Source organism: Streptomyces sp. NPDC086777 (assembly GCF_040702065.1).
Classification (GTDB): domain Bacteria; phylum Actinomycetota; class Actinomycetes; order Streptomycetales; family Streptomycetaceae; genus Streptomyces.
Map to the genome: position 1 here is coordinate 105935 of NZ_JBFBJI010000016.1, position 55382 is coordinate 161316.

Below are 55382 nucleotides of genomic sequence, written 5' to 3' on the forward strand. Positions count from 1 at the left end.
GGTCACCGCCGTCAGCGACTCGTTGATCCCACTGCGCGTGTTGGGAGCAGCGTGGGGCCACTTCATCGCGAGGTACCTCAGAGCAAAGGCGTACCAGCTCATCGAAGCTGCCTTTTCGACCATCGAGTCAGGCAACCCGCTGGCGGTGTCGAACCCCTCGCCCCCATGCGCGGCCTGGAGCAGTTTGGATCGGTAGTGATCCGCCAGCCCTTTGGTCCGAAACTGTTCCGAGAACACGTTCCCCGCGACGACCCACCGAACGTCATAGGACGACTTCTTCGTGTTCCGCTTACGAACGCCCCACACCTTTATGTCCAGAGACTTCACGCTGCTGCCTCCAGCTGCCGCAACCACGTGGTGAAGTCGCTCCGCCAGACCCTGAGCTCCCCGTTGGGCAGCTTGAACGCAGCTGGCCCATGTCCCAGCTCACGCCAGCGGTAGAACGTCCGTCGAGACACTCCGCCAAGCTCGCTAAGGATCTGTGGAACGGTCATCAACTCATCTTTCACGTCAGGCTCCTTCCAGAGAGGCGAGCTCCTCGCGGGCGGTGTCGCGGCTGAGTTGGATGTCACGACGGATGTTGTCGGCGAGCCAGGATTCGCCGGGGGTGTGGCCGTGACCGGCGTAGGCCCAGTGGGCGAGGGTGAGCGTGGTCGCCTCGGTCTCGTCGTCCGGGTTGGGCAGGCCGAGGGAGCGGCGTTGCTGCTGTGCGCGGTAGTCGGCGCGGACCTGGCGCAGGGCACCGAGGGTGGTCGAGTAGCGGCGTGACTTCGTGGAGAAGTGGCCCCGGAAGCCGAGCATGTGAGCCCAGTCCCGCAGCTTGCGATCGGGGTAGAGCGCGTGCAGGTCGAGGCAGGCTTCAATCAGCCGGCGCGGGTGGTCCGGGACGCCGAGCAGGGCGAGTGCTTCCTTGTTGCCGATGCGACGGTCCACGGTGCCGGTGGTCTCGGCCGCCTTGGTCGCGTACTTGGCGACATAGGAGGCCACCGCAGCCTCGGTGATGTCCTCTCCCTCACCGAAGGCGCGGATCGGGCGTACGTCGACCTGGGTGCCCCACGTCAGGGTGCGGGCGGGTTGGGTCAACGCCGGCTGGTCGGGGTCTGGCTGGTACCTAGCCGGGGCCACGTCGACCTGTGCGCGGCCGGCGGCGGCATGGATCGCGTCGGTAAGGAGGTCGAGGGTTGCCCAGGCCGGCGGTGGGGAGTCGGGTCCTTCGGGCCCGTCGAAGCGGATCACAGCGTGGAAGTGCACGGCTCCGCGCTTTTGGTATTCGGCGACCTTGCCGAAGGCCACCCGCGACTGAGCGTGCGCCTCCTTCTGGGTGAGGCCGGCGCGGCGGGCGATCTCGCGGCGCAGGTAGATCGTGAAGTACCGCCACAGGTCGGATGCGTGGTTATTCCACAGCACGGCGCCTGCGTAGTCGTAGCTGTCGGGGTCGAGGGGGGTGCCGAGTTCGGGCGCGTCCTCGCCGTGCCGTAGACCGCAGCGGCAGGGCCGGTTGCCGGGCCGGTTGTGGACCGGGCCGAACGAGGGCGCGGTGAGGGTGGCGAAGACGCGGGGGTGGTCGCGGATGGTCTCGGGGGTGCCCTTGGCAGGGTCGCCGACGAGGCCGGCGCGGATGAGGTGGTAGGTGTCGCCGGCGTAGGTCCAGGCGCAGGCGGGGCAGCGGGACGCGCGACGGTTGCCGCACGCGATCCGCAGCCGGCCGCCAGGCTCGTTGTCGGTGTCGTAGCGGTGCAGGATCTGACCCGTCGTGCGGTCGCGGGTGACGGTGGAGCCTTGCAGGTGGATCGGGTCGGAGCAGCCGCCGGTACGCCGGATCTGGTCCTGGATGCGGTCGAAGCCAGCGGACCCGGCCAGCCTCAGCACGTCGGTGAGGGTGGCCGGGTCCTCCAGGCCCGCCAGGGTGGCGGTGTCGGTCATGCGAACACCTCCTGGCGTGCGGTCAGGAAGGCGTGGCCGATCCACCGGGTGTAGGCGGGCGGGATCGCTTCGGTGAGTTCCTCGTGGACGTCGGTCCACGTGATTCCCATCGCGGCCTGCATCTCCGCCACGGTGGCCTTGCCGCCGCCCTCCCCGTACGCGGCCACATAGGGGCCGTCGCGGTAGACGCCGTGGCGCCAGCCGCGCACGTAGCCCCGGTGCTTGGGGTGAGCCGGTCGGACGACGCCCCAGCCGCCGAGTTCGAAGTTGCGGTGGCGCAGCACGCCGAGTCCGAACATTTCCCCGCATAGGGTTAGGTCCTTGCGGATCTCCGCTTTGCCGTTGGGCTGCTCGATCACGTATGGCAGCCCGGAGGCGTCGAGGAGTTCGCGGGTGGGTGTCACGAGGTCTTCGTGTGCGCCGCCCCAGCCCTGGGAGGCGTTGGTGCCCACGGTGAGGGCGGCTTTGGCCTGGCAGGGCGGGGAGGCGTGCACGAGGGTGTAGCGCTCGATCTCGCCGGTGGTGATCAGGCGGGCGAGGTATTCGAGGGCGTCACCGCGGTGGTAGGGGAAGGGATAGTTCGGGCGGTCGGCGATGTCGCAGCCGTCGACCGCGAATCCGGCGTCCGCGTAGCCCTTTCCGGCACCGCCAGCGCAGGAGAACAGGTCCAGGACCCGACGCACGGTGTTCATCGGCGACCGCCTCGGTGGGCGGGGCCGTGGTTGTCGGTCCAGTCCTGGACCAGGGCGCGGACGCGGGAGGCGCCGCGGGCGGTGTCGGAGTCGCCGCAGGTTCCGCAGGTGTAGGAGCCGGTGGGGGTGGATGCGGTGGTGTTCCACCAGCGGGCGGGGTCGTCGTGCTTGCGGTAGATCGGTTCTGCGGAGACATGCAGGCCGGGTCGGTCCGAGGTCGGGGTGAGGTCAGCCACGGCCGGCCACCTCCCGCGCATCGGAGGTAAGCGCGTCCAGGGCGCCGGCGGCTTCGATCGCGGCAGAGGCGAGGTTACGCAGGGCCTCGGAGGTGCCGGGGACGGCGAGAAGCGCGACCTCGACGTTGTCACCGCCGATGCGGAGGCTGACGAAGGGGTAGGCGCGGTCCGCGAACGGCGTGACGCGGAAATGGGTGTCCGGCTGGATGTGGGCCGAGACGGTGATGTTCTCCATGGCCGTCACCGCCCGATCTGGGCAAGCGCTGGGGCGGGGCTGGTGTGGCCGGTGCCGTTGCAGGCCGGGCAGTCGACACGGAGGGTGGCGCGGGTACCGTCCGGGTTGCGGGTGCCGGTGGCGATGGCGACGCGGGCGAAGCCGTCGCAGTCGCGGCAGGGGCACGGGGCCGGGGTGTTCCGGGGCATGATGGGGCTTCCCTTTCGGGTCCGTTGGATCAGGAAGTGGGTCAGGCGCCGGGGCGGCGGTTCTTTGGCGAGAGAGCCGCCCCGGGGCCGTTAGCGCTGGCTGTTGAGGTCCTTCAGCAGCGACTTGAGGACGACCGCGACCAGCGCGACCGAGACGGCGGTGATGGCGACCGCTAGGAGCATGGAGACCAGGACCGCGCCGACGACCAGGACCACGGCACCGCCGCCGGCGGCGAGAGCGAGCGCGGAGCCGGGCGTGAGCTGAACCGTCGGCCGGGCCGGGGCCGCGGGGGCGACCGGAGCCGGGGCGGGCGCGGCCGGGACGACGGGCGCCGGGACGGAGGGCTGGGGCACGGTGGGTGCCGGAGCCGGTGCGGTATCCGGGGTGGGGTACTTCGGGGTGAACATCGGTGAATCTCCCTTCGAGGTCAGTGGCAGGTGTGGGTGCGGGCGGCGAGTTCGGCGGCCGCACGGTCGAAGTACTCGTTCGAAACGCCGCACTTGGGAGCGGTGCAGGCGGCGATGTGTTTGGTCTGGCCACGGCCGTTGTTGAAGGTGGCGACCTTGACCGGCCCGATGCGGATCACGTCGTAGAAGCGGTTCGGGCGCACGGTGGAACCTCCTTTGCGTTCAGGCGAGTTGCGCGACGATGGCGAGTGCGAGGTCTTCCGGCAGGCCGAGGCGGGCGCGCAGGGTGGCCGCGTCGATCTCGGCCCCGGTGCGGGCGCGGTGGTCGGTGGCGACTTTCCGGGCATGGTCGATCAGGGCCGGGGGCACGCCGGGTGCGGCCTTGGGTAGCGCCGGGACAGGTTCCGCCTCGGGGATTTCCGGGGCCGGTTCGGGTGTCTCGGGGCGGTCGACCGCGACCACCGGACGCGGCTCCGTGGCTGGCTCGGGAGCGGGTGCGGGGTCAGGGGTGTGGTCGGTGTGCTGGTGGGCGAGGAGGGTGCCGCCGAGGAAGGCAATCGCTGGCCAGCCGGCGATGCCGAGGCGGAGCAGGGCGGGCGGGTGTTCCATGTCGAGGAAGCCCGCGGTGGCGATGTTCGCGCCGAGGGATGCGACCAGGGCGACCAGGAACCAGCACCAGGCCAGCCGGGATCGCTGGGCGCGCAGTCGACGCCACGCGGCGACGAGGAGCAGGTCGACGGAGACCGGGTAGGCCCAGGCCTTCCAGCCGGTCTGCCCGGCAGCCTGCGCGAGGTCGTGCAGGTGGGCGAAGGACAACGCCCCCGCAATCACGGCCTGAACCAGTACCGCGTCGGGACGGATCGAGAGCTTCATGTCTTCACCTCCTTCAACGTGTTGGAGCAGGTCAGGGGACTAGTCGGGGGCTTCGCCGGAGCCGAGACAGTTCAGGCAGAACCCGGTCTGCTTGCCGACCGTTCGGCGCTTGCGGCCGACCTGGACCGTGCGGGAGACCTCCCCGCAGCCGTTGCAGACCGGGCATGGCGCGGGCTTCGGCTCCGGGGTCGGCGTGGTCTTCGGCGCGGCCACGTCAGGCGTCCAGGCGGGGGTAGCCGTGACCGGGCGGCGGGTAGGCGCCAGCGTCGGTCAGGGAGAACTCAGCGGCCAGCGCTCCGGCCATCACGGCCGTGAACGCGTCCCGCTCGTCGTGGTACTGCACGTGGTCGACGAAGGCCTTGTACAGGAAGCCCAGCCGGTTGACGTCGTCGGCGATGTCGGCCCGGCGGTGCTCGCGTTCCTGGTCGGGGTTCATGGGTGTTCCCTTCCGGTTTTCGGCATGGCACGGGTAGGGACCTGGCGCGAAGCGGTCGCGCCAGCCGGAGTTATGCGGGGATTACTCGCCCGCCGGCAGGGCTTCCACCAGCGGTGGTTCCGCTGGCATCGGCGGGATCACGGTCCGCTCGATGGGGCGGAACGGGGCCAGGAACGGCAGGTCGGGGGTCAGGTGCGCGTACTGGCGGCAGACCTCGGCGGCTTCGGCCGGGGTGACCTCGGGGGTGCGGATGCGGGACCAGTAGCCGGAGGCGTCACCGGCCACCGCGACCCCGGGACGATCGGCCCGGATCCCGGTCACCGAGACCACCGCGTCGGGGGCGACGTCGCCCAGGCCCATCTCAGCAGTCTGCTTGTCGTTGACCCGATGGACCACGCGGCCGGTGAGCTGGGCGCGCAGGGCGGTTGCACCTCGGCCGAGATCGGAGCCGAAGCGCTGCCCGCAGACCTCCAGGTAGATGCCGATCGCACGGGCCATCTGGCCGAGGCGGACCAGCTGCATGACGGTGTGGTCACGGTCGGCTTCCTCCTTCTTGGAGGTCACCAGGAACAGCTCCGCCACCTCATCGATGAGCACGACCAGCGGCACCGGCCGGACACGGTCCGGGAGTTCCCACAGATCAGAGGCGCCGTAGAGGGCGAGCAGGTCGAAGCGGTCTTCCATCTCCTGCACCAGCGCATCCACCAGGCGGCCGGCGCTCTGCCGGTCAGTGGCCAAGGCCGACAGGCGCGAGGCATAGCGGGACTGCTCCACACCGCGCTTGCAGTCGATCCCGACCAGCCCCACCGGGAGCTGCGCCAGGCCCTTGACGAGGTTGCGCTGGAACATGGACTTGCCGGACTGGTTCGCGCCCAGAGTCAGGGCCATGGGCTGCTGCCGGTAGTTCCGCTCGAAGACCGAGCCGTCCTCCCGCAGCGCAACCGGGACGACCAGGTCACGAGGCTTGGCGGTACGGGGCATCCGGACCCGGCGCAGGACGTCGTAGCCGGTCATGCGCAGCTCGACGTATCCGGGCTTGGTCTCCGCCACGGTCACCGAGTGCACGCCCCAGGCGTGGCGCAGACGCTCGGTCGCGGCGGCTATGTCGGCGGGTTCCAGGCCGGCGGGAAGGCGGAGCGTGACCAGGAAACCGGTCGACGTCCCGCGGACCCGGCGGACCTTCGGCGGCGCGGGCCGTACCTCAGCACGGGCCAGGTTGCGGCGGACGAAGGCGCGAAAGCCGGACGGCTTCACCGTCAGCCCGCACACCTCCATCGTGTCCCGATAGGTCCAGGTGAACCGGCCCCAGGTGACCGGCAGACCCACCAGCGACCAGTACACGCGCGGCGCGCGAACCTTCGCGTAGCCGATCCCGCCGGCACCGGCAGCTAAGCCACCCAGCTCCAGCCAGGGCGTGACGTCGGTCATGGTCAGGCCCCCAGCGGGGTGACCGCGACCGCGCGGAACGAGATCCCGTGCCGCTTCTGGCCGTTGAACTCGTTCTCCCAGTCCCGAGCCTTCAGCCCGGTCACGGCGACCATGTTGCCCGGCGCGAGCCCCTCCGGGAGCCCGGTCTCCGGAACGGTCACCTGGTAGAGGTTGCCCTCACCCTCGTCCGAGACCAGCAGGCCCACCGTGGACAGACCCGCACCGGTCTCCCGGTCCACGGCCCGCTCCCCGGTCTTCTGGTTGACCAGCTTCGGCGCCGGCGCAGTCGCCACGAACACCACAGCGGTCGAAAGGTCGATCTTGAACGACGGCATGTAGCCCATCCTTCGATCACAGAAGCCGCCCGGTGCGACCTCTCTAGACATCTCCATTGAAGCGCCACCTGTATAGAGATGTCAAGGGAATCTGTATAGAGATGTTCGCGGTCGTCGATTCGGGTCACGCGTACAGGACGGCTATGTGCATGCGTGCACGCCCGGCCTGTCGGATGTGCACGCGTGCACTAGGCTGTCTAGAGAAGAAGGGAGGGCTTCCTCATGGCCACCACCGACGACGACCGTCGGCCCAAATACCAGCGGATCGCGGACTCTCTACGTGAGGCGATCGAGTCGGGCGCATACGGTCCCGGTGATCGGCTTCCAGGGGAGAACGACCTGATGGCTGCGCATGGCGTGGCCCGCATGACGGCGCGCCAAGCGTTGACCGTGCTCAAGGACGAAGGTGTCGCCGAGTCCCGCAAGGGTGCCGGCGTGTTCGTCCGCTCCTTCCGGCCGTTGAGGCGCCGAGGCATTCAGCGGCTTGCGCAAGAGCAGTGGGGCAGCGGTCGGTCCGTCTGGTCTGCCGACATCGAGAATCGCACGCTTGTCGTAGATCAGGTGGCGGTCTCGGAGGAGTCCGCAGCGGAGCGGATCGGGCAGGTGCTGGACCTGGGCGATGAGGAGACCGTTTGCGTGCGACGCCGGCGGTTCGTCTTGGACGGGAAGCCCGTTCTTCTCGCAACGAGCTATCTCCCCATGTCGGTGGTCGCCGGGTCGGCGATCACTCAGGAGGACACGGGCCCCGGCGGAACGTACGCCCGCCTTGCCGAACTCGGGTACAAGCCGGTGCACTTCCGCGAAGAGATCCGCTCACGCATGCCCACCAAGGATGAGGCGGCGCAGTTGAGGATCTCCTCGGGCACGCCGGTCATCCTCATTTGCCGGACCGCGTTCGCGGACGAAGGGCGCCCGGTTGAGATCAACGAGATGACCTTGGATGCGGCCTCTTACATCCTGGAGTACGACTTCGACGCGTGATCAGCCGGACCAGGTTCGCGGGTCCCGCGCCACCTCATAGATGCGGGCCACCTGGTCAGGCAGGAGCATCGGAGAGAGGCCGGACAGGGTGCGCCCGAGGTGTCCCACATCCAGGACGAGTACCGGGGAGTTCGCGTTCTTGACTGTCAGCTTCGCCGCATGCACCACGGAGATCACGGGACGTACCGGAACGTCGATGCCGCAACGACGAGACAGGACCCGAGACACGCGGCCGGCTTCGGACTGACTGATCGCGATGTGGCGGGTCGCGGCTCCGTTGACCGTGATGGCGGTGTCGCCGTACCAGACGGTTTTGCCTCGGTGCCGCTTGGAGTTGATGGCGAAGACGCCGGCGGGGCCGATGGTGAGGTGGTCGATGTCTGCGCCACTCGGCCACTGGATTGCATGGAGAGTGAACCAACCGTGGCGTTTGAGCTTGCTCAGCTTCCTTGCGGTGGCAAGCTCTCCGGCGAGCCCGTCCGACCAGCTACGGATCTCCGAGCCAGGAATCCAGCGGTTGATCAACCTAAGCACAGGGTTCGGCTGTAGGTCTTGGATCTTCTTGCGCACCGCGTCGCCCGGCCGATTGCGCGCTAAGTCACCCAGCAGTTGCTGCACCCCGGCTCCTCCTCCGTGGCTCCTCGCTGCCAGATCACCACGGAGGCCTGACCAGTACCTAGACCGGTACCGGCCATGAGCTGTTACAGGTTTCTCTACCTCATCAAGCCGGCTGCGCTCCGCTCCGCCGGGCGCGCTCCCGGCTCCGCTCCGGGCGCCGCTCCTGCCTTCGGCCCGCTCCGCCCGCGCTGCGCCGAGGCGCGCCCACGTGCGAGCGCGACCGGTTGCCATGCGTCGATCACCACATAGCGGGGCTCACGGTCAGGACCATGCCTCCGGCGGGGGATCGGCCGGCACCGGGATGGCGAGGGCGCCGTTCCCGCCCGCGGGTTCGTAGTGGCGTGCGCGGGGTGCTCCCATCCCGACCACCATCGACCCAGGCAGAGCCGAGCAGACGCGGCCCATGGCGTCCAGGTCGTTCGTACAGTGGCGCGCTCCACCTGGACGCCATGAACCACGCCCGCTCCACGGTGTGTGGGTCGACGGCGGACGGGATGGGAGCTAGGGAGAGTGGTGACTGAGGAGAGCGGACGTCTAACAGGCTGTCAGTAGTAACGCTTACCCTCCCGTCATGCGCAAAGGTGCGATCAGCCGAGACGGTGTCCTCAAGGCCATAGCCGAGCACGACGATTGGGGCCGTGACCGGTTCCTGGCCGAGTACGGGTACAGGCCGGCGACGGGGTACTTCCTGATACACGAGGACCGGACGTACGACTCGAAGGCCATTGCCGGGGTGGCCCACAAGTACGATCAAGGCCGAGCGCTGAGGCCGGATGAGTTGAGCGGGGGAAGGTCGCACGCCGCCAGGTGGCTCGCCCGACTCGGCTTCGTGATCCGTTCGTCACGGGATCCCGACTGGACGCGGGACGAGATCATCCTTGCCTGCGACCTGGCGATGGCCAACGGCTGGAAGCGACTGGAGTACAACGACCCACGGGTGACCGAGCTGTCTGCACTGCTTCAGACCATACCGATCCACCGTGAAGAAGTACGTACCGAGCTGTTCCGGAATCCCAACAGCGTGGCTCGCAAGACCGTCGACATCACGTGCCGACACCCGGACTACCGCGGGAAGCCCACGAACGGCAACGCACTCGATGTCGAAGTCATGAACGACTTCCTTGCCCGGCCGGCCGAGATGACGGAGGTAGCCCAGCTCATCCGGCGTGGTCTTGCCACAGGCGAACTCCAGGACCTGCCCTCGGGGGTCGAGGAGGAAGACGACTACAGCGCACCCGAGGGCAGGTTGCTGATACGCCGCCACAGGAGTCGCGAGCGGGACAAGGGCCTGCGTAAAAGGAAGATCGATGCCGTGTTGCGCCAGGGGCGCGAGCTCTCCTGTGAAGCATGCGGCTTCGACTTCGAGGCGACGTACGGTCCGCGGGGCGCCGGATACATCGAGTGTCATCACGTCGTGCCCTTGCACGAGGCCGGCGAGGGGCGGACCAAGCTAAGTGATCTCGCGCTGATCTGTGCCAACTGTCATCGGATGATCCACCGCCGCGCGCCGTGGCCACCGCCTGACGAACTCCGGAACCTCATCCAGGAGACAACAAACCGGGGCGGGGCATGGATCCCCTCGCAGCAGGAACCCGGCCGACCACGACTGAGGCCGTCGTAGTCCCGTAAGCGATCAGGCTGTGCCCGAACCGTCTGTGCCGACTTGTCAGCGAAGTACAGCACCTATCACGACCACGGGTGACCGTCCCACCAGCTCAGCACCGTCCATGCCCGCGTTGTCAGTGTGGCATGCGATGATCCCCCACATGCCGAGTTCCATGCCATCCAAACGTTCACTCTCCGTCGCAGGCCTCTTCGCAGGGATCGGCGGAGTCGAACTCGGCTTGCATGCGGCAGGTCTGCGCACCGAGCTTCTCTGCGAGTGGTGGGAACCTGCACAGACCGTGCTGCAACATCATTTTCCGGACGTCCCGCTTCACGACGACATTCAGACACTCAAGGAACTTCCTGACGTCGACGTCGTGACTGCTGGCTTCCCGTGCACCGATCTATCCCAAGCTGGCCGCACCGCAGGAATTCACGGCAAAGCTTCCGGGATGATCAAGCATCTATTCGAGCTACTCGAAAGCGCATCCCCTCAATGGGTTGTCATTGAGAATGTACGCAACATGCTGAATCTCGACCGCGGGACAGCCATGGAGTATCTCGTCACCCAGTTTGAACGACTGGGCTACACCTGGGCTTATCGCCTTGTGGACTCGCGGTTCACAGGCGTTCCGCAGCGACGTCACCGAGTAATCCTGGTAGCCTCCAAGACGGCGGATCCCCGGACGGTCATTTTTGCCGATGACGCCGGAAAGCGCCAGGATTCTCACTATCGGCAAGATGCGTTCGGATTTTATTGGACCGAAGGCAACACCGGCCTGGGGTGGGCCCAAGACGCCATCCCAACACTAAAGGGAGGCTCCGGGCTGGGAATTCCATCGTCTCCAGCTCTATGGGTATGTGACGCAGCGCCAGGCCGCGCCATCGTCACTCCTCGCATCGAGGACGCCGAGGCTCTTCAGGGGTTTCCCAGGGGATGGACAGAGCCCGCACAGCGTCGGGCCCGAGCCAGTCTGCGATGGAAGCTCGTCGGCAACGCCGTGACCGTTGGGGTCTCTGAATGGCTAGGCCGGCATCTCGCAGAGCCAGGCGAGCCACTGGCGATGCCCTACACCGCCCTGCCTGAAGGTGCCCGTTGGCCGACGGCAGCGTGGGGCCGCGCCGGCCAACGCTGGACTGTCGAGTGCAGCCTGTGGCCGGAGCAGCACCCGTACCAGCACCTCCTCGACCTGATAGACGTAGAAGCCACCGCTCCACTGAGCCTTCGCGCCACGACGGGCTTTCACGACCGCCTGATGAGGAGTCGTCTGCGCTACCCGGAAGCGTTCGCGTTGGCTCTGAAGTCCCACATCGGCCACATGGATCCGTCCAGCGACAAGAGTCCCACCAGCCCCGCCTCACTTCTCAGCACGAAAGCCTGACCAAGGAGCGTCTTCGGGGCTATGGTGGCGCCGTGACGGAACAAGATCGCCTGCAGCAGCTCAGCAGCATCCTGGAAGTGGTGGACCACTCCGCCCCCAGCGTGAGCAAGTACCGAGAACTGCAGCGCTTGTTGTCCAAGTTCACAGGGCTTGAGCCTCAGCTCATCTACCCGACTTTCGTAAGCAAGGCCGGCAACATGAGTGTGCGTAGCGGCCAGTCGAAACGGGCAAAGAGCGCAAGACTCATGGTCTTCGTCGTCATGCGGAACGATCAGGACGACGAAATCCGGAGAGCCGCTCGTGAGTTTGGCAGCGCCGAGCGTAAGCCGCTTGTTATCTTGCAGCGCGATCCCGATGATCCCTCTTGGGCTCCGACATACGGCTTGACTCCCATAGGTGACGTCGACGCCGCCGAAATCATTGTCAGACTGAGAGAAGCATTCGGCCAATTCGAGGTTGGACGTCGGACTCGCGGGTCAACCGAACAAGCCTCATCCTCGGCCCCTGTACCGCAGCGTCAAGATCCGGTCCCGTTTGTTGTCATGCCTGATCGCGAATCTCAGCCAGAGACATCAGGAGAAGCTCTAGTACTCGTCCCTGACTTCTGGGACGACTTTGGCTTTCAGACACTTTTCGATCTGCACTACAAGGACGCAGCGGGCTCCTACCATGAAGTCGGGCAGGTGAAGATCGCACATCGACACCAGACTCATGGGCGCCCGCCCCTCCCCAGTCAATTCTTACACCTGGACGACGAGTTCTTCTCGCTCGGACAAGGTGAGAACTACTACGACGAGCTGGACGGTTATGGTCTGAGGGAAGTCGCGCTCGCCAGCCTCCACGACGTCGCCTATAACGAGCAGAAATTCACAGAAGTCTCAGATTACGAGGTCACACTAAGGTCGCTCCTCCGAACAGTTCCTCGGTCGACAGTTGAGTCTCAATTCCGCCGCATTGCTCATGGCGGCGTAATACTGCGAGACTTCCTGTTCCAATACACAGCACCAGAGCGTACATCGAGTGCCGGAAAGCCACTTGAGCTCAAGTTCGAGGTATTCACAAATAGTGAGCCGTCGACCAATGTTCACGTAATCATCGGAGGGAACGGCGTAGGCAAGACGACCTTGCTGAAGGGTATGTCTGCCGCGGTGTCGCCGGGAACGCCTGAATCTGACAACCGGGGCATCTTCGTTGATCTCGAAGCAGACTGGGAACCCGGAGAGAGTTCCTTCCCGTTCCTAAACGTGATCTTCGTGAGCTTCAGCGCCTTCGATCCCTTCATGCGCAAGGTGACGCAAGGTGCAATGGCCGAACCGGACACCTTGTTCTCCTTGAACGTACCGAGTGTGCCAATTTCTTACATCGGCCTCGGTGACCCCGACAGTGACGATCGACGCCCGAGAGATATTCAGGGGCTTGCCCAAGAATTCATCGACAGCGTGGGGGAGTGCCTCAGGAATGCAACGCTACGTCAGAAGTGGCTTCGCGCAATGGAGTCTCTAGAGACAGATCCACTTTTCAGGGATCTTGACCTCCGTCCCCTCGTTGAATCCAATGATGCTGTACCGAGCACGGAGCTCTTTTGGACTAACGCGGAAGCAGGGCTGCTGAAAGCATTCAACCGTTCGAGCTCCGGACATAAAGTTGTTTTGCTTACACTTACCCGCCTGGTAGAGGAATCCCGCGAGCGCTCGCTCATTCTGTTCGACGAACCAGAATCACACTTGCATCCGCCCCTTCTCTCCGCCTTCATGCGAGCGCTCTCAGAACTACTAACGGATACGAATGGTGCAGCTATCATTGCGACGCATTCACCCGTAGTACTTCAGGAAGTCCCTAAGAACTGCGTATGGAAACTCCGACGTAGCGGTGACCAATGCGTTGCAGACCGCCCCCAGATCGAGACATTCGGCGAAAACGTCGGCGTTTTGACGCATGAGGTCTTCGGGCTGGAAGTCACCCAATCCGGATATCACGCCGAGCTCCAGCAGGCCGTTACCGAAGAAGAGTCGTTCGAGGCGGTAGCCAACAGATTCGGCAATCAGCTCGGCAGTGAAGCGCAAGGGATCGTCAGAATCATGTTGGCTGTAAAGGCTGCGGAGGGCGCGCGTTAGATGTGGCCGCTAAGTCCCCCAACCATATCGGCACGAGAAGCCTATCTGTCATGCCTGACAAAAATTCAGGACGCAGAACTAAAAGAGAATTTCACCGAAGCTACAGACTCGATAGAAGAGGCCGCTGATCGTTTTGCGGAGCACGCCACGCTTCGGGATCTCCACACACTGAACCCTATAGCTTTCCAGCCTGAGAACAATGGGCTTGGAGTGCCGCTCAAAATCACGTCTGACGACCTTTCCAGCAAGCTCTACGACCAGCGCATGGCTAAGGACGGCTCGCCGGGTCGCGCGATCTATGACCGAATCAAGCTAGCCCCCGAGAACGGGCTTTGTCCGCTGTGCGGTGTCCGAAAAGTGGGGACACTGGATCATTATCTCCCTCGTGCCAGCTTCTCGGCTCTAGCCGTTGCCCCGCTCAACCTCATCCCGGCTTGCTTCGAATGTAATCGCTTTAAACACAACAAACGTCCGATGAAGGAAGAGGAGCAGACGCTTCACCCGTATATTGACGACATAACGGAAACTCGATGGCTATCCGCCACGGCGTTCGAGGGCGCGCCAGCCAAGGTGCAGTTCTCGGTTGGCGGTCCCCCTGGCTGGGCACACGTGCTTCGAGAACGCGCAAAGTACCATTTCGATGTATATAGACTCGGGGAGCTCTACTCTCATCACGCGACTTCTGAGATGAGCAGCATTCGCCGGCTCCTCAGACAGATGCATTCCATTCAGGGAAGTATTGGCGTTAGGGCACATTTAAAGAACTGCGAAGAAAGCGCCTGTGAGCATGATGTGAACAGCTGGAGGACCGCGATGTACGCCGCCTTGGCGGACAGTGACTGGTACTGCGCGGGGGGATTCGATGCAGTGGCCTTTTAGTCGCTCAAGCTAGAGCAGTTGGAAGATCGACTCAAAGTCCCGAGGCCGCCAGACTGGGCTCGCGACGAGATCATCCTCGCTTGTGACCTGGTCACGGCCAACGGATGGAAGCGTCTGAAAGCTGAGGACCTGCGCGTAATCGACCTGCCCGAACTCTTGCAGCTCATGCCCATCCACGCCGAGGCCAGTCGTAACGAGAAGTTCCGGAACCCTAACAGCGTGGCCCGAAGGACGGTCGACATCGCTTCGCGCACCCGGACTACCAAGGTGCCCCCTCGAACGGCAGTGCCCTTGACAGGGAGGTACTGCGTGATTTCCTCGAACGCCCGCCCAGATGGCCGAGGTTGCGCTCCTGATCCGTCAGGGCATCACGGCCAGCGAACTACAACGCCTCCCCCATGACGCCGAGGAGGACGGCGCCACCGACCGAGTGGCGGCTTGGGAAGAACACCCTCTGCGAGGTCTTCGAAAGCAGACCCTGCTCCGGCACGGCGTCATGGACCATCCGTGGACAGGACCCACTCAGCCGGTCGCCCACGTGGCCCCTGACCAGCAACGTTTCGTAGGATCGAAAGGCCCTCCGGAGCCGTGTGCGCAGGTTCGAATCCTGCCGGGGGCACTTCGCATGAGGTGCCTAAAGACCCCGCCATCAGCGCGTTCGCTGAGTGCGGGGTCTTGTTGTTTGTGCAGGCGGACGCTGCTCGATGCAGCTCCATGACAGTGATCACGTAATGACGGCGTAATGACCTTGAAGGCTCTCTTCGCAGGCCAGACACCGTTTCGAAGGCCCCGAGCAAGGCTCATTATGGACCTGGGCATGCAAACGATCTTGTGATCTCATACTGCCGTGGATGGTGTCATCTCAGCCTTAATCGCCATTGCAGGGACGTTGTTGGGCTCCGCCCTCACCTACGCGTTTCAGCGCAACGCGTCTGCCCGGGACCAGTTGTTCGCGTCTCAGCAACAACTCCGCTCGGACCGGATGAACGTCTACAGCGATTTCGCCGGAGCACTGACAGAGTTCCGGCGGGGGCAGCAGGATCGCTGGCACCGCAGGAGCGAGGATCCAGACGGCTCCGCTTTCATCGAAGCTCGCACGGAGGCTTACCGGCTCCGCGGGATCGCCCTCCACGCGTTGTTCCGGGTCCAGCTCATAGCAAGCGCGCGGGCACTGATCGATACTGCACAAGACGCCTACGCCCTGACATCCACCTTGCACAAGGCAGCCGACAAAACGGAGCTGAGTGACCTCGGCGCGCAGGCGCGAGAAGTTCTGGAGCAGTTCGTCAAGCTCGCCTCATCGGACGTGCAGTAACGCCGAAGGTCCCCGGATCTCTCCGGAGCCCCTCTCCAGCCTGACCAGCTCTTTCAGCGCCCTTGGCGCTGGTGTCTACACGTTCTCTTCCCCCAGACCCTTCAGAATCCGGTCGTTCATCTCCTGTTCCTGGCCGTCGATGCACTTGGCGTAGATCTTCAAAAGGACGTCCACCGAGTGACCGGCGCGAGCCGCCACCTCCGGCGCGGGAACGCCCGAGTTGAGCCACTGGGAGACGCCCGCGTGCCGGAGGTCGTACGGGCGAGCCGCCAGGACTGTGGCGACCTGTTCGGGTGGGAACGCCAGGGCACGGGCTTGCTTCCATGCACGCGAGTACGACGAGGCGGCGATCACGTTGCCCCGCTCGCTGGAGAACAGCCGGCCGTCCTCCGCCGTGCCGAACTCCTTGATGTGGTCCTGGAGCATCCGCACGAGCGGGGGCGGGATCGGCACGATGCGTACCTCGCCGTCCGCCCGCTGCTTCAGGCCGCGCCGATCGTGTGCCTCGCCGGAGTCGGTCCACGCCTTACCGGCGGTGGGCCTGGTCTCTGCCAGATCGATCCGGCCCCAGCCCTTCTCCGGCAGCGTGCAGTCCGAGAGCCGCAGTCCGAGCGCCTCACCGGGGCGCATGGCCGCGTAGTACAGGCAGCCGAAGAACGCCCGTAACCGTCGGCCGCTGGCGCGGTCGTAGCCGCCGACGTAGGTGAGCGCGGTCAGCAGCTCCCGAGCCTGCCGGGGGTTGACCACCACCCGACGGTCAACCTCCTGAACCGCTCGCTTCCCCCTCTTACGTCGTACTCGGCTCAGCGGGTTCGAGGGCAGCGCCTCCAGTTCAACCCCGTATTCGAGGACGTTGTAGACCACCGCACGCCGTCGACGGTACGTCTGCGTTGCCGCAGGCTTGCCGTCGAGCTTCCGCGTGAGCGCATCGATCAAGTCGTGCACGCGGGTGATCTCCTGGAGCTCGGCCACCGGCAGCGACGCCTTCTCGATCCATTTCGCTGCTGCTGCGATCTCCTCGGGCCGTTCGCGCTCCCTCCTAGGTGGAGGCAGGACATACGAGCGCAGTGCCCGCCGCAGATCGGCCTGGGCAGGACGCCCGCGGACCGACTTGACCAGCGCGGGCATGACCGTCGCCAGGGCATCGGTCATGCTGTCCCGCTGCTTCGCCGACGCCTCGGGCCACCGGGCATCGATGTACTTCAGCGCCAGTTCGAGCAAGGACAGAGCAGCCTTGCCCCCGCGCAGCGAGTCGGGCAGACCGGTCACCGTGTCGAAGGGCTCGCCCTTGTCCGCCGCCCGAAGCAGCTTCGCCCGGAAGCGATCGGCGAGCGCCTTGGTCTTGTGCGACTCGTGGAACGGCTCGCCGTCCACGGACCAGCGGACAAGATACGTCGGTTTCTTCGCGGAGCGGTTGATGCTCAGCTTCCAGATGACAACCTTGTACGACTTCACGACGCCGCCCCCTCCGCCCGTTCCTCCAACCAGTCGTTGAGCACGTCCCGCCGAACCCGGAGCTCCCCGTTCGGCAGCCGGATGCAGGCAGGGGCGATGCGCAGTTCCCGCCAGCGATAGAAGGTGCGCCGGGAGATGCCGCCCAGTTCGTCGAGCACCTGCCGAACGGTGAGCAGTTCGGCCGTCTTCGCATGACTGTCACGCGCCATGACGACCGCCTCCCTCCCGCACCGAAGCGGCCAGGAGTTCCCCCGCCGGCGAGTAGCCGCGCCCCGCATAACGCCACCGGCCAACCGTGACGGTCGGAACGTCAGCCAGACCGAGGGACGCCCGTTGCTGCTCCGCACGGTGGTCGGCACGGGCCTGTCGAAGAGCCGTCAACGTGGTCGAGTAGCGCCGCGACTTGCTGGAGAAGTGGCCGCCGTACCCGAGCATGTGAGCCCAGCGCCGAAGCCCGAGCGGCTCGAACTCCGCTAGGCCGCCCAGCCACCAACACGTGCCGATCATGCGCAGCACGTGTGCCCGGACAGGCAGCATGACCATGTCCCGCGCGTCGTAGATCCGGCCATCCACCGCGCCGGCGGTCTCCGCTCCCTTCGTCGCGTACTTGGCGATGTAGCCCGCGACGGCCCCCGCAGAGGCGGGCCGCTCCCCCGCGTCCCGTCGGTACGAGGTGACAGGCCGTACGTCGACCTGCCCACCGAAACGCAGCTCCCGCGGACCGACGACGTCCGCGCCCGGGGCCGCAAGCCGCACCCGACCAGCCACCACCGGAACGGCCTCCGCCAGCAATGCCGTAGTCGCCCAGCCCGGCGGAGGTGAGTCGGGCCCGTCCGGTCCGTCGAGTCGGATCACACCATGGAAGTGGACCAGGCCCCGCCGCTGATACTCAGCGACCTTCGCGTACGAGAGTCGGGCGACTTCCCCGAACTCCGTACGCGACAGACCCGCCCGCCGGGCGATCTCCCGCCGCAGCTCCAGCCCGAACCGGTGCCAGAGGTGACCGGCGAACGCGTGCCAGAGAACGGCGCCCGCGTAGTCGTAGCAGCGCGGGCAGAGCGGTTCGCCGAGGCGAGGATCGTCGGCCGCGTGCCGCGTACGGCATCCGACCGGCCGCCCGTGCGGGCAGCACTCCTCCGGCCGGCGGGGACGACAGGCCCGTACGAGCCCATCGTGTTCCCGCCGAGTGTGGACCGGCCCGAAGCCGGGAGCGGTGAGCGTGGCGAACACGCGCGGGTGCCCGCTCACCGCCTCCGTGACGTTCTTGCCGCCGACGAGTCCGGCCCGAACCAGTTGGTACGTATCCGCCCGGTACAGCGCCGAGCAGGCCGGGCACACCGTCGCCCGCCGGTTGCCGCATGCGGTGAGCAGGCGACCGCCATAGACGTCCGACCCGTACGAGAGCAGAGCCGCACCCGTGGCCATGTCGAAGACGGTCACCGTGCCGACCAGGTGAATCGGGTTGGTGCACCCGCCGAGGCGGACAATGTTCCGGCGCCATGCGTCGAAGTCGGGTTCCGAGGCCCTGGCGACCAGAGCGGCAGCACTGCCCGGTACGAGGGTCGTGGTCATCGTCGACCACCGCCCCCACCGAAGGCGTGCCGCATCACGGCCGAGATTGCTTCCGGCCGAGTCTTGGCGCTGAACCGGAACGTCGGATCCGTGAGCCAGACCGCGGCAGCGTGCGCCGGGCACAGGTGCTGCTCGGTGTCGTCGAGCCCGACGAGGACGACACGTTCGGGTCCCTCGCAGGTCGAGACCTCGGGACCGTCTCCCTTGAGGTCACAGTCGGGCAGCGGAGATTTGCGCGAATGATGCGCAGTGGACAAAGTGTGAGTGCTCCTTTCACTGCTCACGTGGCGGATGGAGTGGGTTCCTGACGGGGTCGGGTTTGGCGACTTCGCGCCCCGTCGGGAGCCCGTCGTACGGGCGATCACTGCCGTTCCTTGGGCGGGATCGCAATGACGCTGTAGGCGATCGGGCCGAAGTCACGGCGTGCGTCGTAGTAGCCCTCGCCGATGTCCTCGACGGGCACGCCGAGGGACGCGGCGACATGCTCCGCGCCCTCCCTGCGTGCCGCGGTGTCAGACGCATCGACGAAGACGCCGAAGGACGCGTTACGCGGGACGAGGACAGCGGGGTTGGCGGTCAGGAAGTCCGCCAGCTCTCGAAGACCGGCGATGAACGCGGCCCGGTCGCCGGAGCGGATGACGTACTCGGACACAGGAAGTCCCTTTCTCTTCCCAACGGGTGCTGTCAGAAGCGGAGTTGGCCGAGGAAGCCGTTCACGCCGTCGAGAAACGCCTGAGCGAACGGTGCGGCCACGGTCTTGGAGAGCAGGAAGCCGAAGGCTCCGCAGAGCAGCGCGTCGGCCCACCGGAGGTACCGGATGCGCAGCAGGAACCAGATCAGCAGGCCCAGCAGGAGAACGGCGGACATGGACACCAGCACGGCAGGCCCCTTTCACGGCGCTTCGACGTGCAGCTCGGACAGGACGGGAGTCAGGTGCGCGTACTCGGCGGCGACGGCTTCCGCCTCCGCCTCGGTGATCAGGTGCGAGCGGGCCCGTTCCCAGCCGTCGCCGGAAGCGAGGACGGCAGTACCGGCCTGTTCCGGTGTGATGGCCTGCGCCGCCTTCAGCGCATCGGGGTTGAGGTCGCCGAGCGCCATTTCGGCTGTTCCGGGGTCAGCCACGCGGTGACAGACCCGGCCGCCGAGCTGTGCCCGCAGCGCGGTGACCCCGGGCCCCAGGTCGGAGCCGACGCGTTGGCCGGCGACGACGAGGAACACCCCCAGTGCCGCACCGAGTTGGGCCAGCCGGATGAGCGCCGTACCGGCCGCCTGTGCTTCGTCCTTCTCGCTGCGGCTCGCGACGAGGAACAGTTCCGCGATCTCGTCGACGATCACGACGACGGGTACGGGACGTTCCTTGTCCGGCAGACCCCAGACGTTCCGGACCCGTGCCGCCCGGCACACGCTCATGCGGTCGAGGGTCAGATCAACGAGCGCGGCCAGCAGCCTGACCGCTTGTTCACGGTTGGTCGCGAGGGCGGACAACCGCGGCTCGTAGAGGGACAGCTCCATGCCGCCCTTGCAGTCGATCCCGACCAAGGCAACATGCTGCGGGGCGAGACCCGCCACGAGCGCGTTGATCAATGTCGACTTGCCGGAACGGGTGGCCCCCACGATCAGCCAGTGCGGCACGCGCCGCAGGTCGACCACCCACGAGGCCCCGGTCTCCAGCACGCCCACGGCCACCCGGAGCAGATGGCCGGGGCCCCGCTGCTTCGGCACCCGCGGAGCAGCCAACGGATCGGACGCCGACGCGACGACCCGTACGACCCCCGGCTTCCAGGAGGTCATCCGTACTGCGTGCACCTGCCAGTCCTCCGCCATGGCCGGTGCCGCCTTGACGAAGTCCTCGGGCACCTGCCCTGGTAACAGCCGGACCAGCAATACGAAGCCGCCGGCAGTCGGCCGTATGAGACCGCGGTGCGGCACGCGCGGCTGCGGCGGAGGCGCTCCGTTGCCGACGAGCCCGGAGACGACCGTAAGCGCCGGTCGTCGGCTCACGGCGAGCCCGCACCCGGCCATCAAAGGCCGCCAAGTCCGCACGACTCGGAAGGCGGCGACCGGAAAGCCGAGTAACAGCCACCAGGCGACGGGATGACGGCGGCGCAGGGCCGGGCCCGCCAGAAGCAGGCCCGACACCAGCACTGCGGCCACCAACAGCACCCAACTCGGCCCGGTCGCACCGGCCGATGTGGTGGTGGAGGCCAGTTTCATCACTGCCCAGCCCCCTTGCCCGCCGGGGCGGCAGCGCTCAGGGGTCGGATCTCCGCCGCACGGAACGCGATCCCGTGCCGCCCCTCGTTCTCCCATGGCGTGGCGACCAGGTCCCGCACGGCCACCGGCATGCCGAGCTGCACACCGGCAGGCTCACCGGCCACGCTCACGGTTACGACGTCGGCCGACGCCCCAGCCATCAGGCACAGGCCGACCTGGTACATGGTCTTGCCGGTCTCGCGGTCAACCCGCAACTGACCGGTCTCTCGGTTGGCGACCCGCGGAGCCGGGGGCACGGCGCAGATGATCCCCGTGAACTTCGCGGTGTCGATCGGAAGGCTTGCCACTGTTCGTCTCTCCTCGTCTCTGGCACGCGCAGGCTGATCCTGCGGGTTGCTAGACCACCCGTAGTACGGGTGACGCAGACCAGATTGCCGACCCGTAGTACGGGTTGTCAACCGACCTAGCGATACGAGAAACTGCCCACGATCGTGGGCAAGCCGTCCACGGCGACGGACAGCCGCAGAAGCCACCGCCACGGAGGGCCCGCATGCCGCCGAAGAACACGCAGCCGAAGTACCGGCAAATCGCCGACTACCTGCGCGATGGCATCCTGCACGGCACCTTCCCGGCCGGCCAGCCACTCCCGTCCGAGGAGGCGTTGGCGAAACAGTTCGGCGTGACGCGCCCCACAGTCCGTCAGGGCCTGGCCGAGCTGCGGGCATCCGGTCTCGTCGAGGCCATCATGGGCCGCGGCACCTTCGCCCGCTCCCCCCACAGCCGCCCCGGCCTCACCCGCCCGCGCGGCGTACGCCGAGCCCCGGACGGCCGCTACATCGAGGCCGACGGCATCCGCTGGACCGACGCCGAGCCACCGGTAGCCACCCGCACCGACGCCCCGTTGGCCCTGGCGGACCTACTCCGCATCCCGCCGGGCGAGCCGATGTTCACGTACGACGCCCTACAGACGGCAGACAACGGCCGCCTCCGCCAACTCCATCGGACCTACGTGCCGTTCTCGGTCCTCATCGACACCAAGTACGAGGAGGAACCCCCACCGCCGGCCCCGGAGCTCTACGCCGCCCTCACCGACCTGGGCCACGAACTCCACTTCACGGAGTACGTGCGTACCCGCATGCCTCTGCCAGACCAGGCCCAGGCCCTCCGACTCACGGACGGGGTGCCGCTTCTCCATGTCCTGCGCGTGACACTCACGGCGGCAGACAAGCCCTTGGCCCTGGAAGAGTTCCACCTACCGGGCGACGAGTTGGAACTGTCGTTCAGGCTGTAGCCGAACATCGGTTGGCTCAGACTTTCTTCACGTCATCAAGGCCCGTCGCACGGCGCGGGCGCGCGCCGCCTCTGCGGCGCGGCCTGCCTCCTGTCTGCGCCCCGGCTGGCCGCGCCCGGCGGCGCGCTCGGCGGCTGCGGGCAGAAGGTAGGGGACACCCTCTGTGGCTGGGGCGGTCGGCTCCACGGCTTTAGGCAGCCACTTTGGGGCGAGCCTCTAAGATCATGGCCCCAACGTCGTGCTTTAACGGGCAGGTCCACAGACTGCCCGCCTCGCCGGAAGCTTACGGGGCCATGATCACTCGCCCCAAAGCAGCTCCAGCCCAAAGCCGCTCCGCCGACCTCTTGGATAGCCTCTATGTAGATTCTGGGCTTTTAGCGGCCAGAGAGCGCTGTTGACTCGTCGCTTGCTCATATTCGTCCACCAGTAGAGACGCAAATTCTGCGATGGTGTCGACAACCATTGCTCCGACGGGGGCGTCAGTGTTACGTCGGATGATCCGGTGCCCTCGATGTAGAGGATTTCGGCACCGCTCCAACGCGTACTCATCGATTACCGACCACTCGCCGTGGACGTTACTGCTCGCTGGAGCGAAGATAAGTCGGTATTCGCGCTCAAGGCCAACCTCGGCCGCCATCTTTCGCATATCCTTGCCCGCGAAATTCCCGCCGAGGTTAATATCCTGGAACTCTTCCAGGATGTCTTGATTGACTAGCGATTCCAGATAGTCCACATAGGCGATCATGTCCTCATGGGGGTCATCCTCGGCAGCCAAATATTCCTCGAAGTGGAGCTTCAGGAGCTTCAGGCGACCCATCCCGTACGCCTTGAAGCGACGGAATATATCAGACTGGGTGTCAGCAGCTGAGAGATACCGGATGATAATCCTCGCCTCCACCACACTTCTCAGCAGTGGGGCCCCGTGCTCCATCGTCCACAACGCCGGGTAGCCGATGTAAACATTGAGATATCGGAGCACCCGTGCCACCACTCCGGTGAGCACCTCGTAGCGATCCGGGTTGAAGAGGTCGGGGTTGGTGGCGTCGGCGAGTTGCTCGAATCGTTCACGGAGGACCTTGATGTCATCCGCCATTTCATGATATGCGGACTCAATCGCGGCCTTGTCGCCCTCACTGAGAAGCGGCATCTCTCGGCGAGCTTCGCGACGCCGACACGGAAATAGGCTCCAATTCGAACGCCAGAAGGTCTGCGACCAAGTGGACCCGCTGGAATCTCCATCACCCTTTTCCTCCATTGCTCCTTCCATTGCGCCAAAGGTTGCGCGAATGAAGGTCTCAACCTTGGAGGTCTCTTCAGGTGTCGTTTCCATCGGGTAACGCACGATAATGTCTCGCCACTCGTCAACAAGTGCAGGCGGCATGGAGAGGCGGCGAGTGTGAACGTACTGGCGGAACACCGCCGCCTTGGCGCGGGTCGCAACAGGACTCTGTCCGCCCATCGCAGCAGCAGTTACCCTTTCAAGCCCACGTTGGGCCGATTCAGGGTCGATCCTCATTCCAGCTTCAAGCCGGGGCCGGATAAGCCACCTCCCCGGAGCGGACGGATACATGCCGAGGGCTTGGGCGAATTCTTCGGGAACTATTGCCTCGTAAAGGTTCTGCTGAAGCAGCTCATCAAGGAGGCGTGCACGGATTCCCTCGGGGATCGCTTCGAAAACCGTCAGGCGGCCAGTGAGAAGCCAGTGCTCAGGAAATCCTTCGCGATCTGGACCAATGATTTCGCCAATGCGATCCAAGTACTTCACGAGCTTTACCAGGTCGCGAGGCTCACCGCTGTCAAGGTGCCAACATGACCACAGGAAGTCTGGGAATTGGTCTCGATCCCAGGAGGCAGACCGCAGTTTATCTCCCACCACAGCAAGAAGCGGCGGTGTCAGCATCTTGCCCTGCCGCTTGTGATCGGCAAGGCGTGAATGCGACTGAGGACGGCGTTGCGGCTTGCGCTTCCTGGGCTTCGACACACCTCGAAGATAGACACTTGCGGCACCTAGGGCCACCGACTTTGTCCAGGGAAGTGTCTGATACTCCCAGACTTTCCGATCCCTCTCCTGAGATCGTCGTCCATCGACAGTTGGCAACAGCCGAGGTGCGGCACCGCACATGGGTGCCCTCCTTGACCGTCTCGGGGCCGTGGAAGGGCGCTCACGATGACCAACGCCGACCACTGCCAAGGTTGTGGCTGTTCTGAGAAAAGAGCGTGCGGCAGCGTCCTGGCCAGATCGCCCCCTTGCGTGCCCTTCGTGTACGTGTCACACAGTTCAGAGGTGGGACCTGGGGGAAGGGAGCGCTGCATGTCGGTGTTGGGTGGCTTACCGGTAGGGCCGTCGGCCTGGGCCGTCGAGCGGTTCGGGCGGCATGCCGGCGCACTTGCCGCTGCGGTCCCGGAGCAGCTGGCCAAGGCGCATGGGAAGGCGCATGCCGCGCACCTCGCTGCGGGACTGAAGAAGCGGAGCCCGTACGGTGTCGCCCTTGCAGGACTGGTGCGCGAGAACCTGGCAGAGACGGCGCGGGAGCTGGGGGAAGCCGTGCGAGACGTGCGCGGATACGAGTATGCGGTGATCAACGATCACGCACTCTTCCCGTTCCGGTACGCGGACAGGCCGAAGCCCCTAGACCGAGCCCGGCTGCCAGCCAACGCGTCGCCCACCAGGCAACGGCTGTTCCGGGCGCACGGGCCGCAGCCTCCAGACGCGCTGTTCGACGTCGATGAGGACCTGGCGACCGAGGAGTACCTGGGGCTGCACGAGGCGTTCGAGGAACTGGGAGCTTCCACCAGGCTGGTCTGTGTGTTCTTCACGGCCGACGTCGAAAACGGCATCCATGCCATCCACTGGGGAGACGCCCACCTTGAACCGGACCGCACCTTTACGTGGCCCTACAGGGAACAGCTCCCCGTCGCTCCCGTGCAGCTGGAATGACGGGCGGTGGCGCTTCGCTGACTGAGCCCTGGGCCGTCCCTGGGCCGTCCGAAGCCGACCAACGTCGACAGTCGGCACCCACAGGTGACCACCCCCACCCCGCTCCGGCCTGGGCCCCCGCCGTTGATCTGCCACACTGGAAGGGTTATGCCTGCACCCGGAGAACTGAGCTGACATGCGCTGACCTCACGCGCCGGAGCCGCACCGGGTGAGTGTCTAACTACATGACAACGCCGACGAAAAAACGGCGAACGAGCGCGGACGTCTGCGGACTATCAGCACCTGTGAAGGACGCATCCTCCCAAGGCAGCACCCATGCCCAAGCTGCTTCGGGCGAAGAAGTCGTGCGTCGCCGCGGAGTCCGCCCCCTGCCTCGGGTTCAGGTCTGCGCGTCCGCGTCCAGGTAGTCGCGGGCTTCACCTATCCATTCTGCAAGAGTCCGGTCCAAAGCAGCTTCCGCCTCGCGTAGGGCCTGTCGCCGGTTGTCTGGGGGGAGACCGTGCCTTGCATCGTCGATCAACGAGGTGGCTCGCCTCCCCATGACGCCACACTGCGCCAGAGTCGTCAGTACGAGAGCTTGAGCCTCGGCCACGGCTGCATTGCGCGCGCCTGCTGCGCTGATTGGGTAACTGCTGGCCTCCGCCCGGGCTCGTGCCGCCGCCCTCAGATCATGGAGGGCGTCCCGTGCAGCCAAGGCATGGTCAGCGGTTATGCCATCCGGTCCTTCACCCTTCTCTACCGAACGCAAGATGGCATCTGCCCGTGCGACAGTTGAAGCCTTGGCTGCGGCCAGGAGAACGGCAGTGACTCCATCACGAACACGGCCGGCTGCGTCTGCCACATGGGCGGGACCTTCCAGCACAACCACAGAGTGGGCGAACTTCACAGCGTCAACAGCCGCAGTAACAGCGTTGTTCAGCCTGGCGTGATCTTCATTGGGTCCCGCCTTCATGACCAGATCACCAGCAGCTACGGTGGCGTCATTCACGGCCGTTGCGAACGTTGCCCACGCTTCGCGCCTCAGCGTGTGACGCCACTGGCGATACTCGGCCTTGGCTTGGCTACGCGAAGCGTCGAGGGCTGCGCGGTAGGTGGCCTCGGCCTGTGCTATCCCCACCTGGGTGGCAGCTTGTGCTTGCGCTCGACCCGTTTCAGCCCCGAGCTCGGCCGTGAGTACGGCTGCTTGGGTCTGAGCGCGCCCAATCAGGATGGCGGCAGGTATGCCTACAAGGGCCACGAGAGCAGATGCGATGGCACCTACGCCTTGAAGATCCATGGCCGTCCATAATGCCGCGAGTCGTCTAGTCATTGGAACAGGGCGTAGCTGCCTGCATGTCGCCTGAACCTGGCGGCGCCCTGAGAGAAGGGGTCTCTACGGTTCCTGGTACATAGCTGCACGACCTTGGCTACCGTCAGCGCATGGTCAACAGCTCGCGAAGCAAGGATGAGATCCTTCAACTCAGTGCCGCAGCAGCGGCACAGTGCACCATGCCCCGTGACGGACTGTGTAGTCCGGTGGGCAGCGAGGCCTTCAGGTCCGCCTGCCTGGACCTCCACTACCACGCTGGCATCGCAGCAGCCCTCGCCGGCTACGCCGCTGAAGACGTAGGCCCCGAAGCAGCCGACCTCTTCAGGCGGGGCTTCACTCGGTACCTGGGTGACAGCGAGCATTTCCACACTCGGTGACCGACAGACGGGCCTTGCAGCTTGGGCTGCGGACCGGACCCACCCCTGGCGGTAGCCCAGCCATCTGAATAGGACCACGGGTATGGACAAGACCAGCCTCCTCGCCTCCGCGCAACGCCAGATGAACCGCGCCATGAGCGCCTGGTGCACGAGCGACAACGACATGGCGGTACTCCATGGCGGCATTGGCACCGAACACCTACTGAAGGCCCTCCTCGCCGCCCGCCACCCATCCCTTCTCGTCGACGGCCGTGACTTCAATAGTCTCCTCCACGCCACCGGTCAGAGCACCTACGCAGCCTCTCCCGCGACCAAAGTCAAAACCATCGGAGCCTTGGACGCCTTCAAGCGTGCCGCCAATCTGATCACCATGCCGGTCAAAGAACGCGAGCTTGACCCACTCCTGACGGCCCGAAACGGTGTGGCGCACCTCGGCGCACACGACGACGCCGTTACCCATGACGCCCTAGCCATCGCTGTCACCGTGGCGGACGCTGTCCTGGCAGATCTTCAAGAAGACATCCCAACCTTCTGGGGGCCATGGACAGACACCCGCCTGGACCTCGAACAGATGCAGCGAGACGCCCAGAGCGCGGCAGAGCAGGCTCTCAAGGGAGCAGGCGTCGAAGCTACCGATGGGCCGCAACTGGAGACCTGGGAAGATGGGCTCCTGGAACCCGTGGTCGAAGACTTCCGCAGCGAGAGCTTCCAAACTGCCCAGATAGCAGTGGCCGTGAAGGTCAGGTGTGCCAAGAAGCTGTACCGCTTCGTCTACTACGGGAAGACACCGGAAGAAATCGCGAAGGCCGACATGGTGGAGCCAGAGGCCGACAGGAGCGAGTACGGCGAGTGCGTTTACCGGTCGGTGAAGTGCCCTGTGTGCGGCGCAGAGGGTGATGTCGCGGCATCCCTCGGTAACCAGCCCAAGCGTCGTGCAAAGAAGGGGAGAAGCCGCTGGAGGGGGGAGTTCCCTGACTACTTTGATTGCTACACCTGCGGCCTCGAACTCGACAACCGCTACGAACTCGAAGTCCTCGGCATGGCCCAGCCGTACCGAGACGGATGGTTCGTCTACTGAAGGGAGTAGAGGGGGCCGGACGGGCTGTATGGCAACTTGGCACCCTACCCGAACTCGAGGCTCTTTCACAGCTGACATCCACGTCTGACATCAACGACAGCAGACGTGGAAACCCTGGGGCGGCCGGTCGCTGCCATCCGGTCCTGCAGGCACCACGGGCGCCCTGACTGCTGATCGAACTCTTAAAGTGGGGTTACATCTCCGGGGCGCCTGCGTAGTAGTTGGTGTCAGACCTTTAGGGCGTAAGCCTTAGCAGCTTTGTCGATCTCATCAGCCAGGGTTCGGAGATCTATTGAGTGCGCCTGGCTCCAGTCCTTGATGGGGCACTTGAGATCGACTCCTAGGGTGGCGAGCTTCTCCACCTGGCCCCTCAACTGCTCTATGACAGCATGATGCTTAGTGAGCTTGTCGCGCTCGGTAGCTGCTTCGGCTGCTACGTGCGGCCAGGATCGCGCCGTGTACTCCAGTGCACCCACGAAAGTTTCAGTCGTATGGGTTCGAACCGCTTCGTTCGCGAGTGGAAGGGCCCTTTTGAGTTCTGAATGGGCGCGGCGAACCCTCCTCCGTTCCGCTTCGGCAGCCGCAGCCGCCTGCTTCTGCTTCGCTTGGGCCGCTTCCGACTCGGCGCTCAGTTCCCAGTCCAACTTTGCATGCCGGATCGCCTGCTTCTTACGGCGATCGGCCTTACGTACCTTGACCTGGTCACGGAGGTCGTCTAGCCAGGCGTGAGCAGCACCCTTGGCTACGATGCGCCAGGCTGTCGTCAGCCCCCCAAGAAAGCCGACGGCCGCCCCGCTTAAAAGTTCCACCAACATTGCCGCGCCCCCAACGCCAACGTGTCCGCGCGATCGCAGATCGTAGCGCGGAGCGTAGTCAAGGTCAGGAGTGCGCACCACGACCGCACCAGACTGAGCAGGGAACGGCGGGGAACCACGGTGAAAGCTGCCCCGCCCAACCAGGCCCCATGCGACACCGTTCGCCCAGGTCAAGGCTCGATCCACCAAAAGGTGCTCGCAGCTTCCTAGGCTGATGTCCTCTCATGCCAGGTCAGCTACGAGCGTCCCAGCCAGACCGCGGGCGCCGTCGGTCTGCCGCTTCGTCCGGGCTGCGGCGCTGGGGCGCCGGTCCCGTCCGAGCGGCAGACCGACGGCGCAGAGGCATAGGGCCTAGCAAGTGGCCCCGTACGTCATCCGCCGGGGGAAGCGGGACGTACGGGGCAAGCCGACCGGTCGCAGGAGCACTCTCGGACCGCAACCAGCCGGAGTTCCGAAGTCGAAGTGATCAGACAGCGGACGGGCTTCGACGGGCAGCCATCATCCCCTCCTCCCTCGTATCAACGTGGGTGGCCGTCTCCGTCGTGAGGCCCGACGCGATCAGTTCGGCCAGCATCAGCGCTGCCTCCGGACGGATGCTGCCGAGGCGTACCAAGCCGTCGCCCGAGACGTTCACGTCAGCCGCAAGGCCGGGAAAGTCCGACTCCAAGCCCAGGGCTGTCAGCTGCTCAGCCAGGGCGCCGGCGCTGCGTCGAGCCTGTGCCCAGCCGCGGATGTAGGGGACGCCGGGCATCAGGTTCTCCGCACGCTTGGCGACTACGCCCCATCGGTCGGTCATGGTTCAGCCCCTTTCCTCACGAGATTCGGTCGTCTCGTCGCCGCTCTCCGCTAGCCGCTTCAAGCCCGAAGCCAGCGCCAGCCTCAGCAGCTCCGCCAGTCGCTCCCCGGTGGCCGGCGACACGCGCCCGAGTTCGACCAAGCCATGCCCGAAAGCATTCAATTCGGCCCGTAGATAAGGGAAGTCTTTCTCCAGTCCCGCCAGGATCAGAGCGTCCCGAAGGGCGGTAGTGGCGTTACGCGCGGCATACCAACCGTCACTGTCCAACGGTGACCAGGTGGCAGCGTCGTGCCGGTCGGTGGCATCATCCTGCCCCATCGATCGGAGCCCCCTCAATCGCGGAGAGGCCGAAGGTGTCCGCGGCCCGGTAGCGCTCGCCGTACCGGTCCACCCGAGCCAGCAGTTCGGCGGAGGCGACGAGCATGGTCGCCAGGGCCACCGGACGGAGCGGGTTGGCCATCGGCCGCCGGGCCGGGGCGCGCAGCCACTCGTAACGGTCCCCGCGCAGGGGAATGGGGCCAGGGACGACGACCGCGGAGCCGCGGCTCAGGTAGCGGTAGGCGGGTGCGGTGCCCTCTTCCCGTGCGAGGTAGTGGAGGAAAGTCTCCTGGCTTCGCGAGCCCAGGAAGAAGCCCACACGTTGTGCCTTGTGATCGAGGACAGTAGGGCCGAACGGCAGGCCCCGGCGCAGCAGTTGGTCGAAGGTCTCCATGCCGACCCGCTGATCGACCGTCACCACGTCGAAGTAGCGGCCGGTCGGCAGCATGTACGGTGCACGGGGGTCATCGATCCAGGTGGCGCGGCACCCCTCCGGATCGTCAGCCGCCGCGGAGAGCCATTCGATGCCCCTCCTGGTCATCCTCTGCACGTCATCTCACCTCGGTCAGACTCAGTTGCGGCCCCGATGCCGCCCTGTGTCCAGACTCAGGGGCACCACCCTGGCCAGGGCAGATGACGAGAGGTGACGGGGGATGACGCGTCACCCGCGCACGCGTCATCCCCCGTCACGTTGCAATCGCTCACGATCTCCGATTACTTGCAGCGCTCAGCAATGAGCAGCGCGTACATTCGGTCGTAGGGTCGAGGAGTCACGCGCCCAAGAGTTGCGCCAACGGGCCAGTGCGGAGGGAACGGTCACGTCTTCGATGGAGCCGACCAGCGTTCGCTTACGGCAAGCCCGTGTGGTTCGAGGCTGGAGTCAGCCGCGGTTGGTGCGCGAACTCCGCCAGGCCGCAACGCGTCGTGGCCACCAGCTCCCGTCAGATGCGAGCGTGAAGCGCCGTATCGCCAGTTGGGAGAACGGGCACAGCGCGCCGGACGACTTCTACGGTCCGTTGCTGTGCGAGGCGTACGACCTCAGTGCCGCCGAACTCGGGCTGAACCACGAAGGCGAGCGGGACACGGGGCTCCTGGACGCCGGCTATCCGGAAAGCCCCGAGGGCGCCATCGAAGCCGTCGGCCAACTGTGGCGGGCCGATCTCAACCGGTATGAGCCCCTGCTCCAGGCCGAGCCCTCCGAACCTGCCTGGAACGAAGCTTCGCTCCGGTGGTTGGTGGCACCCGAGCCAGCCGTTCCCAGGCAACGGCAGAACGGTATGCGCGTCGGTCTCGGAGACGTGGGCGCTATCAAGACCACCGCCGACATGTTCGCCGAATTAGACGACCGATTCGGTGGCGATCACGCGCGGCACGCAGCCATCCAGTACCTCAGTACCGAAGTGACGCCGCTGCTGCGCGGCCAATACACCGAGCAGGTCGGCCGGGCCCTGTTCTCGACCGTTGCGGAGGCAACGCTCCTGGCCGGTTGGATGTCCTACGACGCCTGTCGGCACGGCTTGGCACAGAGGTACTTCCTCCAAGCTCTCCGGTTGGCCCAGGACGCCAATGACCGCCGACTCGCCGGAAGCATCCTGTCGGCCATGAGCCATCAGGCAACGTTTCTCGGCCGGTATACGCAGGCCGCGACGCTCGCCCGTGCTGCTCTCATGGGCATCTCTCCCGTGGCCACTCCCACGCTTCGCGCCCAGTTCCACGCCATGGAGGCACGCGCGCTTGCCCGGACCGGAGACATCCGGGCCTGCGAAGCCGCCCTGAGTGCCGCCACAAAGGCACTGGAGAGCCGGAACAACGACGACGAGCCCGAGTGGATCAGCTATTTCGACGAGGCCGAGCTTGCCGCAGAAGCCGCCCACTGCTTCCGTGACGTCAACAGCGCCCGGCAAGCCGTCGCCCACGCCGAGAACGCCATGAGTGGCAGCCACGTACGGAGCGACTTCTTCGCGACCATGGTTCTCGCCGACGCCCACCTACGCGCCGGGGACGTCGAGGAGGCCTGTCGCGTGGCACTCGATGCGCTTGACCTGGGCGAACAGCTCAAATCGGCGCGATGCGTCAGCTACCTTGCCGAGTTCCGACGGAACCTCGCAGTGGCCAGCAGCAGTGCGGACGTGCAGACGTTCACCGAGCAGGTCAGGGAGAACAGGCTATGGATCGCCTCGGGCGATCATGTCGTTGTCTGATCCACACATCGCCGCGTCTTCAGAACGGACCCCATTGGTCTCGCCCCTCTCCGGTGCGAAGGGACCGCACCCGCCGACCAAATTCCGCAGCGGCAGAGTCGCTGGTCGTGACCTGATGGCCGAGCCACGCGACCATCATCAGTTCACGCAGGTCCGCCAAGGTCTCGTACCCGGGCCAGTTCATCACGTCGAAGCCGTACCGGTGAACGAACTCCGCGTACTCCACCTCTGTGTGCCAGCCGTACCGGTCGTAGAACATCGCCGTCTGGATCAGGTCCCACTCGCGCGCGGCGAGAGCGAAGCCGTCCAAGTCGATGAGCACCGCGTGCCCGTCCCGGTGACGGAGGATGTTCCCGATACTGGCGTCACCGTGGATCATGCCGAAGGGAAGGACGAAGTCCAGTCGGTCGTAGTCCTTGGCGAGGCGTGCCGCTCGTTCGTCCAGGAACGTCCGGTCCTCTGCCGAGATGCCGTCCAGACCATCCAGCGAGGCCGCCAGCTTGGCCAGCGGGTCGAAGTACGGGAGGCGGAGGGATTCAGGTTCCTCAAGCCAGTGGAGGCGCCTCAGGAGGTCGGCCAGTTCAGCGACCGTCGCGTACTCCTCGCGGTCTTGAACGCTCTCCCAGAAGGTCACCACCAGGCCGCCGACGACCAGCGGTTGCGTGACCGATGCCGGCACGCGCATAGCCGGGAAGTTCTGCGTCTCCAGCCACCGGGCCACACTCACGGCCCGGTCCATGTCCCCAAGGACGGATCGATCACGCGCGATGCGGACGATGACGGGTAACGAGGTGAGCCGATAGACCGCGTTCGAACCGAGCCGCAGCAGCTCGGCACCGCGGGAGTCGAGTCCGGCCGTCGCGCAGGCCTCTTGGAGTACGGGCTCCAAGCCCTCCGCCGTGAACTCTGTGCCGCCGCCGTCCGGTCCCCCGCTGCTGCCCGAGATCATGCTTCGACCATACGGGCCGGACGGACCGCCCGACAGGCCGCCCACGTAATAGGGGCGTAATGATCTCCATCAGCGGAGACCAGGACCGCCCCTCCGCCGCAGGTCAGCGCCTCAAAAGCGCAACGGTCCCTGATGGCCTCCGGAGCCGTGTGCACAGGTTCGAATCCTGCCGGGGGCACTTCGTGTGAGGTGCCAACAGACCCCGTGACCGGCCAGATGGCTGAGTGCGGGGTCTTGTTGCATGTGCAGGCCGATGCCGTCGAAAGCAGCCGTTTGCCAGTGATCACGTTGTAATAGCGTGTTGGTCTTGAGGGGCTTCGTGCCAGGTCAGACGGCGTTCCATAGGCCTCTGCGCGGAGGCCCGTGGACCCCGCAAAGGACGATGCCGGTTGGACTGGAGGTAAGCGTGGCGCGCGGACGCGGTAATTTGATGGCGCACGCGAAGTGGTATGTCCACCCTGGTCCGCATGTCGGAACCCGAGCACCAGATTCGAGCCCTGCACACGGACTCCACAGTCACCGTCTACCAGGCGTACGCACCGGAGATCGGTCTGCCGGCGGCCCGGGAGGGCCGTTTCCCAGCGGTGTGGCAGCGGGACCGGATGACATGGATCAAACCGTCGTTCCTTTGGATGATGTACCGCTGCGGGTGGGGTACCAAGGAAGGCCAGGAAACCGTCCTCGCCGTCGAGATCACCCGGGAAGGCTTCGAGTGGGCACTGGAACACGCCTGCCTGTCCCACTACGAACATCGGCTCCACGCCGACCGCGCCACGTGGAAGCGCCAGTTGAAGCGGGCCCCGGCCCGGGTGCAATGGGACCCCGAACGCGACCTGCATCTTCAGCCGCTTCCCCACCGGTCGCTCCAGCTCGGCCTCAACGGCGAAGCCGCACGTCTCTACGCCGACGAGTGGATCGTCTCCATCACCGACGTCACAACGCTCGCCCATACGATCCATGAACTTGTACAGGACGGGGACCTGGTCATGGCCCGGCAACTCCTGCCCCGTGAACGCCTATACCCCGTGAACGAGGGGATCCTGGCCCATGTGCAGCAATGAGTCAGTGCCAGCCCTGCCAGCTGAATGATCTCTAAGCAGCTCCGATTCCGCCACGGTTCCAAGGTCGACGAGGGTCTCGGCTCTCCCATGCCAAGCCGAGGCATATCCGCAGGTCAGCAGCGATGCGGGCATTCTGCAGGGAACCCGTCGGCAGTGCTCAGGAATGAGGCCGCCACCCGCTTCTCGTCATGTGTTTAGGCCACCGTCGATGGTGATGGCGGTGCCGGTGATGTGGCGTCCGCCTTCCCCGGCGAGATGGGCGATCATCGCGGCAATGTCGTCCGGATGGCCGTAGCGGCCCAGCGGGGTCAGGTCCCGCATGCGGTGTGCCTGGGGGCCGTCGGCAGGGTTGGCCTCGGTATCGGTGGGGCCTGGCTGGACCAGCACGGCGTTGATGCCCCGCGGGCCGAGTTCACGCGCCAGACCGCGAACGAGACCGTGGAGGGCGGACTTGCTGGAGGCGTAGAGCGCCATGCCGGGGAAAGGCGTGTAGTCGGCAACGTTGCTGCCGAGGACGATGATCCGGCCACCCTCGGGCAGGTGGCGCAGAGCCTCCTGGACGGTGAGGATGACCGCTCGGACGTTGAGGCTGTAGGTCCGGTCAATGTCCTCGACGCTGAGTTTGTCGATCGTGCCCGGAATCATGACCGCTGCGCTGTTGATGAGGATGTCGAGCCGTCCAAGACGTTCGGCGGCCTCGTTAACAGCGCCGCGCAGCTGTGCCGGGTCCGTGCTGTCCGCCTTCAGCGGTACAGCGTTTCGGCCCAGCTCTCGGACCTGCCCTGCCAGGGTCTCGGCCTGGGCGTCTGAGCTGGTGTAGGTGAATGCAACGTCGGCGCCGTCTCGTGCGAGACGCAGCACGGTTGTGGCGCCGATGCCTCGGCTGCCGCCGGTAATGAGTGCTGCCTTGCCTGTCAGGGGGTTCATGGAGGTGCCTTCCTGGAGTATCACTTGCTTAGTCAAGTGATACTCCGAGACACTTGCGTAGTCAAACGTCTGCGGGCACAGTGAGGGGCATGCACCGCGACGATGCCCTCACTCCGCAGGAGGCAGACCTACTCCACGAGCTGGGTCGCCTTGTGCATGCCCTTCCCCGGGCCCTGGAAGACGACATGAACCGCACCGCCGGCCTGACGATGACGGACTTCGCAGTCCTCCTGCGGCTCAGCGAAGCCCCGGAACAACGCTTGCGCATGTCCGAACTCGCCACCCTCATGGGGCTGACGCCGAGCCGTATCACACGCGTCGTCGATGGCCTGCGCAGCCGGGGTCTGGTCACTAAGGATCGCGACCCTGCCGACTTCCGCGGAATCGTCGCCACCCTCACCGGCTTGGGCCACACCGCCATGGAGGAGGCCCACCCTCACTACCGCGCCAGTGCGCGTCGGCGAGTCCTCGACCACCTGCCGGTCGACGAACTCTCCCTTCTGGCGAGTGCGATCCGCCACCTCAATGCCGCCCTGGCGGGGGACAACGGCACCGCCTAAAGCACACCGACGCCCTGGACCGTTCGCAGTCCAGGGCTTCTGTCAGTCGGTCACGCTCGGGTGTCAGTCCGTTGAGCCGTCCCCCTCCCTCAGTCCTTGCGTGATCCGGTCGTTCATCTCCTTCTCCTGGCCGTCGATGCACTTGGCGTAGATCTTCAGAAGGACGTCCACCGAGTGGCCGGCGCGAGCGGCGACCTCTGGAGCCGGAACCCCGGAGTTGAGCCACACTTCATCACCAGAGCCTCTTACCACTCGCTGGATTCGACAACCGCGAGCTACCAAGAGGCCCCTTCTTCATGCCGTCCGACCGGTCAACTCACCCGATCCAGTGCACCGTTCGAACCAGACCGGCTACTCGAGCGGATAGAGAACAGCCAGTCGTCGACTGCTCGGTAGTACTCCACGGTCTCGACTTTGATGCACTTGAGGTCAACGACGAGTTGATCGTGCCAGCCAGCGCACAAGGGTGCACCGTCTGACATCCACGAGTGACGTCAACGGCGCCGGACGTCAGCACTCCTAGGCGGTCTGGCATGGCCAACGTTGCCGGGTGGATCCCCGGCAGAGCCGAGGAGTGATCCGAAGTCCTAAAGCTGTTGTCCACTGTGGAGTTGGGCATCAGCGACCTGGCGCACATCAGCGAACCGGACATCCTGCCGAGTTCCACCTGCCAGACCACTCAGGGCGTACGCCGAGTACGTGAACCCGTCTGTCGTGTGGAACTGCGCGCCCCAGTTGCCGAGGCGCACCGAGCTGACACGCGACCACGGCAGACGTTGAGTGCCCCAGGGATTCACCATGACGATCATGTCCGTCGTGAGTTCCAGGCGTATGCGAAGGAGACCCCACCAGGCGAAGAGGCCGAACCCCAGGGCGACGGCAGTAGCGATCCCCGCGGAGCCCACGGACTGCGTGCCCGGGTGGGAGAGCACGCCCAGCCAGGCGGACAGCGCCCCGCACGCTGGGCCGGCGGCCAGCACGTAGCCCATGAGCCGGCCCGACCGGCCGACCCGCCATACACCGATGACGCCGTCTCGCACATCGCCCACGGTTCGAATGATCCTCGTCCGTGCCTCGAACGGAAGCGTCTGAGTCGCGACGCCGAACGCGTGCCCGACCGGGGGTAGTTCGGGACGGACTGCTCGTGCCAGAAGTGTGCCAGGTTATAGGAGGAACCACGGGGAACACAGGGGAACCACTCGACCGCCCACCGAGCCCCCGGCGCTGCTCCGTCGCGGGTCAGCCCGAGAGCAAGCCCTAGATGCCCTTAGCTTCCCAAGCTGATGTCCTGTCATTCAGGTCAACCACGCCCCTCCCAGCCAGCCCCCGAGCGGTTCGGGCTGCCGCTTCGTTCGGGCTGCGGCGCTGGGGCGCCGGTCCCGCACCACGGGCTTGGTCCCCTCGTCAATATCCGCCCGGCGCATCCACTTCCACAACGTCATCGGGTGGACCGCGAAGTCGGTGGCCACCTGCTCCACCGTGACACCCGGGCCGCGGTTCCTCGCGACCCGCACGACATCCTCGCGGAACTCTTCCGGATAAGGCTTGGGAACAGCGACATCCTTCCCACCAGCCCTACAGGGCAAGCCAGTTCAGATGCCACCTGATCGTGCAGCAGACCCTTGAGGGATCTTCCGGAGCTGGCGAACAAGAATTGCCCCGGTTGGGAATTGGGGGCAGCAGCTCGTGGCACATGAGGGGGGTGGCATCCGCCCGGACTCCACCCCCCTCACTCATGTATTCAAACGTCGTCGCTCAGTGTGTCAAGGGAAGGGCTTCCGCTGACTACTACCAGCGGAAGCCTGCCGTCCTCCAGCAGATCGCGTGGCAATGAGATACCGAAATGCTTCTCGATCACGCCTAGCGACATGGCGATCCGCAGACTGTGCCGCGCGCCGCTCACCTTAAGGTAATCGCCCGTCGGAAGAATGATGCCCGCCGCTTCCAGCTCCTCCTGGAGAAGATCCGGCTGGGATCCCCAGCGCCTCCGTTCCTCGCCAAGACCGAACGAGCACAGCAACTCGCTGTCGGCGGCGTAGGAGAAGAAGGGAGGCGGGTGGAATGCCTGGGGATCAAGATTCACCGCCTCGACACCGTTGCGCGAAATGCTCTTGAGAACGTCGTGCCTGGCCCCGGGGGCTTCCCCGTATTCGGCGGCGAACGCCCACCCCTGCGCTTCCCCCACCCGTGCGACGCCTACATCTGCATCGGTAAGAAGCCCGACGGCTTCCCAGTCGGTCGCCAGGGGCTTCACACCTGCCGGTGAAGCGCCGAGCCGCACAGCCAACTCGTCCGGCGTGATCCCGCGGGCGAAGGTGACGCTGTACTGCCACTCGGACTCCATCAGCCAGCGCACACCGCGATTCGTCATATCCTCATCTTGCCGCGTGGCCTCGTCACCATGAGGGCCACCTGCACCACAACCCTTCCACACGGGAGCACCCCCACCTCGGCGCACAACCGGCTCGCCTGGCCTGTCCGCGCACCCCGGACAGCCTCCCTGTCCGATTGGAAGGCGCACCATTTACCCCTACGCCTGTCCGAGGAAGCGGTCTGGAGACGGCGCGGGGTGTCTTCCAGGGCGAGGTAGAGCACCGGTCCGCCCTGAACGGACACGGAGTCGAATGCCTTGCCTCCGGCGACGGACAGGCCCAGTCCGAGGGAGCGCCAGGACTTGGCGACCTTGGGCGGTCCGGCGAGCGCGCTACCCGCCGGACCGTGGTCCGTCCGAAACCGCGCTCACGCGTCAGGTCAGCCTCCGACGGCAGTACCTCGGCGTTGTCGTCCGCCCCGATCCGCTCCCGTAGCTTCTCTGAGATGACTGGTTAGGGCTCCGCGCGAACTGGCCTCCGAGTGCCATGAGGTGCGCTCGCCAGCGCCGGACAGGTGGTGTCCCAGCCGTCCGACTGCCCCAGCAATGGGGTGACCTGCGGAGACAGGTGGGACAGCCGCACTGACCACGGTCCCACCTGTCCGGCCCGCACGAGGGGCCTCCAAGGTGTCGCAGCTCATCCGGGACTCAATATTTCCGCAGGTAGCCTTTGATCAATTCGATGTCCAGACGATCCTTGCGCCGACCGGATCGCACTTTCCAGTCAAAAACATCTTGAAGAGAGCAGAACGGAATTCCCTCTATGATTTCCGCATCTGCGATCAATTCATCCGGGCCCTTGCCATCTGGAAGCCACCGGTCGAAGACTTCGATAGAACCCTCAAACAGCAGCACCATTTGCCCGTGCCCTGACGGAGCCAACACGGGGTCAGCGAGGTCAAGGGCCAGCTTCCAGGCGGGCCCTCGCGCTACGACGTCGAGATCTCTGACGTCCTCGCGCAGCCCATGAGCCAGCAGGGGACCACTGCCAGCAACGACGAAGTCAGAGAGAGGCAACTGGAGCGAGCGCAGCTTCTCAATGAGGGGATGCTTGTTCAGCTCCAACGCGCCTCCTACAGGACGGACAGCCCGATCGCCGCGCGAACAGCCATACCCATGGCCAACGATGCAATGACGCTTGCTAGCGTACCGAGCAGGAAGTACTCCGACGCGTACCTGCCGTGGTCGCTCGAGGGTCCGCGTGCGAGAGACTTGGCCGTCAAGGCGAGCGCTGCGGCGTCAGGCTGACCAGCGGCCAGAAACGCAAACAGAAGCGCTCGCTCCAGAATGCCGATGCTTCTGCTGCCCGTCATGAACTCTTCAGCCAGCTGCCGTTGTGGATCGGTGCTCTGAAGAGTGTTGACCTGGCGGCGTACAGGCAATGTCGCGGCCATCGCGAGCGGGCCACCCGCGAACACAGCGACAAGGCCACCTGCCAGCACGACAGTTGCCCTGTCGCTTAGCAGCAGCTTCTCGCTCACCATGGTCGTCGTCGCGCCGGCGACCCAGACGGCAACAACCGACGCAGCCCCGAACATCGCCACACCGATACGTGCGGGCGTCGGTACCGAACCGAACACACTTGGGATCGTGATTGAGAACCCAGCTGAAGGTACGCCAGAAGAGTTGTAGAGGAGCACCACCGAGGCAGCGAGTAAGACCGCTGCAAGCAGCGCCAGCCAGGCCTTTCCCTGACCCCAGTAAGGCCCGATGACGTACCCGCCAGAGATCGCGGTGACGAAGACCATGCGCCATGGCCGCGAGCGCTGCCACCCGAGCCCCCAAGGAACCAGCACTGCCGCAGACAGCCCAAAGAAAACCCGAGCAGCCTCCACGTCCCCCGCCTCAACTCCCCTGCCCTAAAGGCAACTTCGCAAGCTCCGAGTCCAGCATCCTATCCGTTGCCCATCGACTCTTCGACCTGTAACCATCACGCGCCCACCCCGGCATGCAGGCCAGGCATCGCCATCGGGGAAACAGGCACCTTCAGCAACATGTCCCACGTGTCCGACTGTCCCGTTAAAGCGCTGACCTGCACAAACAAATGAGACTGCGAGATTCGCCAGTGTCCCCCTGTCCGACCTGGGTACAAGGCCGCAACATCTGGGGGGCAGCCTGTCACGTCGTCGCCCCCCGTCACGCCTCAGCAGCCGGAGGCGGCCCCCCGCCCCTTCCCCGCATGCGCGTGTGGGGTGTGTGAGCAAGACGAAATCACGCCACCCCGAGACTCCCTTGCGGGTCAGAGCCCTAGTTCGACATGTCACGAACATGACTCTCCAAGGAGGGTACGAATGGCTGCCGACTGGGTCTCACAGAGTCGCGCACGTACTTCGTTGCGGTCAGGCCTTCCGCTGGTTTGCCCAGATCGCGTGGTCCAGCTCCCACGGTGTGCACCTCAAGCGTGTCGCAGCCTCGGTGAGGATGCTGACCGCTTGGACCGTGGTCACCGTACGCTGCAGCACTGTTTGCAGCCATCGAAGAACCATACGGTCCGGCTTGATGCGGCTGTCGTCTCCCAAGAGCATCCACAGGTACGCAAGTCGTGCGCCGGAGCCGTGGCCGGCGACCACGGCGAGGTCACGCTCAATGGCTCTCAGCTTGTCCAAGTCAGCGAGTAGCACGTTGGCGTCGCCAAGGGTTGCGACGCCGTGGGATACCAGGAGATCGGCGTACTGACGGGCAGCCTCCGCCTTCAGTGGGGCATCGCGGTTTGCCCGTGTGCGCTGCCTGTTCTGTAGGACCTCGGAAGAGAAAGCCTCTTCACCGTGGGTCTGGATGTGCGTAACGAAGCTCTGGAGCGGTTGCTCGTCGGGGACAGGAAGCTGCGCGCTACCTGACATCGGAACTGAGATGCCGGCCCAGGCCGCGTAGCGGTGGCAGGTCGGGACCGTGTGCCGCTCGTAGCGGGCATTGATGGAGAAGACGGCGTCCAGGACACACAGGGAGGCATGGGCCCACCGAGGGCCTCGCGGTTTGAGTGCCAGATGCCCAGCGGCAACGACTACTTGTCCTATCTCGTCCATCGATCTCCTGAGCGCGGGGTCCTGTTGTCTGTGCAGGCGGATGCGGGCGGAGGCAGCCCTTTGCCGGTGATCGCGTCGCGACAGCGTGTTGATCTTGACGAGTTCGCGGCAGGTCGGAGTGTGGCACCGGTCAGGCCACTGGGATCAAGCGTTGTCGCCGGGGTGAAGGACGGCCTCCGCGATCTCGCGCACGCGGTCCTGCGTGATGCCGGTGCGCTGCTCGATGGCGAGGGGATGGTCGGTGGGTTCCAGTTCGACGGAGGGACGTTGACCGACCGGGCGCGTGTGGGCGTTCGTCTTCAGGGGCAGACCGGAGCCCCGGATCACAGGCAGTCCGGGGCTCCGATTCGGGGGATGTTGTTGTGTCGGTCCGTGGAGTCGTCCCCCTCCCCTGGCCCGCGCGACGGACGCAGGGCGGGCACGGGCGATCGTCCCGTTCCGGTCCGGGCACGTCCCGTCGTTGTGCCACTCGGTGTGCGAGGTGTGGTCGACGACCACGCCGGGGTCGTCGTTGACCAGGCCCATCGCCGCGATGTACGGCCTCAGTTACTCGGCGGGGTCCTTCGGTGGGGTGAGCCAGGGATCGTTGCTCATGGTGCGCTTTCGGGACCTGGTCCTGATGGCAGTGAGGTTTGAGTCGCCAGTTCGAGCAGATGGTCGACCGGCCACTGGTCGTAGGCGTGTTCGCCGTACTTGGCGGCGAGGATGCGGCCGTCGGGGGCGATCAGGAAGTCGGCAGGAAGGCCGAGCCGACCGCCGTGCGGCCTGCTGGACGGCGGCCGCTCACGCCCGCGGAGGATCCTCCACGTGCTGCGCAGGACGGCCCGGGCGGTCGGTGCCCAGGCCCGCGGGCTGAGCAGCGCGCGAGGCGACGACTCCACCCCGAACTCGGCGTACAGGCGCTTGGTGGGGTCGGCTATGACGGCGAAGGGGAGGTCGGCCACGTGCTTCCGCAGTTCCTCTGCGGGCGAGTGGAAGACCACGATCTCGCGGATTCCCGCCTGGGCGATCTCCGCGTGTCGTCGCACCACCGACTGAAGGTGCAGATTGCAGATCGGGCAGCCGGCGAACCGTCGGAACTGAAGATGTGTCAGCCGGTCACCGTCGGGGACGGCGATCCGGGCGCCGGAGACGGCCGTCAGGTCATGGGCACCGACAACGACACCTGGTCCTAAGGTTCCTGGCCGCGTGCGGCTTCGAGACGTTTGCATGATCCCCCCTCTTCCGTTAGGCGTACAACGTACGCCTACCAGCGTAGGCGTATGCCGTACGCTGTCAACCGTCATGCCTCGCCCCCGTTCGCTCACGCCGGACCACGTCGCCTCGTCCGCCCTCACCGTCCTGGACCGCGATGGTGTCGCCGGTCTCTCGATGCGTGCGGTCGCCAAGGAACTGCGCATGAGCACGATGGGGCTCTATCGCTACGTGGCCGACCGCGAGGAACTCGAACGGCTGATCGTCGAGTCCGTGCTCGGAACCGTCGACACCGAGCCCCCGCCCTCGGACGCGCCGTGGGAGGAGCGGATCGAGGTCCTGGTGCGGCGCCTGCGCGACACCCTCGCCGTCCATCCCGCCGTCGTGCCGCTGACGATCACCCACCGGCACCGGTCCCGCGGGGTGCTGCGGTGGTCGGAAGCCGTACTCACCGTTCTCGCCGAGACGGGCTTCGACGGCGCCCGACGTGTCGTCGCACTGCGGGCCCTGCTGAGTTACGTCATCGGGGCCATCCAGCTCGAGCACCTGGGCCCGCTGGCGGGCGAGGGCACGGTCGTCATCTCGGCTCTGCCGACGATCGAGTTCCCGCTCCTGGCCGAGACCGCACACCACGCCCGGGACGTGGGGGCCGACCAGGAGTTCTTCGGCGGGCTCGCCGCGCTGATGCGCGGCCTGCACAGGTAACGGCACCGGCCCTCGCCCAGACAGCGTGCCGTCGGCCGAATGACCGACGGTCCGCCGCCGCCGACAGGTGGTCCCGTCCGGCTCCATGCTCGAAGTCCCTGCCGGGGGCACCCCTTACGACGTGCCCCGGAACAGGTGCGGGGCCCGCGACGCCAGGCGCTGCCGGTTGCCCGCTAGTCGGCGGTGACGCCCCAGTAGCCGATCTGCACGGGCCTGCCGTCGCGGTGGAGCACCGTGCAGTTCCCTTGGCCGCGGCCCGGGAACTCCAACCGCCCGGCGTCGAGGGCGGCGACCCACTCCTCGTGGCTGGGCCGGCCGTGAGGAGCCCACGCACGCACCTCGCTGTCGGTCAGCGGACGCATGAACGGACCGTCGTCGGCGTCCTCGGCCTCGATCATGAGAGGGAAGTCCAGCACCGTTCCCGTGCCACCGGTGAAGATGTACTCCTGCCACTCCGGATCGCGCCAGAGTCGCTCGACGGACCGGCCCTCGAAGCCGTGGTTTTCGCGCGCCAGCTCGTCTTCCTGCGCCTGTTGGAATGCCTCCGCCAGATCACGCCGATACGGTCCCGTGCGGGCCCATTCGTCGCCGCCCATCCGTGCCGCTCCTCCGTTCGAACCCCCCTGCTCAAGCCGCACAAGAGCGGAGCATAGGAGACGGCACTGACAAGTCATCCCGCCCAGCCGGTCGTCACACGCCGCGATGGCCACCCATTGATGCGGAATACCTCGCCCGATGCGGAATACCTCGCCGGGCCCGATTGGGAAAGGATCGACATCCACCTCGTGGGCCCAGGGGAGGAGTGCCGGACCCGCAGCCCGGGCGCGCCGAGCGTTACGACTCCGCTCCCGCCCCCTTCTCTCGGATGGACCTGCCGGGACGGTTGGCGGACAGGTCGTCAGCCGGTGTCAGGGGCGACAGCATCGGCAGCGCTTCAGCCATGGACGTCGTCTGCGGTCGGACCGGCACGGGGTCGATCCGCAAGTGGCGAGTCGGCACGGTCGTCACGTCGGCGCGATACTCGGCGACCGAGACCGTCATGCCCCCCTGTCCGCAAGTCCGCCCAGCCGACGGCCGTGCCATCAGGCAGTTCACGTACGCGATCACGCCCATACCGCCAACCAGCGGGTGACCTTCAGCTCCATGGGCCCCTCGCCCGCTCTCGGCTCGAAGGAATCGCAGCGGGCAGCGCTCGGAAGGCAGTTCAACTTCACCGGCCCCAGGCCGTGTTGAAGCCCACGTACGCCTCGCCGCGCGCAGCGCAGTCACCGCCGGCCTGCGGCATCGGCGGCGTGTCCGTGGGGCCGCTTTCGTCCTCCGCCGTGGCGCGGTCGGGGTGCCGGGTGCGGTGATCGCGTGGCGGGTGTGTGGGTATTTGTCTGGTAAGAGCTCTATATCACTGATGCGATGTATGAGAAAATAAGGGATGTGGCATCAGGTGCTGAAGACAGGCGAGAGGAGTGCATCATGATCGCCAAGCTGCTCGGGAGACTGTCCTTCACCCGCCACTACGGTGCGTACGGGGCCCACGAATGGGATGCGTACGCCGGCGACGACTAGGAGCGAGCACGCTGCCGGCGGGTGCCCAGGGGCGCCCGCCGGGTCGTGGGTACGTTGCCGAGGGCCAGGGACGGTCTCATGGGCGCAAGGAACGAGCCGCCGCGGTTGTCCGAGGGCGGCTTCGCGGCCTGGAGTCGCGACCGGCTGGGGATGGCGCGCCGGGGCGCCGCGGAGTGCGGGGACGTCTGGCAGCTGGAGCCGGGGGTCTACGTAGCGGCCGCGGCCGAGCCCTGTGAGGCGGTCCTGCGCCGGGCGAAGGACTTTCCCAAGGCCTCCTCGCCCCTCTTCCCCCCGTTGAAGCGGTCGAGCGGCGAACCGACGCCCGAGGAGCGTGGGTACGCTCACGCCGCCCGGATGCGCGGACTACGGGCGCAGGCGGTGGCGGCCCGGATCGGGGAGATCGCGCCCCGGACCGCCCGGTTCGCCGACCGGTTGCCCACGGGCCAGGACGTCGAGATTCTGCCGCCGGTCCGGCACACCCTGGCGGAGATCGGCGTGCACTATCTCTTCGGCGAGGACGCTCCCGTTCTGCTGCCCTACGCCTCTCAGCTCTTTCTTGCGCGGGAGGTGCTCGTACGCCCCTCCCGCTGGGTATGGCCGCGCTGGGTTCCCACGCCGGCCCGGCGGTTCCGTACCCGGCAGCAAGCCGCCTTCACCGACGCTCTGCGGCCCGTCGTCCGCCGGCGTCGTTCGTCGGGCGGGCTCGGCGACGACATGCTGGGTCAGATGCTCCGGCCCTCCCCGCACTACGGCCTGCTGCCGGAGGAGGCCGTCCTCGACACCCTTCCCGGAATCACGGTCGCCACTTTCGAGACCCCTTCCCGGGCAGCCGGCTGGATCCTGCTCCACCTGGCCCTGTACCCCGAGGCGGCGGCACGCGTCGCGGCCGAGGCCGCCCTGCTGCCCGCGGACCCGGCCGCGACGACCAGCACCCACCTGGGCAGCCTGCGGTACACCCAGGCGCTGGTGAGCGAGGTGCTCCGGCTGTACCCCCCGAGCTGGCTGCTGACCCGGCGTGCCCGGCGTCAGACCCAGCTCGCCGACTACACCATCGACGCCGGGTCCACCGTTCTCGTCTGCCCCTACACCGCGCACCGCGACGCACGCGAGTTCGCGGAGCCGGACGAGTTCCGGCCCGAGCGGTGGCTCGACGATCCGGGCTCGCCGGCGAAACCCGGGGTCTTCCTCTCGTTCGGCACCGGTCCGCACGGCTGCGAGGGAACGGCCCTGGCCATGGCGATGCTGACGCTGCTGACCGCGCAGACCGCCCGCTGCTACCACTTGAGCGAGCCGTCCGGACCGGAGCCCGGCTACCAGGTCACCACCCTCGAAGGTCTCGCACCTGTCGGCCTGCGCCTGCGCGCCACCGTGCGTGACCGAGGGCGGTCCTGACAGCGATGACAGCGGTGACAGCGACGACAGCGGCGGACGGCCGGATGACGCTCAGTTCGTCGTGTGCCGCCGGCCGAACTCGTCGGCGAGCATCCCCATCATGACGAGGTCCCGGTGCCGGCCGGCGAGGAAGACGTGTTCCCGCAGGCGGCCCTCCTCGGTGAAGCCGAGCCCACGGAAGAGTGCCAGTGACGCCTCGTTGTGGGCGAAGATCGCTGCCAGGCATTTGTGGTAGCGCCGCTCGGCGAACATGAAGCGCAGCAGCAGTACCACGGCTTCCGCCGCGTAGCCCCGGCGCCGGTGGTCGGCACCGATCGTGATCCCACACTCGAACCAGCCCGAACGGGGGCCGGTCCGGTGCGAGCCGACCGTGCCGACCAGCTCACCCGTGGCCGTCGCCTCGACGGCGAGGAGGAAGCGGTCATGATCGGACTCGGCCAGGGCCTGTTCTCTCGCCCAGGCCCGGTGTCTCTCGGTGGACCTCGGCAGATCCAGCCGGCTCGCTCGCCCCCCGTCGTCGGCGGCGAGGCGCATGAGCGCGGTCCAGTCGTCGGGCTCGATGGCGCGCAGGCGGACCCGATCACCGGTCCAGGACGAGGCCATGCCCCATTTGATCACCTGCCGGGGCCGTGGGGCCGGCAGGCACACCGCAGGCCACGGCGGCGGTCGGCGCGGCGGCCGGGGACGGATCCGGGTCCGGGGACGGAGACGCGACGCGGACGGGGACGGGGACGGGTCGGGGCCCGGGCCCGGGCCCGGCTGAACCTCCGGGGCGGGTGCTGCGTATGGGTTCCGGAGGGCCGTCTCCATTCCATGCCATGGGACGGAAGGAGTGCACCGTGCCCACACCGCCCACACCGCCCACACCGGACGCACCGGACGCACCGGACGCGCCGGACGCGCCGGACGACCGCACCACGCTGGAGCCCATCCGCGTGCTGCGTATGCGCAACACCGACGCGCTGGCCCAGTTGCTCGACGACATCCGCCAGGACGACGACTACCGCGGTCGCAACACGGTGGGCGCCCCCGTCCGCCCCGCCCCGGCCGACGGCGGGACAGCGGAACTCCCCGCTGTCCCCGGCCTCGCGGACCGCCCGCGTCTGGGGCCCTGGCAGCGCCGGGCGGCCCTGGTGATCGCGGTCGCGGCGGCGGCCGTCGTCGGCTTCGGCTGCGCCCTCCTGGTCCCCGGCGCCACCGAGGCCGCCCCGGCCGCTCCCTCGGTGGGCGCGTCGACCGCTCCGGCCTCTGCGGCCCCCACATCGGCGGCCGCGACCGGGGCCGCCGGCGTTCTGGCCGACCCCGGCTTCGAGTGGGGTGGTCCCTCACCGTGGAACTGCGCCGGGAATCCGGGCTCGATCGTCTCCTCCCCCGTCCACACGGGGTCCAAGGCCCTCCACGGAACGGTGGGTTCGAGCGGCACCGGGCAGTGCGACCGGATCGTCGCGGTACGGCCGGACACCACCTACTCGCTCAGCGGCTGGGTCCGCGGCTCCAACGTCTATCTCGGCGTGAACGGCGGTGCCGCCACCTGGGCCACCTCCCCTGCCGCCTTCAGCCGGCTGACCGTCTCGTTCACCACGGGCGCCGCCCAGACCAGCGCGACGGTCTACGTGCACGGCTGGTACGCGCAGGGCGACTACTACGCCGACGACATCACCCTGGTCGGTCCCGTTGGCGGCGGCCACTCGTAGGGCATTCGCGACGGGTACGGGCGCCGTCCTGCTACCAGGTGGGAGGGGCGTAGGGGTTCCCGTTGGACGCCGGCGGGCCGCCCCACCACGCTCCCGGCGGCGGGACGGGAACCCAGTCCGGGCCCCGGTGCTGCAGCCACCACCTGCCGACGGTGTGGAACTTCTCCTCGAAGTCGCGGTCCCAGCTGAGGAACCCGGTCATCGGTGCCCGGAGGCGGGTCTGGCGGCCGCCCGCTTCATAGATCACGACGGTACGGCTGCCGAGGAGCGACGAGATCTGGATGGCCTGGACGTTCGCCCAAGGGACGGTCCGGCGGCGGAAGTTGTGCACGACGGCCGCCGTCGGGGTGAGGGTGACCCCGAACCGCCGCGAGGCGATCAGTGCCAGAGGCAGCAGGACACCCCAGATGACCAGGCCCGGGACGAGTGCGGAGGCGAGTGATCCGTCGTTCAGCAGGAGCAGCACCTGGGACGGCACGACGACAACGAATCCCGGCAGTACGGGCAGCAGCCGCTGGAGGGGCGTCAACCGGTAGCGGATGTGATCCGGCGGCGTGGCCGCGGCCTGCGATTCCCCCACGAGTCCCCCAGTCCCCCCGTCCCCGTTCTGCCGCCCCGGTCCCGGTCCCGGCACGTCGCACGATGCGGCTCGCACCGGTCCGACAAGCGCCAGGACAGCATGGCGGACCAGGGGAACGCTGTCCATGCGGATACACGCGGGTATGCGGGGCCCGGGGCGCGGGGAACTGTCGGTGCGGGGCGGCCGCGGGCATGATGGCGCGATGACTTCCTGGCTGAGCGCCCGGAGCACGTGGCTGCTCGTACTGCTCCTGTGGGCGATCATGCTGACCGCCGCCCTGCTGGGGATCGCCCTCGACCGGGCCTTCCTCGAGCACCCCCCTCTCCGGCCCTTCGCCTCGCATCTCCCGATGGCGTTGGGCGGCTCCTTCTTCGTCGCCGCCGCCTGCGCCGGGAGGCTGCGTCACGGCCGACGGCGTCAGGAGCGGTGAGAGGTGCGGCCGGGCGGAGCACCCCGGCCGGCCGCCTCACCTGCCGCCCCACCTGCCGCCCCACCGGCCGCCCCGGCTGCCGGTCACTTGCCGGTCACTTGCCGGGCGAGTCACCGTGGGGCGCGACGACGTCCAGGACGGCCATCATGCCCATGTCCTCGTGGTTGAGGATGTGGCAGTGCAGCACGGTCCTGCCGGTGAAGTCGCTGTAGTGGATGCGGATGACCGCCTTGCCGCGCACGGGCACGTCGATGGTGTCGTACCAGCCGTGGGACGGGTCGTAGGGCTTCCCGTCGATGCTCATCAGCTGGAAGTCGTTGGTGTGGATGTGGAAGGAGTGGGTCTCGTCCGAGTCGTTGCGGACGGTCCACTCCTCGACGGTGTCGAGGGTGCCCGTGAAGTCGGTCCGGTGCGGGTCGTACATCCGGCCGTTGATGTAGAACTTCGTGCCCGCCTTGTTCTCCGTGAGGACGACCGTCCTGCGGGTCGCGATCTTCGCGTGGCTCAGGTCCTCGTGCGGGGCGATGTCGGTGGGCAGGGCGGCGCGGTGCACGGGCGTGCCGCCGGTGACCACGGTGGCGAGGTCGGCCCCGGGGAACTTGTTCCCGGCCGGGCCGGTGTCGTACGGCAGGGTCTCCAGCCGCGTGACGCCGGGCCGGCCGCCCTGGACCAGGACGTCGAAGCGGGCGCCGGCCGCGATCACGATGGTGTCCTGGTCGTACGCCTTGCGGACGGGGATGCCGTCCTGCGCGATGACGCGGAGGCGGGAGCCCTGGAGGTGGAGCTTGTAGTAGATGTTGGCGCCGATGTTGGCGAGCCGCCAGAGCTGGGTCTCCCCCGGCCTGATGCCGATCACCGGGTTCCGCTGGCCGTTGACCGTGCGGTTCGTGGGTGCCCCGATCTTGAGCGGGTGCGTCTTGATGGAGTCGCCCTCGACCTGGAAGTCCTTGAACGCGATCGTGTGCTCGGTGATGCCGCGCAGGTCCGGCGGCAGGTGCTGCTGGAGGCCCTCGACGACGATGAGGCCCGACTCGCCGCCGGCGACCTGCGGGGCGGACATCATGTCCGCGTGCGAGTGGTACCAGAACGTGCCGGTCGGATGGTTGAACGGCAGCTGGTACCTGTAGTGGTACGCCTGGTTGTACTTGATCGCGACGAAGACGTCGTCGGAGGGGCTGCGCGGCGACACGTGCAGGCCGTGCGTGTGCAGGTTGGTGTCGGAGTCGATGCGGTTGGTCATGGTGAGGTCGATGCGGTCGCCCGGGCGTACCCGCAGGGTGGGCGGCATGTACGCCCCGTTGTAGGTGGTGGCGTACAGCCGGCGGTCGCCGACCTGCACCTTCCGGCGTTCCACCACGATGGCCGCCTTCAGGAGGCCGTCGCGGCTGACCAGTTCCGGCGGGTCCTGCAGCCGCGGTCCGGCCGGGGTGCTGTGGCCGGCCCGGGCTGCGGGCTGCCGGGCGCCTGAGGGGTCCGCGTCGGGTGTGAGGGTCCCGCAGCCTGCCAGCCATGCGGTGGCGAGGAGCAGGCCGGCGAGCGGCAGGGCCGGCACGGAACGGATGCGGGACCGGGTCACGTCTCTCCCAGGGAAACCGAGCTCAGCCGGAATGTAGGAGGAATGTAGGAGGCGGTACCCCGCCGATCGCCGTGCCACGCGCACGCGGCGGCGGCGGCAAGACCACTCCGGGCAGCAGGGCTTCCACACGGATGGCGGCAGCGGCCTCGGCGGCGGTCACCCTGCCGACCCGGACCGATGGGCGCTGGAACCCCGCCGACCCGGACCGATGGCCGCTGCCACCCCGCCGACCCGGACCGATGGCCGCTGCCACCCCGCCGACCCGGACCGATGGCCGCTGCCACCCCGCCGAGCCGGACCGATGGCCGCTGCCACCGCACCGACCCCGACCGATGGCCGCTGCCACCCCACCGACCCCGACGAATGACTGCAGCCGCCCCGCCGGCCGCGGGCATCCGGGCCGATACGTCAGATGCTCAGCGCGATCGCGGCACCGATGCCGCCCAAGCCGAGTGCGACGGCGGCCGGGAACCAGCCGCCCGAACGCCAGGGGAAGAAGCGGTCGAGGGAGAACCGGCCGGGGCCGATGGCGGTGAGGGCGAGGGCGACGACGCAGATGCAGACGCTGTACTCGACTCCGCCGTTCTCGACCCACAGGCCGTGCGCGCCGCTCACGGTCACCATGGCGTTGATCATCACGCCGATGACGGCCGCTGCCGCCAGCGGGGTGAGCAGTCCGACCGCCAGGCCGAGGCCCCCGCAGATCTCGGAGAGAGAGCCGATCACGGCGAAGACCTTGCCCGGGTGGTAGCCGAGGGCGTCGAAGTTCCTGCCGGTGGCCGCCAGGCCCGGTCCCCCGAAGATGCCGAAGAGCTTCTGCGCACCGTGGCCTGCCAGCAGCAGCCCGAAGGTCAGCCTGATCAGAAGCAGTCCGCCCTCCGCGGCGGAGAGCCCGGGCACGGCACCGGCGGCACGCGTCTCGCCGGGCGGGCCCGAGGTGGTTCTGGCCGTCGTGCCGGCGGGCCGGTGGATCTCCGCCACGGGGGCGCGTACCTGGGTCAGTGACAGGGCGCGGGTCCGGCCGAGGGGGTGGAAATGCAGTGCACGCATGACGATGCCTTCACGAGTGGGGACAGCCTGTCCGGCCGCCGTGCGGCGGGCCTCCCCCCGCCCTCCAGCATGGCGCCGGTTTCATGGCATATCCAGGAAAATGACGGAATATGTGCTATTGCGGAAGGCGATAGCCGACCCGGCCCGCGGGCGGGCGGGCCCACGGCCGCATACCCGGCGGCCGTGGCGTGACTCGACGTGGATGGGCGTGGACCGCCATGGATCGACGGCCGACCCGGCATGGCGACGGGATTCAAGTGGCCGCAGGAAGCGACACGGTGACCATCCGTCAGTGAGCCGAGGTCCGCACCGGACGTGGGCCGGGCGCGCCGCCCGCGGAATCGCCGTGCTGTCGCGCCGGCCGATCGCAGCGCCTTCGCGGCCGGTCGCGCGGCGCCTGCCCCAGCCCTTCGGCCGGGGCACCCCCAGCGTCCCTTCAAGGGGCCGGCACGGCACGTGAAGCGGCACCCTCATGCGGAGCGCTTGCGGGACGCAGCCGTCTTCTTGGCAGTCGCCTTCGTGGCGGTCGCCTTCGAGGCAGTCGCCTTCTTCGCCGGCGTCGTCTTCCTGGCGGCGCTGGACTTCGTGGCCGCCGCCTTCTTCGCCGTCTTGGCGGTCTTGGCGGCGCCGGCCGTGTTGGCCGTCCTGGCCGTCGCCGTCTTCTTCGCCGTCGACCGCTTCGCCGTCGTCTTCCGCGCCCCGGACGCGGACTTCTTGCTCGGCAGCGGCGTGACCTGCGCCCCCTCGGCCCCCTCGGCCCCCGCCCCCTCGGCCCCCGCCCCCTCGGCTCCCTCGCCCCGCGACTCCTTCGCCGCCCGCACGCTCTTCTCCAGGGCCGCCATCAGGTCGAGGACCTTGCCGCCCTTCGCCGGTTCGGGGGCCTCCGGCGGGGTCTCGCCGGCCGCCTTCGCGGCGACGACCTCCTCCAGCGCCTCCCGGTACTCGTCGTGCAGGTCCTCCAGGTCGACCTCGCCGAGGGTGTCCATCAGGGCGTCCGCCAGGTCGAGTTCCTTGTCGCGGACGGTGACGTCGACGTCGGGGGCGACCCCCTCGGGCGCGCGGACCTCGTCCGGCCAGAGCAGGCCGTGCATGGCGATGGCGTCACCGACCACCCGGAGCATGCCGAGGCGTTCGCGGCCACGCAGGGCGTACTTGGCGATGGCCACCTTGTTGCTGCGCTTGAGGGCTTCGCGCAGGAGGGTGTAGGGCTTGGCGGCCGGGGCCCCGGAGGCCGCCAGGTAGTACGCGGCGTCCATCTGGAGCGGGTCGATCCGGTCGGCCGGGACGAACGCGACGATCTCGATCGTGCGGGCGGTGGGGATGGGCAGGTGGGACAGGTCCTCGTCGGTGATCGGGACGATCGTGCCGTCGGCGTCCTCGTACCCCTTGCCGATCTCCGACTGGGTGACCTCGCGGTCCTCCAGCTCGCAGAACTTGCGGTACCGGATGCGGCCGTTGTCCTCGGTGTGGACCTGGCGGAAGGAGATCGAGTGGCTCTCCGTGGCGTTCACCAGCTTGATCGGGATGCTGACGAGCCCGAACGAGATCGCGCCGTTCCAGATGGATCGCACGTGCGGCTTCCCTCCGTCCGAATACCACGTGTTTGTATGAGATTGTCATCGTATGACGCCGATCACAGAGGTGGACGGGCGAAGGGTCGCGCTCAGCAACCTGGAGAAGGTGCTGTATCCGGCGACCGGGTTCACCAAGGGCGAGCTGCTGCACTACTACGCGACGGCGTCCGGGGTCCTGCTGCCGCACCTGCGGGACCGGCCGGTCTCGTTCCTCCGGTACCCGGACGGTCCCGACGGCCAGGTCTTCTTCGCCAAGAACGTGCCGCCTGGTACGCCCGAGTGGGTCACGACCGCCGAGGTGCGCCGGTCGGAGGGGGCGGCCCGGATGGTGCTGGTGCAGGACCTCGCGAGCCTGATGTGGGCGGCGAACCTGGTCACCGAGTTCCACACGCACCAGTGGCTGCTGGGAACGCCGGACGAGGCCGACCGGATCGTCCTCGACCTGGACCCCGGTGCGCCCGCGACGGTGGTGCAATGCTGCGAGGTCGCGCTGTGGCTGCGGGAGCGGCTGGCGGCGGACGGGATCGCGGCGTACGCCAAGACGGCCGGGTCGAAGGGGCTGCATCTGCTGGCGGCGGTGCGGGGCTCGTCCAGCGAGCGGGTCAGCGAGTACGCGAAGGCGCTGGCGGTGGAGGCGGAGCGGGCGCTGCCGCGGCTGGTGGTGCACCGGATGACGCGGAGCCTGCGGCCCGGGAAGGTGTTCGTGGACTGGAGCCAGAACGCGGGACGCAAGACGACGGCCGCGCCGTACACCGTGCGGGCGCGGCGGGAGCCGACGGTGTCGGCGCCGGTCACGTGGGAGGAGGTCGCGCAGTGCCGGACGCCGGGCCAGCTGGTGTTCCGGGCGGGGGACATCGCGCCGCGTGTCCAGGACCACGGGGACCTGCTGGCTCCGCTGCTGGACGCGGGGCGTGCGGCGACGCTGCCCTGAGGGCGCCGGAGGGGCCTACACCCTCCCCCACGTGTTCCGGTCCCGTGCCATCGCGTGCAGGGCCTCCACGTCCGCCGGCTTGAGGACCCCGCCCAGCCGGGACAGGGTGCCCAGGTCCCGGTCGCGGAGGATGTGCACCTCGCGCGGCGCGGCGGTCAGCCTGACGTCCGCCGGTTCGGTGAGGGCCAGCACCGGGCGGACCTCGGCCGTGAGGGCGTACGAGGCCCGGTCGGCGTCGGCGCGCAGGCGGCGCAGCAGCGGCTGGGGATCACGCCGCCCCAGTGTGATCATCGGGTCCGCGATCAGGACCTTCTGCTTGCGGGCGTAGAGGGAGTACACGCAGAACAGGCCGCCCGGCCCGATCAGCAGGTGGTGCAGGCGGTCGCCGCCGGGCAGCGGGACGGAGTGCAGGGCGTGCCAGCCGGCGCCGTCCAGGCGGTCCAGGGCGTCGCCGACGGCCTGCTCGGCCGTCAGGGCGCGGCGGCGCGGGTCGGGGCGCAGCCGGTGGGCGGGGCCGGGGTCCCGGTCGAGGGCGACCAGCAGAGCCTCGCCGGGGCGGTTGGGCGCCAGGTCGTCGTCGGGATGCAGGGTCAGCCGGGCCAGTTCCGCGGGGGTGGGCACGGGTGGCGGGCCGATCGTGACCGGGCCGGTCAGGAACGGCCTCAGGGTCTCCAGCACGTCGTCGCGCCGCTCCTCGCTGAGCAGGTTGACCCGGCCGGCCTCCCGGTCGTACCAGGCGATGTTCCGTCCGTCCGTGAGGCATACGTACAGTCGCTCCTGGCCGTGCCGCCAGGTCGGCACGACGCGCAGTCCGCTCATTGCGTCATCACCCCTCGACCATGGGAACAGGCGGGGTGCTCCAGGGGCAAGAACCCGGCTACCTTTGACAGGGGTTGGCGCGCGCAACGGGGAGGCGCCGGGTGCGGATCCGTGGAGAGCAGTACGACGTGCCGGCTCCGGACAGTCCCTGGAGCGAGGTGCTGCCCGGGTTGTGGATGGGCGGCCACGAGTTCCGGGCGCGTTCGGGGCGGCTGGAGGCCGCCGTCGTGCGGGACGAGTTCGATCTGGTGCAGAGTCTGCTGCGGATGCCCGGGCACGGTCCGGCCGACGGGGTCGAGCACCATGTGTGGCCGATACCGGACGGCCCGCTGGACGGCACCCAGCTCGCCGGGGTGATGCGGCTCGCGCGGGCGGCCAGCGAGGCCCTGGACGCGGGGCGGTCGGTGCTGGTGCGGTGCTACAGCGGGTACAACCGCTCGGGGCTGGTGGTCGCCCAGGCGCTGGTGCACCAGGGGCGTACCGCCGAGGAGGCGATCCGGCTGGTACGGGCCCGGCGCTCGCCCTGGGCACTGCACAACGAGCTGTTCGTGGCCTACCTGCGGGCCGGTCTGTCCACCGCCCGTCTCCTGGAGGACCTCGCCGAGTAGCCTCTCCCGTGCACCGGCGGCCCCCAGGCGCAAAAAGGACTTCCCTACAAATCTGCGAATAAGGTGTACGGGGCCTCCTGCCCATCGACCACCGACCCCGCCGAGCCAGGAGCAGCGTGCCAGCCCGTCGCCCCGTCCGTACCGCCGTGGCCGCGGCCGCCGTCGCCCTGCTGGCGGTGACCGCGGCCGGCTGCGGCGACTCCGGCGGGCTGCGCGGGGCCGGGGCGGCACCGACCGCGGTCAGCCCCGCGAAGCTCTGGCCCGACCTGCGGCCGGCGGCCAGCCCGGCCTGGCCCTACGACGAGGGCAGCACGCAGACCGTGAAGGGGATCACGGTGCCCGGCGACGACATCCGCCGGGTGGACC

At 67.2% G+C, this 55382-nt stretch carries 62 protein-coding genes and 4 pseudogenes (2 of these 66 running past the window's edge); 19 read left to right on the forward strand and 47 right to left on the reverse strand.

Features of this window, described 5'->3' with window-relative positions:
- The 14 genes from AB0472_RS23130 to AB0472_RS23195 form a co-directional block, all read right to left on the reverse strand.
- A protein-coding gene (locus AB0472_RS23130) for a tyrosine-type recombinase/integrase (RefSeq protein ID WP_366358477.1) crosses the window boundary here: on the reverse strand, positions 1-327 show its beginning. 1047 nt of this gene lie to the left of the window's left edge; 327 of the gene's 1374 nt are visible here — the first part of the coding sequence; its start codon is at positions 325-327; the stop codon falls past the left edge of the window.
- Positions 324-494 carry a helix-turn-helix domain-containing protein gene (locus tag AB0472_RS23135; protein WP_366358679.1) on the reverse strand — a complete coding sequence of 57 codons (171 nt, stop codon included), beginning with the start codon at positions 492-494 and terminating at the stop codon, positions 324-326. The genes AB0472_RS23130 and AB0472_RS23135 overlap by 4 nt, the downstream gene beginning before the upstream one ends.
- A gap of 16 nt (positions 495-510) precedes the next feature.
- Positions 511-1923 carry a replication initiator protein RepSA gene (gene repSA / locus AB0472_RS23140; protein ID WP_366358478.1) on the reverse strand — a complete coding sequence of 471 codons (1413 nt, stop codon included), beginning with the start codon at positions 1921-1923 and terminating at the stop codon, positions 511-513.
- A complete protein-coding gene (locus AB0472_RS23145) occupies positions 1920-2615 on the reverse strand; it encodes a DNA methylase (RefSeq protein ID WP_366358480.1) in 696 nt (231 codons plus the stop codon). Before AB0472_RS23145 ends, repSA begins: the two co-directional genes overlap by 4 nt.
- Positions 2612-2851 carry a hypothetical protein gene (locus tag AB0472_RS23150; RefSeq protein ID WP_366358482.1) on the reverse strand — a complete coding sequence of 80 codons (240 nt, stop codon included), beginning with the start codon at positions 2849-2851 and terminating at the stop codon, positions 2612-2614. The genes AB0472_RS23145 and AB0472_RS23150 overlap by 4 nt, the downstream gene beginning before the upstream one ends.
- Positions 2844-3086 carry a hypothetical protein gene (locus AB0472_RS23155; protein ID WP_366358484.1) on the reverse strand — a complete coding sequence of 81 codons (243 nt, stop codon included), beginning with the start codon at positions 3084-3086 and terminating at the stop codon, positions 2844-2846. The genes AB0472_RS23150 and AB0472_RS23155 overlap by 8 nt, the downstream gene beginning before the upstream one ends.
- Positions 3087-3091: 5 nt before the next feature.
- Positions 3092-3274: a hypothetical protein gene (locus tag AB0472_RS23160; RefSeq protein ID WP_366358486.1), complete on the reverse strand. Its 183-nt coding sequence runs from the start codon at positions 3272-3274 to the stop codon at positions 3092-3094.
- A gap of 90 nt (positions 3275-3364) precedes the next feature.
- Entirely contained in the window at positions 3365-3682 is a 318-nt protein-coding gene (locus AB0472_RS23165; protein ID WP_366358487.1) for a SpdD protein, read from the reverse strand.
- Between the two features lie 20 nt (positions 3683-3702).
- On the reverse strand, positions 3703-3885 hold the full coding sequence (locus AB0472_RS23170) for a mobile element transfer protein (RefSeq protein WP_351957803.1): 183 nt from the start codon (positions 3883-3885) through the stop codon (positions 3703-3705).
- 19 nt (positions 3886-3904) lie between these two features.
- Positions 3905-4555 carry a DUF2637 domain-containing protein gene (locus AB0472_RS23175; RefSeq protein WP_366358490.1) on the reverse strand — a complete coding sequence of 217 codons (651 nt, stop codon included), beginning with the start codon at positions 4553-4555 and terminating at the stop codon, positions 3905-3907.
- Between the two features lie 39 nt (positions 4556-4594).
- On the reverse strand, positions 4595-4768 hold the full coding sequence (locus AB0472_RS23180) for a hypothetical protein (RefSeq protein ID WP_366358492.1): 174 nt from the start codon (positions 4766-4768) through the stop codon (positions 4595-4597).
- Position 4769: 1 nt separating this feature from the next.
- Positions 4770-4991, reverse strand: a complete 222-nt coding sequence (locus tag AB0472_RS23185) for a hypothetical protein (protein WP_366358494.1) — start codon at positions 4989-4991, stop codon at positions 4770-4772.
- 81 nt (positions 4992-5072) lie between these two features.
- Positions 5073-6419 carry an FtsK/SpoIIIE domain-containing protein gene (locus AB0472_RS23190; protein WP_366358496.1) on the reverse strand — a complete coding sequence of 449 codons (1347 nt, stop codon included), beginning with the start codon at positions 6417-6419 and terminating at the stop codon, positions 5073-5075.
- Between the two features lie 2 nt (positions 6420-6421).
- Positions 6422-6754 carry a hypothetical protein gene (locus AB0472_RS23195; RefSeq protein ID WP_366358498.1) on the reverse strand — a complete coding sequence of 111 codons (333 nt, stop codon included), beginning with the start codon at positions 6752-6754 and terminating at the stop codon, positions 6422-6424.
- A 222-nt stretch (positions 6755-6976) separates the two neighbouring features.
- Between AB0472_RS23195 and AB0472_RS23200 the strand changes: the two genes are divergently transcribed.
- A complete protein-coding gene (locus AB0472_RS23200) occupies positions 6977-7735 on the forward strand; it encodes a GntR family transcriptional regulator (protein WP_366358500.1) in 759 nt (252 codons plus the stop codon).
- Here AB0472_RS23200 and AB0472_RS23205 read toward each other — a convergent pair whose 3' ends face one another.
- The gene (locus AB0472_RS23205; protein ID WP_366358502.1) at positions 7736-8353 is read right to left on the reverse strand and encodes a nuclease-related domain-containing protein; all 618 of its coding nucleotides are present in this window, start codon (positions 8351-8353) and stop codon (positions 7736-7738) included.
- A 571-nt stretch (positions 8354-8924) separates the two neighbouring features.
- On the opposite strand from AB0472_RS23205, the gene AB0472_RS23210 reads away from it, so the two are divergent.
- The 5 genes from AB0472_RS23210 to AB0472_RS23230 all read left to right on the forward strand — a co-directional run bounded on the left by AB0472_RS23210 (position 8925) and on the right by AB0472_RS23230 (position 15648).
- Positions 8925-9974, forward strand: a complete 1050-nt coding sequence (locus AB0472_RS23210; RefSeq protein WP_366358504.1) for an HNH endonuclease — start codon at positions 8925-8927, stop codon at positions 9972-9974.
- Between the two features lie 145 nt (positions 9975-10119).
- Positions 10120-11340: a DNA (cytosine-5-)-methyltransferase gene (gene dcm / locus AB0472_RS23215; RefSeq protein WP_366358506.1), complete on the forward strand. Its 1221-nt coding sequence runs from the start codon at positions 10120-10122 to the stop codon at positions 11338-11340.
- Between the two features lie 32 nt (positions 11341-11372).
- The gene (locus AB0472_RS23220) at positions 11373-13454 is read left to right on the forward strand and encodes an AAA family ATPase (RefSeq protein WP_366358508.1); all 2082 of its coding nucleotides are present in this window, start codon (positions 11373-11375) and stop codon (positions 13452-13454) included.
- On the forward strand, positions 13455-14333 hold the full coding sequence (locus AB0472_RS23225; protein WP_366358510.1) for a hypothetical protein: 879 nt from the start codon (positions 13455-13457) through the stop codon (positions 14331-14333).
- An 847-nt stretch (positions 14334-15180) separates the two neighbouring features.
- The gene (locus tag AB0472_RS23230; RefSeq protein WP_362753788.1) at positions 15181-15648 is read left to right on the forward strand and encodes a hypothetical protein; all 468 of its coding nucleotides are present in this window, start codon (positions 15181-15183) and stop codon (positions 15646-15648) included.
- A gap of 75 nt (positions 15649-15723) precedes the next feature.
- On the opposite strand, the gene AB0472_RS23235 is transcribed toward AB0472_RS23230, so the two are convergent.
- The 7 genes from AB0472_RS23235 to AB0472_RS23265 form a co-directional block, all read right to left on the reverse strand.
- Positions 15724-17103 (reverse strand): tyrosine-type recombinase/integrase, encoded by a 1380-nt coding sequence (locus tag AB0472_RS23235; RefSeq protein WP_366358512.1) that lies wholly within the window; start codon positions 17101-17103, stop codon positions 15724-15726.
- A complete protein-coding gene (locus AB0472_RS23240) occupies positions 17100-17312 on the reverse strand; it encodes a helix-turn-helix domain-containing protein (protein WP_360246622.1) in 213 nt (70 codons plus the stop codon). The genes AB0472_RS23235 and AB0472_RS23240 overlap by 4 nt, the downstream gene beginning before the upstream one ends.
- On the reverse strand, positions 17302-18675 hold the full coding sequence (locus tag AB0472_RS23245; RefSeq protein ID WP_366358514.1) for a replication initiator: 1374 nt from the start codon (positions 18673-18675) through the stop codon (positions 17302-17304). Before AB0472_RS23245 ends, AB0472_RS23240 begins: the two co-directional genes overlap by 11 nt.
- A 361-nt stretch (positions 18676-19036) precedes the next feature.
- Positions 19037-19327, reverse strand: a complete 291-nt coding sequence (locus AB0472_RS23250; RefSeq protein WP_366358516.1) for a hypothetical protein — start codon at positions 19325-19327, stop codon at positions 19037-19039.
- Between the two features lie 32 nt (positions 19328-19359).
- Positions 19360-19554, reverse strand: a complete 195-nt coding sequence (locus AB0472_RS23255) for a hypothetical protein (protein ID WP_108014878.1) — start codon at positions 19552-19554, stop codon at positions 19360-19362.
- Positions 19555-19566: 12 nt separating this feature from the next.
- Positions 19567-20889 carry an FtsK/SpoIIIE domain-containing protein gene (locus AB0472_RS23260; RefSeq protein ID WP_366358519.1) on the reverse strand — a complete coding sequence of 441 codons (1323 nt, stop codon included), beginning with the start codon at positions 20887-20889 and terminating at the stop codon, positions 19567-19569.
- Positions 20889-21236, reverse strand: a complete 348-nt coding sequence (locus AB0472_RS23265; protein WP_362655998.1) for a hypothetical protein — start codon at positions 21234-21236, stop codon at positions 20889-20891. Before AB0472_RS23265 ends, AB0472_RS23260 begins: the two co-directional genes overlap by 1 nt.
- 203 nt (positions 21237-21439) lie before the next feature.
- Here AB0472_RS23265 and AB0472_RS23270 point away from each other — a divergent pair, with 203 nt between their 5' ends.
- Positions 21440-22180, forward strand: a complete 741-nt coding sequence (locus tag AB0472_RS23270) for a GntR family transcriptional regulator (protein WP_366358521.1) — start codon at positions 21440-21442, stop codon at positions 22178-22180.
- A gap of 355 nt (positions 22181-22535) precedes the next feature.
- Here AB0472_RS23270 and AB0472_RS23275 read toward each other — a convergent pair whose 3' ends face one another.
- Positions 22536-24161: a DUF5677 domain-containing protein gene (locus tag AB0472_RS23275; protein WP_366358523.1), complete on the reverse strand. Its 1626-nt coding sequence runs from the start codon at positions 24159-24161 to the stop codon at positions 22536-22538.
- A gap of 330 nt (positions 24162-24491) precedes the next feature.
- On the opposite strand from AB0472_RS23275, the gene AB0472_RS23280 reads away from it, so the two are divergent.
- Positions 24492-25118 (forward strand): hypothetical protein, encoded by a 627-nt coding sequence (locus AB0472_RS23280; protein ID WP_366358525.1) that lies wholly within the window; start codon positions 24492-24494, stop codon positions 25116-25118.
- Between the two features lie 379 nt (positions 25119-25497).
- Here the strand turns inward: AB0472_RS23280 and AB0472_RS23285 are convergent, their stop codons facing one another.
- Positions 25498-26394: a hypothetical protein gene (locus tag AB0472_RS23285; protein WP_366358527.1), complete on the reverse strand. Its 897-nt coding sequence runs from the start codon at positions 26392-26394 to the stop codon at positions 25498-25500.
- Positions 26395-26886: 492 nt separating this feature from the next.
- Here AB0472_RS23285 and AB0472_RS23290 point away from each other — a divergent pair, with 492 nt between their 5' ends.
- Positions 26887-27882, forward strand: a complete 996-nt coding sequence (locus AB0472_RS23290; RefSeq protein WP_366358529.1) for a hypothetical protein — start codon at positions 26887-26889, stop codon at positions 27880-27882.
- Positions 27883-28109: 227 nt separating this feature from the next.
- On the opposite strand, the gene AB0472_RS23295 is transcribed toward AB0472_RS23290, so the two are convergent.
- The 4 genes from AB0472_RS23295 to AB0472_RS23310 form a co-directional block, all read right to left on the reverse strand.
- Entirely contained in the window at positions 28110-28778 is a 669-nt protein-coding gene (locus AB0472_RS23295) for a hypothetical protein (RefSeq protein ID WP_366358531.1), read from the reverse strand.
- Between the two features lie 385 nt (positions 28779-29163).
- The gene (locus AB0472_RS23300; RefSeq protein ID WP_366358532.1) at positions 29164-29493 is read right to left on the reverse strand and encodes a hypothetical protein; all 330 of its coding nucleotides are present in this window, start codon (positions 29491-29493) and stop codon (positions 29164-29166) included.
- A gap of 3 nt (positions 29494-29496) precedes the next feature.
- Positions 29497-29811, reverse strand: a complete 315-nt coding sequence (locus AB0472_RS23305; protein WP_366358534.1) for a hypothetical protein — start codon at positions 29809-29811, stop codon at positions 29497-29499.
- Positions 29798-30361 (reverse strand): bifunctional DNA primase/polymerase, encoded by a 564-nt coding sequence (locus tag AB0472_RS23310; RefSeq protein ID WP_366358536.1) that lies wholly within the window; start codon positions 30359-30361, stop codon positions 29798-29800. The genes AB0472_RS23305 and AB0472_RS23310 overlap by 14 nt, the downstream gene beginning before the upstream one ends.
- Before the next feature lie 403 nt (positions 30362-30764).
- On the opposite strand from AB0472_RS23310, the gene AB0472_RS23315 reads away from it, so the two are divergent.
- A complete protein-coding gene (locus AB0472_RS23315; RefSeq protein WP_366358538.1) occupies positions 30765-32012 on the forward strand; it encodes a hypothetical protein in 1248 nt (415 codons plus the stop codon).
- 19 nt (positions 32013-32031) lie between these two features.
- Here the strand turns inward: AB0472_RS23315 and AB0472_RS23320 are convergent, their stop codons facing one another.
- A complete protein-coding gene (locus AB0472_RS23320; protein ID WP_366358681.1) occupies positions 32032-32961 on the reverse strand; it encodes an aminoglycoside phosphotransferase family protein in 930 nt (309 codons plus the stop codon).
- A 467-nt stretch (positions 32962-33428) separates the two neighbouring features.
- On the opposite strand from AB0472_RS23320, the gene AB0472_RS23325 reads away from it, so the two are divergent.
- Positions 33429-34022, forward strand: a complete 594-nt coding sequence (locus tag AB0472_RS23325) for a DUF4291 domain-containing protein (protein ID WP_366358539.1) — start codon at positions 33429-33431, stop codon at positions 34020-34022.
- 186 nt (positions 34023-34208) lie between these two features.
- On the opposite strand, the gene AB0472_RS23330 is transcribed toward AB0472_RS23325, so the two are convergent.
- The gene (locus AB0472_RS23330; RefSeq protein WP_366358541.1) at positions 34209-34949 is read right to left on the reverse strand and encodes an SDR family oxidoreductase; all 741 of its coding nucleotides are present in this window, start codon (positions 34947-34949) and stop codon (positions 34209-34211) included.
- A gap of 89 nt (positions 34950-35038) precedes the next feature.
- On the opposite strand from AB0472_RS23330, the gene AB0472_RS23335 reads away from it, so the two are divergent.
- Positions 35039-35509 (forward strand): MarR family transcriptional regulator, encoded by a 471-nt coding sequence (locus tag AB0472_RS23335; RefSeq protein WP_366358543.1) that lies wholly within the window; start codon positions 35039-35041, stop codon positions 35507-35509.
- 63 nt (positions 35510-35572) lie between these two features.
- Here the strand turns inward: AB0472_RS23335 and AB0472_RS23340 are convergent.
- From AB0472_RS23340 to AB0472_RS23385, 10 genes and pseudogenes are all read right to left on the reverse strand, one after another.
- Positions 35573-35734 (reverse strand): annotated as a pseudogene (locus AB0472_RS23340) (site-specific integrase); the annotation flags it as partial.
- A 362-nt stretch (positions 35735-36096) separates the two neighbouring features.
- Positions 36097-36558 (reverse strand): hypothetical protein, encoded by a 462-nt coding sequence (locus AB0472_RS23345; RefSeq protein WP_366358545.1) that lies wholly within the window; start codon positions 36556-36558, stop codon positions 36097-36099.
- Positions 36559-36804: 246 nt separating this feature from the next.
- Positions 36805-37095, reverse strand: a complete 291-nt coding sequence (locus AB0472_RS23350) for a transposase (protein WP_366358547.1) — start codon at positions 37093-37095, stop codon at positions 36805-36807.
- Between the two features lie 155 nt (positions 37096-37250).
- The gene (locus AB0472_RS23355) at positions 37251-37880 is read right to left on the reverse strand and encodes a DUF6461 domain-containing protein (RefSeq protein ID WP_366358549.1); all 630 of its coding nucleotides are present in this window, start codon (positions 37878-37880) and stop codon (positions 37251-37253) included.
- Positions 37877-38203 (reverse strand): annotated as a pseudogene (locus AB0472_RS23360) (AAA family ATPase); the annotation flags it as partial. The pseudogene AB0472_RS23360 and the gene AB0472_RS23355, both read right to left, overlap by 4 nt.
- Before the next feature lie 325 nt (positions 38204-38528).
- Positions 38529-38945 (reverse strand): hypothetical protein, encoded by a 417-nt coding sequence (locus AB0472_RS23365; protein ID WP_366358551.1) that lies wholly within the window; start codon positions 38943-38945, stop codon positions 38529-38531.
- Between the two features lie 8 nt (positions 38946-38953).
- The gene (locus AB0472_RS23370; RefSeq protein WP_366358553.1) at positions 38954-39628 is read right to left on the reverse strand and encodes a hypothetical protein; all 675 of its coding nucleotides are present in this window, start codon (positions 39626-39628) and stop codon (positions 38954-38956) included.
- A gap of 591 nt (positions 39629-40219) precedes the next feature.
- On the reverse strand, positions 40220-40903 hold the full coding sequence (locus AB0472_RS23375) for a hypothetical protein (RefSeq protein WP_366358555.1): 684 nt from the start codon (positions 40901-40903) through the stop codon (positions 40220-40222).
- Between the two features lie 144 nt (positions 40904-41047).
- Positions 41048-41206, reverse strand: a pseudogene (locus tag AB0472_RS23380) (DUF2199 domain-containing protein); the annotation flags it as partial.
- A gap of 287 nt (positions 41207-41493) precedes the next feature.
- Positions 41494-41934 (reverse strand): AhpC/TSA family protein, encoded by a 441-nt coding sequence (locus tag AB0472_RS23385; protein ID WP_366358557.1) that lies wholly within the window; start codon positions 41932-41934, stop codon positions 41494-41496.
- 253 nt (positions 41935-42187) lie between these two features.
- Here AB0472_RS23385 and AB0472_RS23390 point away from each other — a divergent pair, with 253 nt between their 5' ends.
- Positions 42188-42802, forward strand: coding sequence for a TetR/AcrR family transcriptional regulator (locus AB0472_RS23390; RefSeq protein WP_366358559.1), 615 nt, complete (start codon positions 42188-42190; stop codon positions 42800-42802).
- A gap of 173 nt (positions 42803-42975) precedes the next feature.
- Here the strand turns inward: AB0472_RS23390 and AB0472_RS23395 are convergent, their stop codons facing one another.
- Entirely contained in the window at positions 42976-43398 is a 423-nt protein-coding gene (locus tag AB0472_RS23395) for a hypothetical protein (RefSeq protein WP_366358561.1), read from the reverse strand.
- Positions 43399-44440: 1042 nt separating this feature from the next.
- Between AB0472_RS23395 and AB0472_RS23400 the strand changes: the two genes are divergently transcribed.
- The gene (locus AB0472_RS23400; RefSeq protein ID WP_366358563.1) at positions 44441-45754 is read left to right on the forward strand and encodes a cytochrome P450; all 1314 of its coding nucleotides are present in this window, start codon (positions 44441-44443) and stop codon (positions 45752-45754) included.
- Between the two features lie 51 nt (positions 45755-45805).
- Here AB0472_RS23400 and AB0472_RS23405 read toward each other — a convergent pair whose 3' ends face one another.
- A complete protein-coding gene (locus AB0472_RS23405) occupies positions 45806-46357 on the reverse strand; it encodes a GNAT family protein (protein WP_366358565.1) in 552 nt (183 codons plus the stop codon).
- A gap of 620 nt (positions 46358-46977) precedes the next feature.
- Between AB0472_RS23405 and AB0472_RS23410 the strand changes: the two are divergent.
- Positions 46978-47439: pseudogene (locus tag AB0472_RS23410) on the forward strand (carbohydrate binding domain-containing protein); the annotation flags it as partial.
- A 40-nt stretch (positions 47440-47479) separates the two neighbouring features.
- Here AB0472_RS23410 and AB0472_RS23415 read toward each other — a convergent pair.
- Positions 47480-48028 carry a hypothetical protein gene (locus tag AB0472_RS23415; RefSeq protein ID WP_366358567.1) on the reverse strand — a complete coding sequence of 183 codons (549 nt, stop codon included), beginning with the start codon at positions 48026-48028 and terminating at the stop codon, positions 47480-47482.
- A 202-nt stretch (positions 48029-48230) separates the two neighbouring features.
- On the opposite strand from AB0472_RS23415, the gene AB0472_RS23420 reads away from it, so the two are divergent.
- A complete protein-coding gene (locus AB0472_RS23420) occupies positions 48231-48458 on the forward strand; it encodes a hypothetical protein (protein WP_366358569.1) in 228 nt (75 codons plus the stop codon).
- 94 nt (positions 48459-48552) lie between these two features.
- Here the strand turns inward: AB0472_RS23420 and AB0472_RS23425 are convergent, their stop codons facing one another.
- From AB0472_RS23425 to AB0472_RS23435, 3 genes are all read right to left on the reverse strand, one after another.
- On the reverse strand, positions 48553-50034 hold the full coding sequence (locus AB0472_RS23425; protein ID WP_366358571.1) for a multicopper oxidase family protein: 1482 nt from the start codon (positions 50032-50034) through the stop codon (positions 48553-48555).
- 408 nt (positions 50035-50442) lie between these two features.
- Positions 50443-50934, reverse strand: a complete 492-nt coding sequence (locus tag AB0472_RS23430; RefSeq protein ID WP_366358683.1) for a DoxX family protein — start codon at positions 50932-50934, stop codon at positions 50443-50445.
- 620 nt (positions 50935-51554) lie between these two features.
- Entirely contained in the window at positions 51555-52655 is a 1101-nt protein-coding gene (locus AB0472_RS23435; RefSeq protein ID WP_366358573.1) for a Ku protein, read from the reverse strand.
- 52 nt (positions 52656-52707) lie between these two features.
- Between AB0472_RS23435 and ligD the strand changes: the two genes are divergently transcribed.
- Complete coding sequence (ligD, locus tag AB0472_RS23440) at positions 52708-53589, forward strand: non-homologous end-joining DNA ligase (RefSeq protein WP_366358575.1); 882 nt, start codon at positions 52708-52710, stop codon at positions 53587-53589.
- A 15-nt stretch (positions 53590-53604) separates the two neighbouring features.
- Here ligD and AB0472_RS23445 read toward each other — a convergent pair whose 3' ends face one another.
- Complete coding sequence (locus AB0472_RS23445; protein ID WP_366358577.1) at positions 53605-54408, reverse strand: nuclease-related domain-containing protein; 804 nt, start codon at positions 54406-54408, stop codon at positions 53605-53607.
- A gap of 101 nt (positions 54409-54509) precedes the next feature.
- Between AB0472_RS23445 and AB0472_RS23450 the strand changes: the two genes are divergently transcribed.
- A complete protein-coding gene (locus AB0472_RS23450) occupies positions 54510-55016 on the forward strand; it encodes a protein phosphatase (protein WP_366358579.1) in 507 nt (168 codons plus the stop codon).
- Between the two features lie 116 nt (positions 55017-55132).
- Positions 55133-55382 carry the 5' end (the start) of a hypothetical protein gene (locus tag AB0472_RS23455; RefSeq protein WP_366358581.1) on the forward strand. 473 nt of this gene lie beyond the right edge of the window, so only the first 250 of its 723 coding nucleotides appear in the window; it begins with the start codon at positions 55133-55135; the stop codon falls past the right edge of the window.

Coding starts and splice junctions, on each gene's coding strand:
- AB0472_RS23200 (WP_366358500.1), top strand. CDS start 6,977: ATGGCCACCACCGACGACGACCGTCGGCCCAAATACCAGCGGATCGCG.
- AB0472_RS23175 (WP_366358490.1), bottom strand. CDS start 4,555: ATGAAGCTCTCGATCCGTCCCGACGCGGTACTGGTTCAGGCCGTGATT.
- AB0472_RS23160 (WP_366358486.1), bottom strand. CDS start 3,274: ATGCCCCGGAACACCCCGGCCCCGTGCCCCTGCCGCGACTGCGACGGC.
- AB0472_RS23445 (WP_366358577.1), bottom strand. CDS start 54,408: ATGAGCGGACTGCGCGTCGTGCCGACCTGGCGGCACGGCCAGGAGCGA.
- AB0472_RS23320 (WP_366358681.1), bottom strand. CDS start 32,961: ATGATCTCGGGCAGCAGCGGGGGACCGGACGGCGGCGGCACAGAGTTC.
- AB0472_RS23420 (WP_366358569.1), top strand. CDS start 48,231: ATGACTTCCTGGCTGAGCGCCCGGAGCACGTGGCTGCTCGTACTGCTC.
- AB0472_RS23240 (WP_360246622.1), bottom strand. CDS start 17,312: ATGGCGCGTGACAGTCATGCGAAGACGGCCGAACTGCTCACCGTTCGG.
- AB0472_RS23290 (WP_366358529.1), top strand. CDS start 26,887: ATGGACAAGACCAGCCTCCTCGCCTCCGCGCAACGCCAGATGAACCGC.
- AB0472_RS23280 (WP_366358525.1), top strand. CDS start 24,492: ATGTCGGTGTTGGGTGGCTTACCGGTAGGGCCGTCGGCCTGGGCCGTC.
- AB0472_RS23185 (WP_366358494.1), bottom strand. CDS start 4,991: ATGAACCCCGACCAGGAACGCGAGCACCGCCGGGCCGACATCGCCGAC.
- AB0472_RS23370 (WP_366358553.1), bottom strand. CDS start 39,628: ATGGTCTTCGTCACCGCGATCTCTGGCGGGTACGTCATCGGGCCTTAC.
- AB0472_RS23145 (WP_366358480.1), bottom strand. CDS start 2,615: ATGAACACCGTGCGTCGGGTCCTGGACCTGTTCTCCTGCGCTGGCGGT.
- repSA (WP_366358478.1), bottom strand. CDS start 1,923: ATGACCGACACCGCCACCCTGGCGGGCCTGGAGGACCCGGCCACCCTC.
- AB0472_RS23270 (WP_366358521.1), top strand. CDS start 21,440: ATGCCGCCGAAGAACACGCAGCCGAAGTACCGGCAAATCGCCGACTAC.
- AB0472_RS23395 (WP_366358561.1), bottom strand. CDS start 43,398: ATGGGCGGCGACGAATGGGCCCGCACGGGACCGTATCGGCGTGATCTG.
- AB0472_RS23190 (WP_366358496.1), bottom strand. CDS start 6,419: ATGACCGACGTCACGCCCTGGCTGGAGCTGGGTGGCTTAGCTGCCGGT.
- AB0472_RS23390 (WP_366358559.1), top strand. CDS start 42,188: ATGCCTCGCCCCCGTTCGCTCACGCCGGACCACGTCGCCTCGTCCGCC.
- AB0472_RS23400 (WP_366358563.1), top strand. CDS start 44,441: ATGGGCGCAAGGAACGAGCCGCCGCGGTTGTCCGAGGGCGGCTTCGCG.
- AB0472_RS23165 (WP_366358487.1), bottom strand. CDS start 3,682: ATGTTCACCCCGAAGTACCCCACCCCGGATACCGCACCGGCTCCGGCA.
- AB0472_RS23285 (WP_366358527.1), bottom strand. CDS start 26,394: ATGGATCTTCAAGGCGTAGGTGCCATCGCATCTGCTCTCGTGGCCCTT.
- AB0472_RS23195 (WP_366358498.1), bottom strand. CDS start 6,754: ATGCCGTCGTTCAAGATCGACCTTTCGACCGCTGTGGTGTTCGTGGCG.
- AB0472_RS23225 (WP_366358510.1), top strand. CDS start 13,455: ATGTGGCCGCTAAGTCCCCCAACCATATCGGCACGAGAAGCCTATCTG.
- AB0472_RS23325 (WP_366358539.1), top strand. CDS start 33,429: ATGTCGGAACCCGAGCACCAGATTCGAGCCCTGCACACGGACTCCACA.
- AB0472_RS23405 (WP_366358565.1), bottom strand. CDS start 46,357: ATGGCCTCGTCCTGGACCGGTGATCGGGTCCGCCTGCGCGCCATCGAG.
- AB0472_RS23335 (WP_366358543.1), top strand. CDS start 35,039: ATGCACCGCGACGATGCCCTCACTCCGCAGGAGGCAGACCTACTCCAC.
- AB0472_RS23135 (WP_366358679.1), bottom strand. CDS start 494: ATGACCGTTCCACAGATCCTTAGCGAGCTTGGCGGAGTGTCTCGACGG.
- AB0472_RS23210 (WP_366358504.1), top strand. CDS start 8,925: ATGCGCAAAGGTGCGATCAGCCGAGACGGTGTCCTCAAGGCCATAGCC.
- dcm (WP_366358506.1), top strand. CDS start 10,120: ATGCCGAGTTCCATGCCATCCAAACGTTCACTCTCCGTCGCAGGCCTC.
- AB0472_RS23355 (WP_366358549.1), bottom strand. CDS start 37,880: ATGACGAATCGCGGTGTGCGCTGGCTGATGGAGTCCGAGTGGCAGTAC.
- AB0472_RS23305 (WP_366358534.1), bottom strand. CDS start 29,811: ATGGGGCAGGATGATGCCACCGACCGGCACGACGCTGCCACCTGGTCA.
- AB0472_RS23245 (WP_366358514.1), bottom strand. CDS start 18,675: ATGACCACGACCCTCGTACCGGGCAGTGCTGCCGCTCTGGTCGCCAGG.
- AB0472_RS23300 (WP_366358532.1), bottom strand. CDS start 29,493: ATGACCGACCGATGGGGCGTAGTCGCCAAGCGTGCGGAGAACCTGATG.
- AB0472_RS23330 (WP_366358541.1), bottom strand. CDS start 34,949: ATGAACCCCCTGACAGGCAAGGCAGCACTCATTACCGGCGGCAGCCGA.
- AB0472_RS23375 (WP_366358555.1), bottom strand. CDS start 40,903: ATGGACGAGATAGGACAAGTAGTCGTTGCCGCTGGGCATCTGGCACTC.
- ligD (WP_366358575.1), top strand. CDS start 52,708: ATGACGCCGATCACAGAGGTGGACGGGCGAAGGGTCGCGCTCAGCAAC.
- AB0472_RS23155 (WP_366358484.1), bottom strand. CDS start 3,086: ATGGAGAACATCACCGTCTCGGCCCACATCCAGCCGGACACCCATTTC.
- AB0472_RS23260 (WP_366358519.1), bottom strand. CDS start 20,889: ATGAAACTGGCCTCCACCACCACATCGGCCGGTGCGACCGGGCCGAGT.